Source organism: Streptomyces sp. NPDC088817 (assembly GCF_044750345.1).
In the GTDB taxonomy this organism is placed as follows: Bacteria; Actinomycetota; Actinomycetes; order Streptomycetales; family Streptomycetaceae; genus Streptomyces.
Genome location: NZ_JBIVJN010000016.1, coordinates 156,140 through 213,810, shown reverse-complemented (window position 1 = coordinate 213,810; position 57,671 = coordinate 156,140). Strand labels below are relative to the sequence as shown.

Genomic DNA, 57,671 nt, shown 5'->3' with positions numbered 1-57,671 from the left:
CTGGAACGGTCCCGCGACGGGGACAACGACCCGTCCTGGCTCGGCTTCTACGGCTACGACCGGTTCGCCGCCGACGCCGCCGAGTGCTACCGGGACCTGAAGGCACCCCGCCAGGTCCGCCGCTTCACCGAGCAGGCGCTGTCGAAGCCGACGGAGGAGTTCGTCCGCTCCCACGGCCTCAGACTGGTCGTCTCGGCCGTCGCCGAACTGGAGTCCGGCAACCTGGACGCGGCCTGCGAGCAGGGCGTGCGGGCCGTGGAGGTGGCCGGGCGGATCTCCTCCGCGCGCACCACGGAGTACGTCAAGGACCTCCTGCACCGGTTGGAGCCCTACAGCGACGAGCCCCGCGTGGTCGAGCTGCGCGAACGGGCCCGCCCGCTGCTGATGACCACCGCCTGAGCCCGACCGCTCCCCGCGCGGCCGGACACCCCGGCCGCGCGGTTCCACCGCCTCGAGGGCATTGTCAGTGGCGCAGTGCACTATCGAGGCGGGAGGTGGAGCAGGTGCGGCCGGACATCGCTTACGACTGCGACGTGCTGGTGATCGGAGGTGGCATCGTCGGCCTGTCGACGGCGTACGCGATCACGCGCGCCGCGCCGGGCACCCGCGTGACCGTGCTGGAGAAGGAGCAGGGCCCGGCCCGGCACCAGACGGGACGCAACAGCGGGGTGATCCACAGCGGGATCTACTACCGGCCGGGCTCGCTGAAGGCACGGTACGCGGCGGGGGGCGCCGCCGAGATGGTCAAGTTCTGCGCGGAGTACGGCATCGCGCACGAGGCGACCGGCAAGCTGATCGTGGCGACCGGACGGGACGAGCTGCCGCGGCTGCACGCGCTGGTGCAGCGCGGCCGGGAGAACGGCATTCCGGTGCGCGAGCTGGGCCCGGCGCAGATCGAGGAGTACGAGCCGGAGGTCCGCGGACTGGCCGCGATCCACGTGGGGACGACGGGGATCTGCGACTTCACGGCGGTCGCCCGGCAGCTCGCGCGAGCCTCCGGCGCCCGGATCCGGTACGGGGCCCGGGTGGTGCGGGTGGACCGCCGTCCGGAGCTCGGGGTCGCCGTCCTGACCGGGAGCGGCGAGATCGTCCGCGCGCGCGTGATGGTCAACTGCGCGGGGCTGTACTGCGACGAGGTGGCACGGATGACCGGGGACGACCCGGGGGTGCGGATCGTGCCGTTCCGCGGGGAGTACTACGAGCTGGCGCGGCCGGAGCTGGTGCGGGGGCTGGTGTACCCGGTGCCCGATCCGGCGTTCCCGTTCCTCGGGGTGCATCTCACCCGCGGGGTCGACGGCGGTGTGCACATCGGGCCCAACGCGGTGCCCGCGCTGGCCCGCGAGGGCTACGGCTGGGGGACCGTACGGCCGCGGGAGCTGGCGGGCACGCTGGGCTGGCCCGGATCGTGGCGGATCGCCCGCCGGCACTGGCGGTACGGGGCCGGGGAGCTGCGGCGTTCGGTGTCGAGGGCCGCCTTCACCCGGGCGGTGCGCCGGCTCGTGCCCGCCGTGCGGGAGGACGACCTGGTGCCGGCCCCGGCCGGGGTGCGGGCGCAGGCCGTCCTGCGCGACGGCACGCTGGTGGACGACTTCCTGATCCGGGAGGGCGCCCGGACGGTGCACGTGCTCAACGCGCCCAGTCCCGCGGCGACCGCCTCGCTGCCGATCGGGCGCGAGGTGGCGAGGCGGGCCCTGGCCGTGCTGGCGGCGGCATGAAGGGCACGCCGGGCCCCGTCGGCCTTGACGACCGCTTCGTGCCGGTCCCCCGTAAAATCGTTCCCACTGTGACTGACTCGCTGAACACCCCCCAGGCTCCCGCTCCCGGCGAGCTGCCCCGGCACGAGCCCGGAGTGTCCCTGCGGCACACCCGGGCCAAGGGGGAGCCGCGTTTCCCCGACGGGCCCAGGGCCGATCCGGCCGGCTCGCACTTCGAGCGGCGGATCCGCAGCTTCCAGCCGCGCCGGAGCCGGGTGACCGCGGGCCAGGCGGACGCGTTGCAGCGGCTGTGGTCCACCTGGGGGCTGGACATCGACGGGCAGCGGGTGCTCGACCTCGCCGAGCTGTTCGGGAACACCCGCCCGGTGGTGCTGGAGATCGGCTTCGGCATGGGCGAGGCCACCGCCCGGATGGCGGCCGCCGACCCGGACACCAACATCCTCGCCGTCGACGTGCACACCCCCGGCCAGGGCAATCTGCTGAGCCTCGCCGACGGGCACGGACTCGGCAACGTCCGCGTCGGCAACGGCGACGCGATCATCCTGCTGCGCGAGATGCTCACCCCCGACAGCCTCGACGGGCTGCGCGTCTACTTCCCCGACCCCTGGCCGAAGAAGCGGCACCACAAGCGGCGGCTGATCCAGCCGGAGTTCCTGACGCTGGCCGCCACCCGGCTCAGGCCCGGGGCGCTCGTGCACTGCGCGACGGACTGGGAGCCGTACGCCGAGCAGATGCTCGACGTGCTGACGGCGCACCCGGACTTCGAGAACACCCGGCCCGACGGCGGTTTCGCGCCACGTCCCGGCTTCCGGCCGCTGACCCGTTTCGAGGGCCAGGGACTGGAGAAGGGCCATGTCGTGAACGATCTGCTGTTCCGCCGCGTACCCCGGCCGGAAGACCAGCAGCCTCAGTGACCTCGTGAGGGCCGATGCCGTGGCCACCTGCCCCCCGTACCCGACACCTCCCGGCGCTACCGGCGCTCCCGGCGGCACGTCCCGCCAGCCGCACTGGTGGCAGCGGCGATGGGTCAAGTACGGCGCCCTCGTCACCCTGCTCGCCCTCTCCGGGCTCGTCATCCTCGCCCTGGTGCGCCGGCAGACCGGCACCGAGGGCTTCCTCGTCGGGCTCGGGCTCGCGGTGCTGCCCGTACCGCTGCTGACGGCCGCCTTCCGCTGGCTGGACCGGGTCGAGCCGGGCCCCTGGCGGAACCTGGTGTTCGCGTTCGCCTGGGGCGCCTGCGCGGCGGCCCTGATCGCGATCGTCGCGAACAGTTTCGCCACGCACTGGATCGCCACGGCGACCGCCGACCCCGACGGCGCCGACACCCTGGGCGCGACGGTGATAGCGCCGGTCGTGGAGGAGTCCGCGAAGGCCGCCGCCGTCCTGCTGGTCTTCCTCTTCCGCAGACGTGACTTCACCGGCATCGTCGACGGGGTCGTCATCGCCGGCGTGACCGCGACCGGGTTCGCGTTCACCGAGAACATCCTCTACCTCGGCAACGCCTTCGGCGCCGACCAGCTCACCGGTGACCGTGGCATCGCCTCCGTCACCGCGGCGACCTTCTTCGTCCGCGTCATCATGTCGCCGTTCGCGCACCCGATGTTCACCGTGCTCACCGGCATCGGCTTCGGCATCGCCGCGATGTCCTCGGACCGCCGCCGGCTGCGGCGCCTGCTGCCGCCCCCGGCCGGACTGCTGCTCGCGATGGGCATGCACGCCCTGTGGAACGGCTCGGCGACCTTCGGCGAGTACGGCTTCTTCGCGGTCTACGCCGCCATCATGGTGCCCGCCTTCGGGCTGCTGACCTGGCTGGTCGTGTGGACCCGGCAGCGCGAGCTGAGGACCGTGCGCGAGGAACTGCCCGCGTACACGGCCGCGGGATGGCTCACCCCGGCCGAACCGTTCGCCCTGGCCTCCATGCGGGCGCGCCGACTGGCCCGCGACCACGCCCGGCGCCACCTCGGCAGGCAGGCGGCGCGGACGGTCGCCCGGTACGAGGCGTACGCGACCTCGCTGGCGTTCCTCCGGCACCGCGGGCGCCTTGGGCGGGCCGGTGCCGACTTTGCCGTACGGGAGCGGGAACTGCTGCACGAGCTGTGGCGCAGGCGGGAGGTGGCGCAGCCCGCGCTGGACCACGCGGCCAGGATGACGACGCCCACAGCCGCGCCCCCCTGGCCGGGGTACGCGGTGCACGGGGTCTACGGGATGCACGGGGTGCACGCGCAGTCGCTCGGGTACGGATCGTACGGACCGGCGACGCCGTATCCCTACGGTCCGGCGTACGGCTCGGCGACGCCCCACCCCTATGGCCCGGCGGTGCCGTATCCCTCGTACAACCCTTACCGGACCCCGTCGTAGGTACTCCCGGGGACGGGGGTCACGCCGACGCCCGCGTCAGCTTCCCGAGTTCGTCCGCGGTCTCCAGGTGCTTGGCCGCGCCCTGCGCCCGCGCGCTGTCCACCGTCGTACCGGGCCGGTACTTGCCGGTCAGGAACCCGGAGGCGAGCGCGAAGTAGGGGACGACGGCCAGGCCCGACCGTTCGGCGACGCTCCGCAGACCGTCTTCGTAGGTGTCGCGCGAGACCAGGTTGTAGTGCGGCTGGAGCGCCACGTACCGGGCGAGGCCCTCGCGCTCGGAGAAGTCCAGGGAGGCCCGGAGGCGCTCGGGCGAGATGTTGGAGGCGCCGATGTGCCGCACCTTGCCCGCCCCGACCAGTTCGTCGAGCGCGCCGATGATCTCCTCGACGGGGACTTCCGGCTTGTCGAAGTGCGTGTAGTACAGGTCGATGTGGTCCGTGCCCAGGCGCCTGAGGGAGGCGTCGGCCGCGGCCTTGATGTTGGCGGCGCTCAGCCCCAGGTGGTCGGGGTGCTGGCACGGCCTCGTCGGCGGTGGGACCGGTCCGTGTCCGTCAGGGGGTGAGGCCCCTGTCGCGCAGCCACGCCATCGGGTCGATCCCGGTGGACTGGCCGCCCGGGTGGACCTCCAGGTGGAGGTGGGGCCCGGTGACGTTGCCGGTGGCGCCCACGCGGCCGATCACGTCGCCCGTGCTGACCTGCTGGCCGACGCTGACGCTGATCGACGACTGGTGGCAGTACCAGAGCTCGGTGCCGTCGTCGAGGGTGAGGATCGTGCGGTAGCCGTAGGCGCCGGCCCAGCCGGCCTCGGTGACGGTGCCGGTGTGGATCGCCTTGAGCAGGGTGCCCGTGGGCGCGGCGAAGTCGAGGCCCGTGTGGTAGCCGGAGGACCACATGGAGCCGGCCTGGCCGAAGGTGGAGGTGAGCGTGTACGAGGAGGTCGGCAGCGTGTACTGCTTGGCCAGCTCGGCCAGCCGCGCCTCCTCGGCCTTCTGCGCGGCCTCCTCCTCCGCCTTCTTCTTCTTGGCGGCGGCCTCGGCCTCGGCCGTCTCCCGCGCCTTGGCGGCATCGGCGGCGGCCTTCTTGGCGGCGGCGGCCTGGGCGTCCGCCTGGGCCTTGGCCTCGATCTGCACCTGCTGCTGCTCGGCCTGCGCCATGATCCGGTTGCGCAGCACCTCGCCGGCGTCCGAGGTGCCCTCCTGCTGGGTCTCGGCGGCGGTCACGCCGATACCGCTGAGCGCGGTGGCCGAGCCCTCGGGGGCGGCGTCGGAGTTGTCGTCGAACAGGGAGCCCACGGAGGGCAGGTCGGGCAACGAGATGGACACCGGCGGCTTGGCGCTGTTGGCACTGGCCATGCCGCCCGCGCCGACGGCGGCGATGACGCCGACACCGAGAACGGTGGAGCTGCGGGCGAGCCCGCCGCCGCGCTGCTTGGCGACGCGGTGCCGGCCGCGCACGGGACGGAGGGACTCCGCGCTCGGGTTCCACTCCTCCCAGGGGCCCTCATCGGCGCTTCGGCTGTCGTAGCCGAAGGTCTCGCCGTGCTGGCGGCTCGACGCGAACGGGGCTTCCGGGGCAGGCGGGTTGGACGCCACGAAGGCGCACTCCTTTCCTTCCGTCTCGCCTACCGGGTTAGCTGACGGGTTCGGAGCGGGAAGGTCTCCTACGCGCGTAAACAAGCCGTGCTGACACGGAAGTTACGCTCGATTCACCCCAAAGTAGGTGGTTCCCCGGTTCCCTTGCGGGATTCGGCGTGCGCGCACGGAGCCGCCTCTTGTGACGGCTGGGACGACCGTGCTGCGTTATCGAACGTTAATAGACGCGAGCCCCTGATTCCAAGCCGTTCGGCTTGATCACTCAACCTTCCGGCCCGACCTTACGGTCCATGAGCACCGAAACTCGGGCGAGTCGACCGCACTTTCCGGAGGACTTGAGACGAGCGCCCGTGGATCCGTGAAAACACTCAGGGCCGGAATCCATGAATCGAATTCCGGCCCTGAGTCTTCAGTAGCGGGGACAGGATTTGAACCTGCGACCTCTGGGTTATGAGCCCAGCGAGCTACCGAGCTGCTCCACCCCGCGTCGTTGTGTCACCAGTATATGTCATCCGGAACGCCGCTCGCACCAACCCCTCAGCCGAGCAGATGCCGGTTGGGTTCCGTGGCCCTCTCCTCGAACTCCGGCACCACGACGACGACCGCGCCGCCGGCCGCCAGCACCCCGGTTCCGTCGGCGCCCTCGACGAACGTGTCCGGCTCCCGCCACGCCGTCACCACCCGCCGCACCCCGGCGTCCAGAATCAGCCGGGCGCACGGACGCGGCCGGGAGGCGCGGCGGGCGCACGGCTCCAGGCTGCTGTACACCGTGGCGTCCGGCAGCCGCGGATCCGCCGGGTCGACCTTGGCCAGCGCCGCCTCCTCCGCGTGCACGACCGGGTCGTCCCCCTCCCGCGAGTAACCGCGGGCGAGTTCGGTCCCGTCGGCGGCGACCACCACGGCGCCCACGCTGAACGCGGTCCGGGACGGCGGGCACTGGGCCGCCAGTTCGCAGGCGATCCGGAGCCAGTGCCGGTCCGCGGGAGCGGCGCGGCCGGCGGTGCCGGGGGCGGTGGGCTCGTAGCGCACGAGGACGACGTCCTCGATGGTCCGCGTCTCCACCAGCCGCAGCCGGCCGCCCTGGTAGGTCCCGGGCCCGAACAGCCGGGGCGCGTCGGGGTCCCCCACGAACAGCGGGGCGAGCACGAGCTGCACCTCGTCCGCGAGTTGCTGCCGCAGCAGCTGGGTGTGGACGGTCCCGCCGCCCTCGACCATGAGCCGGCGCACCCCGCGTACGTCGTGCAGGTGCTCGAGCAGTCGGGCCCAGTCGAGTTCGGCGCCCAGCGGCACGACGTCGGCGGCCAGGCCCGTGCGCCGCAGCCGCAGCGCGCCCTCGTCGGTCGTGTAGAGGACCTTCTCGCCGCCGGTGTGCCAGAAGGGCGCCCCGGGGTCCAGCTCGCCGGAGGCGCTGACCGCGACCTTCAGCGGGTACTCCGGCCTTCCGGCGGCGCGGCGGGCGGCCCGCCGCTCGGGCGAGTTGACCAGCAGCCGCGGGTTGTCGGCCCGCAGGGTGCCGGCGCCGATGAGGATCGCGTCGGCCGACGCCCGCACCTCGTCGACGCGGTCGAAGTCGGCGGGGCTGGAGAGCAGCAGGCGTTCGGGGCCGGTGTCGTCCAGGTAGCCGTCGAGCGAGACGGCGGCGGACAGCAGGACGTACGGGTGGGGCATCGACGCCCTCTCTCTCGGCGACGGGCTCGCCTCCAGTGTGACCGACGCCGCCGACCGCGGACGTGGCACCACCGTGCCGGGAGCGTACCCGGGGCGGGCGGGCCGCCCATCGGTCGGTGCGGGTCAGTGATCGAGGCTGATGCGGAACCGCAGCCGGCAGATGACGGCGTCGGTGTGGCGGCGCAGGGCGCGGTCGAGGACCGCGCCGCGCTGGTTCTGCAGCAGCCGCAGCCAGGGCCTGGGCAGATGTGTCTCCGGGATGAGGACGACGATCCGGCACTGCCGCTCCTGGGCGGCCAGCGCGCGCACATGGTCGACGACGGGCCGGGTCAGGGACCGGGTGCGGCTGTGCAGCACGGTGAGGGGGACACCGGGCTGCCAGGCGTTCCAGGCGGCGTGGACCTCGTCGGCGGAGGGGGCGGCGCGGTCCTCGGGATGCACGACGGTGACGGCGCGGACCTCGTCGCTCAGTGACAACGCGGCGCTGATGGCCTCGCTGGTGAGCAGGTTGACGGCGCCGACGGGAACGACGACGACCGAGTGGCGCGGCGCGGGCCGTGCGGGGACCTCGCCGAGGTGCAGGGCCGCGCCGATGCGCTGGTAGGTGCGGTGCACCGACTCGAACGCGGCCACCAGGACGGTGACCGCGGCGAAGACCAGCCAGCCGCCCTCGCCGAACTTCGACACCAGTTCGATGACCAGCGCCGCGAAGGTCAGCAGTGCCCCGAGGCCGTTGACGGTCGCGCGCCACCGCCATCCGGGACCCCGGTCCAGGTGCCAGTGCCGGACCATGCCGGCCTGGGAGAGGGTGAATCCGATGAACACGCCGATGGCGAAGACCGGCACCAGTTTCTGGGTGTCGCCCTCGGACACGACCAGCAGGACCAGGGCGGTCGCGGCGAGCACGACGACGCCGTACCGGTAGACCTGCCGGTCGGCCCGCAGTCCGAAGACGTGCGGCAGATGGTTGTCGCGTGCCAGCAGGGAGGTCAGGACGGGCATGCCGCCGAAGGAGGTGTTGGCCGCCAGCGCGAGCAGCGTCATGGTGGCGAACTGCACCACGTAGAAGCCCGCGTTGTGGCCCAGGGACGCCTCGGTGAGCTGTGCCAGGACGGTCTTGGTGCGGCTCGGTGCGACGTGGAACTTGCCGATGAGCAGCGACAGCCCGATGAGCATGGCGCCGAGCAGCGCCCCGAGCGCGACCTCGGTGCGCTGCGCCCGCCGGGCCCTCGGGGTGCGGAAGGTGGGGACGGCGTTCGCGATGGCCTCCACGCCGGTGAGCGCCGAGCAGCCCGAGGCGAACGCCCGCAACAGCAGCAGGACTCCGACCGCGGAGACGGCCGAGGCCGTCGGATGGACGGGCGGGACCGCCGGTGTCCGCCGCACCAGCCCGGCCACGACGACAGCGGCGATCGCCACGACGAACACCACGGTGGGAGCGATCAGCACCTTGGCGGACTCGGCGACCCCGTAGAGGTTGACCGCCGTGATCAGCCCCAGCACGATCACGCACAGCAGCACCCGGTCGCCGTACAGGACGGGGAAGGCGGAGGTGAGCGCGGCCACGCCGGCGGAGACCGACACGGCGACGTTCAGCACGTAGTCGATGATCAGCGAGGCGGCGGCGACCAGACTGACCCGCCGGCCCAGATGGCGTCCCGCGACCGCGTACGCGCCGCCCCCGTTGGGGAACGCGGCGATCACCTGCCGGTAGGAGAACGTCAGAGCCGCCAGCAGCACCACGATCGCCAGCGTGACCGGCAGCGTGAACCCCAGTCCCCGGCTGCCGGCCGCCGCCAGCACCACCACGATCGCCTCCGGCCCGTAGGCCACCGAGGCGAGCGCGTCCAGGGACAGCGCGGCCAGCCCCTGCGGCACCGTCAGCCGGTCCCGCTCCTGCCGTCTCAGCGCGATCCGCCCGGCAAGGCGGCGCCGCCCCGCGTCCTCGGCACTCGTGCCCACGACTTCACCCGCCCTCACGTCGCCTTCGCCACCCAAGAGGCAGGATCTCCCGCAAAGCGCCCCATACGACGCAAGAGAGGTGTTAAAGGTCGTCCGGAGTCGCGCGTGTCCTGCTACACCGGAAGAGGCAGGCAGGAGGTGCCACGATGTTCGACCACCTCGTCAGAGGGCCCACCGCGATCGTCGTCGCCCTGGTGGCACCGCTCGCGGTCAGCGCGGTGCTGCTGCCCTTCCGCGCCGGCCTGGCCGGCACCGTCGTCGCCCTCGTCCTCGTCGTGGTCGTCGTCGCGACGGCGGCCCTCGGACACCGGGTGGCCGGTGTCGTCGCAGCCGTGTCCGCGGCCGTCTGGTTCGACTTCTTCTTCACCGTCCCCTACCAGCGGCTCACGATCGCGAGCGCCACCGACATCACCACCGCCGTGGTGCTGCTCGCCGTCGCCCTGGCCGTCTCCCAACTGGCGGCCCGCGCCCGGCGCCTGGAGGTCGTCACCATCACCGACTCCGACTATCTGGCCCAGATCCACCACGCGGCCCAGCTGGCCCGGGAGGCGACCTCGCCCGACGCGGTGGTGGAGTGCGTGCGCGCACAACTCGTCGGCCTGCTCCACCTGCGCGGCTGCCGCTTCGAGTACGGCACCCTGCTCGGCCACGCCCCCCGCCTGGAAACCGACGGCTCCCTCACCGTCGGGCGCAGAACATGGGACGTCGACCGACTCGGCATGCCCGCCCAGGACATCGAACTGCGCGTCTTCGCGGGCGGCCACTTCCACGGCCGCTTCCTCCTCCGGCCGGCCCCCGGCCACACCCCGCCCCTGGAGGCCCGCCTGGTCGCCGTCACCCTGGCCGACCAGGTGGGCGCCGCCCTTCAGACCACGTGGCGAATCCCGAGGTCCACGGGCTGACCCACCACCGCGCGGCACGTCTCCGCCTGGCCCGGCCGCCCGTGGCGCCGGGAACGACGGAACCCCCGTCCGACCAGGTCGGCGGGGGTTCCAGTGGCGCGGACGCCGGTAGGCCCTGTGGGACTCGAACCCACAACCAATGGATTAAAAGTCCTGGCCAGGGCATGCCAGGTGGTTCCGGACACTGCTTTGGTGTCCGGAACCACCTGGTCAGAGCATGTGCGCAGTGATGCGCCATTCATCCGGTGACGGGTCGTGCCGCACCGTCCGCTCACGCACCGTTCACGCATGACGAGCCGCTGAGCAGGGCCTTTTCGAGGTCCCAGCCCGCCATGGGTGATGGGGCTTTGGCACGTGAGGCGGCTCTGCGGGTTTTCGGCGGTCAGCCTGCGTTGAGCAGTTGCCCGGGCAGTGTGAAGGCCGTTGCCTTGCCATGGCCGAGATCAACCGTGACGGCGCTGTCGCCAGAGGTGAGGACCCAGTGTTTGCCGGTCTTCCGCATCCCGTCGGTGGCGGCCATCCCATCGAGGCGGGTGCGGTGGCGTTCCTTCCCGGTGCTGCGGTCCACTTCGACCAGTTCGACGTGGCCGGGGAGTGAGACCGCCGCCGTGATGCTCGTGGAGTCCGCTGTCACCCGGTCGATGCGGCCGGCGGACGTGGTCAGGACATCGATCTCGCCCTGCTTGGCCAGGTGCAGTGTTGCGGTGCCTGTGGAGGTGCTGGTCGTGGTGGGGCCGCCCGCGAGCAGTGGACGGCTGGTGGAGCAATCCAGGGCCTGGGCCTCGGTCTTGGGCACCTGGGGCAGTGCCTTGACGGTGCCGTTCTTCGGAGAGACGACGGCCAGCGTAAAACCCTTGTCGCTGTTGTCGCCGACGCAGAGTCCGGGAGTTCCGCCGGCGGCCAGTCCGGGGTTGACCGGCAGGGTGACGTCGCGTTTGACCTGCCAGGTGGCGGGGTCATAGACCAGGGCGGTGGCCTTCCCCGTGCTGGATGTGGCCTTGTCTCCGACGGCGGCGAGGTAGCCCCCGGCAGGGATCAGGACCCGTCCGCCCTCCGTCGTGCCGAGGGCGTCGAGGACCTGGTCCTTGGTGTTCACCTCGTACAGTCGGCTGGGGCGGCCGTTCTTGCGGGGGACCGTCACGATCCAGCGTCCGTTGGTGGTCTTGGTGATCTGGGGGCTGGCCGTATCGTCGTCGTCCGACTGGGTCGGTACCGCGGCCAGCGGTTCGGCGGTGTGGCGGGCCGGGTCGATTCCGGTGATCGTGGTCAAGCCGCTGACTTCGGTGAGGACGAAAACCTTCGACCCCTCCCAGTTGTGGCCGAGTTCCACACCGCCGGGGCCGTCGCATGCCGCGAGCGGCAGCATAAGGGCGCCTGCTGCGAGGGCGGGGAGGACACGTCGCATCATCGGGTCACCATTCCTTGATGGCATCGCTGGGGGACAGCTGAGCGGCGCGGCGGGCGGGAACCCAGGCGCCGATCACGGTCACGGCCAGGGTGAGCAGGAGAATACCGACCAGGACGCCCGGGTCCGGGAGCGGGATTCCGTCGGGAAGGTAGGGCGCGAGTTCGGAACTGCCGCGCAGCCCGGCAGCCGCTGCGGCGGCCCCCGCGAGACCCAGGAGGGCGCCCAGCGCGGCACCCGTGGCTCCGATGATCCCGGTCTCGGCGACGAACATGGTCAGGACGGCCCGGTTGCCGAACCCGAGGGCTTTGAGGATGCCGATCTCCCGGGCCCGCTGCCTGGACAGCGCGCCGGTGACCACCAGAGCACCGACCAGGGCGACCAGGCCGAGGACGACGAGCAGCACCTGGCCGGCAGTGTGGATCAGGGACAGGACGCCTGGCAGTGCGGACATTTCCTGCTGCAGGGAGGTGGCCGCGTACCCGGCGGACTGGATGTCGCTCAGAAGCCCGGGGACATCATGCGCGGTACGGGCCAGCACGGTGATGCGGTCGTATCCGACAGAGGTGGTGAACTCGGACTCGGTGACACCGGCCTTCGCCGCGGCCCATCGGACCACTGTGGCCTCGTCGGCGTACGCCGCGTCAGGACCGTCCATCTGCCAGGCCGGATCGAACAGGCCCACTACCCGGACCGAAGCGGGCACCCCAGTGCCCTGTCCGGCGGAGGTGCTTCGGGTGGTGGTGACGGTGATGCTGCGCCCCAGCAGGGGTGTCAGGTCGCTGCCCTGAGCCCGCTTGGGCAGCACGATCTCACCCGGGTGCAGCGGAAACAACTGCGTGCGGACGGATTTCAGCAGCGGGGGCAGCAGCGAGGGGCGCGGGGTCGTGGCGTAGAGCAGTACGCCGGGCACCTGCTGGTCCTTGTAGCCGAAGGACACCTGGGCGCGTGGCTCGACCGAGGTGACGTTCGGCAGGACGGACAGGGCCCGCACAGTCTCGGTGCTGAGCGGCTTGGAGTCGGTCCGCTCCATGAGTCTGTCGACGGTGACGCTGCGGTTGGCCGTGCCCTCCTGGACGCGGTCGCGGGCGGCGCTGTCGGCCCGGTCGGAGATGCCGAGGGCCGTGACGCAGACCGCGGCTGCCACGGCCAGGAGAACGGTGAGGCCGATGAACCGGCGCCACATGGAACGGACGTTGGCGGCTGCCATGGCAAACGGATTCATCGGGGGGTCTCCTGCGTATCCGCGGCCAGGTCGGTGTCGCGGTCTTCCTCTGTAGTCAGCGCTCCGCGGTCCATCCGCAGCACGCTGTCGGCGTAGGAGGCGACGGTGGCGCTGTGCGTGACCAGCAGCACGGCCCGGCCTTCGTCGGCGACCTGCCGGAAGAGTTGAAGCATGCGCTGCTCGCTGTCGGCGTCCAGATTGCCGGTCGGCTCGTCGGCCAGAACTGTGCCGGGGTTGTTGACCAGGGCCCGGGCCAGGGCGACGCGCTGCTGTTCGCCGGCGGACAGCTCGCTGGGATGGTGCTCGGCCCGATCGGCCAGGCCGACCCGTTCCAGCAGATCCCGGGCTTGTTGCGCTCCGGCCTTGGTGCTGCCGATATACGGCAGGGCCGCATTACGCAGGGCGCTGTGCTGCGGCAGCAGGTTGAACGCCTGGAAGACGAACCCAAGCGAGGACCGTCGCAACCGGGTCCGCTCCCGTTCGGGCAGTGACCAGGCGTCGTGGCCGTCGACCAGCACGGTGCCGCTGTCGGGCGGCAGCAGTAGCCCCATGATCTGGAGCAGCGTGGTCTTGCCTGACCCCGAGCGGCCAACCAGTGCGGTGATACGCCCGGTGGGCAGTTCCAGCGCGGCGTTGTCAAGGACGTCAACCCGCTGCCCGCGCAGCACATACGACTTGCGTACCGACCGCACGGAGAGTGTCACGGGTGGCCTGTCGGTCATGGTTCGGCGGCTCATTTCTTGGAAGGTTCACCTGATGGCGTCGTGCGGGCGCGTAGCTGACCGCCCCTGAGGAGTGTGAGTTTCCAGGCGCTCCAGGTGGCCTTGAGGTCACAGCCGGACTGCGAGGGATCGGCACGATACAGACTGGGCAGCTGCGCGCAGCCGCGCTGCGCCTCCATGCCTCTGTCAATCGCCTCACGGATCTCGCTGTCCATCGATCCGCCAACGATCAGGTAAGCCCTGACCACCGTCGCATAGGCGCTCACCGATGGCAGACGCTCCGGATTGGCGGCCCAGGACCGCAGTTCGGCCGCGGTGACCCACTGCGGAAGCGATCCTGAATGGCCGGTGTCGGAGAGTGTCGTGACCACCGTGGCTGCGGCCGTTACTTTGGCAGGGTCGTCCAGGGACCACGCGGCAGCCTGTGGGCTCGGTGTGCCAACCCCCATGTCCGCGCAGGCCAGAGCCGCCCGCGACCATGCCTCGGCGTTCTCCGGGGAAACAGCGGTGGGAACCGCCTGAGCGGAGTGGCACAACGCACTGTCCGCGACGGTTGGTTCCGCTCCGCTGGCCAGCTTCAGGGCATGAACATCGCCGTGCTGCGCGACCACAGGGCCCGCCAGGACAAGGAGCGCTCGGACTGGGGCGGCGCCTGGCAGAACACGGGCAAGGTCTTCACGAAGGAGGACGGCTCCTGGCTCCACCCCGAGACGGTCTCGGAGACCTTCCGCCGCATCCTCGCCACGACCGACATGCCGCCCATTACCCTGCGGGACCTGCGCCACGTGGCCGCGACGCTCACGCACGGAGGCGGCGGCGACATCCACACGGTGAAGGAGACGCTCCGGCACTCCACCATCACGCTGACGTCGGACACGTACACGAGTCTGCTCCCCGAGCTGGACCGTGAGATCGCCGAGAAGGCAGCGAAGCTGATCCCTCGGTCTCGTCCGGCAGCCGCCGAACCGTCCGCCTCGGCCCCAGCCGATCCGCAGGACACAGGCGCATCCGCTCACGCATCGCTCACGCAAGACCCGGAAAACGAGACAGCGCCCGAGCCGACCGAAGTCGACCCGAGCGCTGCGTAGCAGGTCAGAGAGGGTGGACCCTCCCCTGCCGCTGTAGGCCCTGTGGGACTCGAACCCACAACCAATGGATTAAAAGTCCACTGCTCTGCCAATTGAGCTAAGGGCCCGGGCGATGTTGCCTACCCGAGCATAGCGGGAGGAGGGCCCGGCGCCGATCGGGTATCCGGGGTGCCAGGCCGGAAGTTCGGCGTGATCGGCGGTGACCGGGTGACGGCCGGGGTCGGAAGAACCCCTTTTGGCTTGCCCGAAAAGCCGCAGGGCCCGTACGACAGGAGTCGTACGGGCCCTGCGGGTGGACTCACCCGGGACTCACCCGGCGTCAGCCGTTGCGCTTCCAGCGCGGCTTGTCGTCGCGGCGGCCGAAGGAACCGCCGCCGCCGCGGTGGTCGTCACGGCGGCCGTAGGGGCGCTCGTGGCCGCCGGAGCGGAAGCCGGGGCGGTCGCCGCCCTGGCGGTCGCGGTTGAACGGACGGTCGCTGCCGCGGTGCCCGCCGCGGTCGTCGCGCCGGGCCGGGCGGTCGTCCCGGCGGAAGCCGCCGCGGTCGTCACGACGGTCGTCACGGCGGTCGAACGAGCCACGGTCGTCACGGCGGTCGAAGGAACGCGGCGCGCGGTCCCGGTCACGCTGGAAACCGCCCCGGTCGTCACGGCGCTCGAAGGAACGGCCACCACGGTCGCCCCGGTCACCGCGGTCACCGCGGTCACCGCGGTCGTCACGGCGGAAGCCGCGGTCGTCACGGCGCTCGAAGCCGCGGTCGCGGTCACGGTCGCGGTCGAAGGAACGGCCACCGCGGTCGCCCCGGTCGTCACGGCGGAAGCCGCCCCGGTCGCCGCGGTCACGGTCGCGGTCCCGGTTGAAGCCGCCACGGTCGTCACGGCGGTCGAACGAGCCACGGTCGTCACGGCGGTCGAAGGAACGCGGCGCACGGTCCCGGTCACGCTGGAAACCGCCCCGGTCCTCACGCCGCTCACGCCGGTCGTACGACGACGGGGCCGCCGTACGCTCCTCGCCCTCGACGCCCTCTTCCCGGTCGATGCGCTCGATGTCCCGGGCCGCCGGCTGCTCCGGCACCGACACCTCGGCCACCGCCTGCTCGCCGGCCACCGCGTCCGAGCCCTCGGACGGCACGGACTCGCCGCGCTCCCGGGCGAGGCGGGCGACCAGCCGCTCGGCCTCCTCGCGCAGCTCGGCCGCACGCCGCTGCGCGCGCTCCAGCTGCTTGGCGAGGTGGGTGACCTCACGCTCGGCCAGCTGGGCCGCGGTGCCCGCGGACTCGGCCTGCACCTCGGTCATCGACCGGGCGCCGGTGATCTCGGCGACCTCCGGGTCGAAGGCCGCGCCGCCCTGGATGATGTGGCGCGAGGCGTCCACGCCCGCGTCCTCCATCAGGCGGAAGATCTGACGCCGTTGGTGCGGCAGGGACAGCGAGACCACCGTGCCGGTGCGGCCCGCGCGGGCCGTACGGCCGGCCCGGTGCAGGTAGTCCTTGTGGTCGCCGGCCGGGTCGACGTTCAGCACCAGGTCGATGCCGTCGACGTGGATGCCGCGGGCGGCGACGTCGGTGGCGACCAGGACGTTGACGTACCCGTCCTTGAAGTCCGCCAGGGTCCGGGTGCGGGCGCCCTGCGTCATGCCGCCGTGCAGCGCCTCGGCCTTGGCGCCGGCCTCGCGCAGCTGCTCGGCCACGCGGTCGGCGCCGAGCTGGGTGCGCACGAAGATGATGGTGCGGCCCTTGCGGGAGGCGATGGCCGCGGTGACCGGCGCCTTGTCCTTGGGCTTCACGATCAGGATGTGGTGCGACATGGTCGTCACCGCGCCCTGCGCCGCGTCGACCTCGTGGCTGACCGGGTCGGTCAGGTACCGGTCGACGAGGGTCTTGATCTCGTTCTCCATCGTCGCGGAGAACAGCATCCGCTGGCCGCCCGCCGGAACCTGGTCGAGCAGCTCGGTGACCTCGGGCAGGAAGCCCAGGTCGGACATCTGGTCGGCCTCGTCCAGGACCGTGATGCGCACGTCCTCCAGGGAGCAGGCGCCGCGGTTGATGAGGTCGCGCAGCCGGCCCGGCGTGGCGACCAGGATGTCGACGCCCTTCTCCAGGGCGTAGATCTGGTTGCCCATGGAGGTGCCGCCGCACACGACCTTCATCCGCAGGCCGACGACGTCGCCGTAGGGCTGGAGGGCGTCGGCCACCTGCATGGCCAGCTCGCGGGTCGGGGTGAGGATGACCGCACGCGGCCGCTTCCGCTCGGTGCGGCCGCCGGCCAGCGTGGCCAGGGTCGGCAGACCGAAGGAGAGGGTCTTGCCGGAGCCGGTGCGGCCCCGGCCCAGGATGTCCTTTCCGACCAGGGCGTCCGGGATGGTCGCGGCCTGGATCGGGAAGGGCGTGGTCACGCCGTTCTGCGCGAGCTTGCGGACGACGCCCTCGGGCAGGCCGAGGTCCGCGAAGGTGATCTCCGGGGCCTCGTTGTTCTCGGGAGCGTCGTCGGCGTTCTCGGGCACGACGACGTGATCAGTGGCAATGGACATGCGAATGCGAAACCTTCCGGAGTCTCGTCGGCACGCGCCCGTCAACTCCGTGTTTCGCGCCACGACCGCCTCGATGCGGTCCGCCACGGCAAAGGAGAGTACGCGCCACACGGCGCGCTCTGCATGGGCGCCGGGCAAATGGGATCAAACGATCTACCACCATACGCACCCTGCCCCCCCGAGCGCAAACCGGCGGCGTGGCGAAGCCGAACCGGCGGCGTTGTCGCAGGTCGGCTCAGCCCCTCGTCCGGTGCGGCCGCCAGCCCGGCCGGTACGGACGCTCCCGCTGCTCCAGCTGCGACCCCGTGCCGTCGTGCGCCGAGGGCGAGGGCTCGGACACCGGCGGATCCGACGGGACCGGCGGAGCGGGCGGCGAGGCCGGCGGCGGCTCCGGCGCGGCGGACGTCTGCGGAGGCACCGGCACCGCCTCGGTCGGCGTCGGCTCGCCCGGCTTCGGCGGCACCACGCCGTCGACCGGCGCCGCCGACACGCCCGCCTGGACCGACGGCGAGTCCGACGCGGCCGGCGTCTCGCCCGGCTTCCCCTTGCCCCCGTGGCCGTGCCTGCCCTCCCCGCCGCCACCGGCATGGCCGGCGCCGCCGTCGGACAGCGCGTCCTCACCACCCGGGGCCCGGCCGCCCTTCGTTCCGGCGGAGTGCGACGGCCTGACCGCGCCGCCGGCGTCCGCCCCCACGCTCATGCAGCCCGCGGCGGCGGTGACGGCGGCGACCGCCGCGGCGAGACGGACGGATACGTACAAGGGGCGCACGGGCAGCCACCTCCGGGAGGAAGAAGTCGCCGTGTCCAACTCCCCTCACCCGTGAGAGGACACGCGCCCCGCCCCGCGAGGGTCAGCCGTACCCCAGCGCGTGCAGACGTTCGTCGTCGATCCCGAAGTGGTGGGCGATCTCGTGAACCACCGTCACCTCCGTCTCCTCGACCACGTCCTCCCGTGTCTCGCACATGCGCAGCGTCGGCCCGCGGTAGATCGTGATGCGGTCGGGCAGCACCCCCGCGTACCACTCGCCGCGCTCCGTCAACGGGGTCCCCTCGTACAGCCCCAGCAGCTCGGGGTCGTCGGCGGGCGGCTCGTCCTCGACGAACACCGCGACGTTGTCCATCAGCCGCATCAGCTCCGGCGGAATCCGGTCGAGGGCCTCGGCGACCAGTTCCTCGAACTCCTCGCGCGTCATCTCCAGCACACGGTCATTGTCCGGCACGGCCCGCCCGGCCATGCCGTGCCGGGGCATATCGGGTGCCGGCCGTGGGCATACGCGCCCAATGCCCCGCGTCCCCGTCGCAGACCCGAACCGCCCGCACCCCCTGGGAGGCATACGAAGGGCGGTCCACGCCGCCCTGCTGAAGGCGGCGCACGCCGTCGCCCCCCGCCGCCGATCGCCGCGCCCGCGCCCGCCGCTGTCACTGGCGCACGAGCCGCGCCCCTGGGCGCGCGCCGCCGGGCTGGTGGCCGTCGTCCTGGCCGGCGCCTGGCTGGGGCTGCTCGTCGTCGGCAACGTGCGGGCCCCCGTCGGCCCCATGAACACCACGATGACCCTGCGCCCCTCCCTGAGCGGCGGCACGAAGATCAACGTGTCGCCCCTCGGCTCCCTGGAACTGGACAGCCACATCGCCCCGGTCCGCCTCGACGTGAACGTGGACCAGCTCGACCCGGCCCGCTCCCAGGCCCTGGTCGACCACCCGGAACGCTTCTCCGGCCTCCAGGACGAAGTGGCGCACGACGTCGAGCACGGCACCCTCGACCTGGCCGTACGGTCCTGTGTGGCCGTCGTCGCCGGCGCCACCGCGCTCGGTCTGGCGGTCTACCGCCGCCCGCGCCGCGCCCTGGCGGCCGGCGGCCTCGCCCTGACCCTGCTCGCCGCGTCCGGGGCGACGGCGTACGCCACCTGGAACCCCAAGTCGGTGCTGGAGCCGAAGTTCTCCGGACTGCTGTCCTCGGCGCCCTCCGTGGTCGGCAACGCGCGCAGCATCGTCACCGAGTTCGACGTCTACCAGCAGGAGCTGGCGCGCCTGGTGACGAACGTGACCAAGCTCTACGACGTCACCTCGACTCTCCCCGCCTACCAGCCGGACCCGACGACCATCAGGGTCCTGCACGTCTCCGACATCCACCTCAACCCGGCGAGCTGGAAGATCATCGCCTCGCTGGTGGAGCAGTACAAGGTGGACGTGATCGTCGACTCCGGCGACACGATGGACCACGGCACCGCGGCGGAGAACGGCTTCCTGGACCCGATCAAGGACCTGGGTGTCCCCTATGTCTGGGTGCGCGGCAACCACGACTCGAAGGTCACCCAGCGCTATCTGGAGCGGATGAAGAACGTGCACGTCCTGGACGACGGCCGCGCCGAGACCGTCGCCGGTCTGCGCTTCGCCGGGACCGGCGACCCCCAGTTCACCCCCGACCGCTCCGGCGCGCGGGGCGCCGACGCGTCCGAGGAGCTGGCCGGCGCCCGGCTCGCCTCGGCCCTGCGCGACCAGCGGGCCAAGGGCACCCCGGTCGACATCGCCATCGCCCACGAACCGTCCGCGGCCCGCGAGACGGACGGCACCGTGCCGCTGGTGCTCTGCGGCCACCTCCACCACGAGGGAACCGAGATCCTCAGGTTCGGCACGCGGCTGCGCATGGAGGGGTCCACGGGCGGCAGCGGGCTGCGCGCGGTCGAGGGGACGTACCCGGCCCCGATCGAGGCGTCGATCCTCTACCTCGACCGGGACAGCCGCCGCCTCCAGGCATGGGACGCGATCAAGCTGGGCGGCCTGGGCCGGACGACGGCGGAGGTCAGCCGCCACCTGTCCGAGGAGAACAAGCCGGGCGCCACCCCCACCCCGTCCGATGCCACTCCCTCCACCCCCTCCCCCTCCGGCTCGTAAACGGTTTTGGCGATACCCCCGGCCATCCCCTATGCTTTTCACGTCCCCGACGCGCTGAGAAGCGCCCAGGCGGGCCGATAGCCCTCATCGTCTAGCGGCCTAGGACGCCGCCCTTTCAAGGCGGTAGCACGGGTTCGAATCCCGTTGGGGGCACGCAGTACGGTGTGCGACACTTACGTTCGTTGGTTCGCACACAACCATGGTCCTGTGGAGCAGTTTGGAGTGCTCGCCACCCTGTCAAGGTGGAGGCCGCGGGTTCAAATCCCGTCAGGACCGCTGAGGTTTCATACGAGACCTCAATGGCTGGGTAGCTCAGTTGGTACGAGCGATCGCCTGAAAAGCGATAGGTCGCCGGTTCGACCCCGGCCCCAGCCACCAGAGAAGGATCCCGTCCGATGGGCGGGATCTTTTTTGTTCGCGGGGACGCTGACGCCGGCCGGGTGCGCACGCGCGAAACGGGGGAGCAGACACACGAGCCCGGGTGCCGCCGGCGGCGGCCCGCGGCCCGCGGGGTAAAGCGTTCGCCAGGAAAATCCCGGGGATGAGATCCTGGGTCCCGTATGTCTACGCATCCCGCCCCCGCCCTCGGCGCCCTCGCCTCCCGGCTGAACGAGTTGTCGCTGCGCGACGCGCACCGGCTCGGCCGCAGGCTCGAAGGTGCGCGCAAGATTCGCAAGCCGGAGGCGCGTGCCGCCGTTCTCGCCGAGATCGAGGGCGAAGTCGGGACGGCCGAGGAGCGCATGGCCGCCCGGCGTTCCCGGGTACCGGCGATCAGCTATCCCGAGCAGCTGCCGGTCAGCCAGAAGAAGGACGCGATCGCCGACGCGATCCGTGCTCACCAGGTCGTCATCGTCGCCGGTGAGACGGGGTCCGGGAAGACCACGCAGATCCCGAAGATCTGCATGGAGCTCGGCCGGGGCGTGCGCGGCATGATCGGGCACACCCAGCCCCGCCGGATCGCCGCCCGCACCGTCGCCGAGCGGGTCGCGGAGGAGCTGGACACCCCGCTCGGTGAGGCCGTCGGCTGGAAGGTGCGGTTCACCGACCAGGTGGATCCCGGTGCCACGTTCGTCAAGCTGATGACGGACGGCATCCTGCTCGCGGAGATCCAGACCGACCGCGAGCTGCGGGCCTACGACACGATCATCATCGACGAGGCCCACGAGCGGTCCCTCAACATCGACTTCCTGCTGGGCTATCTCGCGCAGCTGCTGCCGCGGCGGCCGGACCTCAAGGTCGTCATCACCTCGGCCACCATCGATCCCGAGCGCTTCTCCCGGCACTTCGGGGACGCCCCGATCATCGAGGTCAGCGGGCGGACGTATCCGGTGGAGGTGCGCTACCGGCCGCTGCTGGAGGAGGACTCCGACGACGCCGACCGGGATCAGATCACCGCGATCACGGACGCGGTGGAGGAGCTGATGACCGAGGGGCCGGGGGACATCCTCGTCTTCCTCTCGGGGGAGCGGGAGATCCGCGACACGGCCGACGCGCTCAACAAGAAGAACCAGTCCCGCGCCGGAGGCGCCCATCGGCACGGCATCGAGGTGCTGCCGCTGTACGCGCGGCTGTCGCACGCCGAGCAGCACCGGGTCTTCCAGCCGCACTCCGGCCGCAGGATCGTGCTGGCCACCAACGTCGCCGAGACCTCGCTGACCGTCCCCGGCATCAAGTACGTGATCGACCCCGGCTTCGCCCGGATCTCCCGGTACAGCCACCGCACCAAGGTGCAGCGGCTGCCGATCGAGCCGGTCTCGCAGGCCAGCGCCAACCAGCGCAAGGGCCGCTGCGGGCGTACCTCCGACGGCATCTGCATCCGGCTCTACAGCGAGGACGACTTCCTCACCCGCCCGGAGTTCACGGACGCGGAGATCCTGCGGACCAACCTCGCCTCGGTCATCCTCCAGATGACGGCGGCCGGTCTCGGCGACATCGAGAAGTTCCCGTTCATCGACCCGCCGGACCACCGCAACATCCGGGACGGCGTACAGCTGCTCCAGGAGCTGAGCGCGCTGGACCCGGCGCAGAAGGACCCCCGCAAGCGGCTCACGGAGACCGGCCGCAAGCTCGCCCAGCTGCCGGTCGACCCGCGCCTGGCCCGGATGGTGCTGGAGGCGGACCGCAACGGCTGCGTCCGCGAGGTCATGGTGATCGCGGCCGCGCTGTCCATCCAGGACCCGCGTGAGCGTCCCGCCGAGAAGCAGACCCAGGCCGATCAGCAGCACGCCCGCTTCCGGGACGAGACCAGCGACTTCGTCGCCTACCTCAACCTGTGGCGCTACCTCCGCGAGCAGCAGCGGGAGCGGGGCTCCTCGTCGTTCCGGCGCATGTGCAAGCAGGAGTTCCTGAACTTCCTGCGGATCCGCGAATGGCAGGACATCTACAGCCAGTTGCGCACGGTCGCCAAGCAGATGGGGATCGAGCTCAACGACCAGGACGCGCCCGCCGACCGGATCCACGTCTCGCTGCTCGCCGGTCTGCTGTCGCACATCGGCATGAAGGACGTGAAGGAGTCCAAGGACTCCGGGCCGGGCACGCGCAAGGACGGCGGCCGCAACGAGTACCTGGGCGCCCGCAGTGCCAAGTTCGCGATCTTCCCCGGCTCGGCGCTGTTCAAGAAGCCACCGCGCTTCGTGATGTCCGCCGAGCTCGTGGAGACGTCCCGGCTGTGGGCCCGCGTCAACGCGAGGATCGAGCCGGAGTGGGTCGAGCCGCTCGCCGGGCATCTGCTGAAGCGGACGTACAGCGAGCCGCACTGGGAGAAGGACCAGGCGGCGGTGGTGGCGTACGAGAAGGTGACGCTGTACGGCGTTCCGATCGTCGCCCAGCGCAAGGTGAACTACGGGCGGATCGACGCGGAGGTCAGCCGGGAGCTGTTCATCCGCAACGCGCTGGTCGAGGGCGACTGGCGTACCCACCACAAGTTCTTCGCCGACAACCGCAGGCTCCTCAGCGAGGTGGAGGAGCTGGAGCACCGGGCCCGGCGCCGGGACATCGTCGTGGACGACGAGACGCTGTTCGACTTCTACGACCGGCGGGTGCCCGACCACGTGGTGTCCGGGGCGCACTTCGACTCCTGGTGGAAGCACAAGCGGCACGAGCAGCCGGACTTCCTGGACTTCGAGCGGGAGATGCTCGTCCGGGAGTCGGCGGAGGCGGTCACCAAGGCCGACTATCCGGACTCCTGGCGGCAGGGGGACCTCAAGTTCCGGGTGACGTACCAGTTCGAGCCGGGCGCGGACGCGGACGGCGTGACCGTGCACATCCCGTTGCAGGTGCTGAACCAGGTGACGGACGAGGGTTTCGACTGGCAGATCCCGGGGCTGCGCGAGGAGGTCGTCACCGAGCTGATCCGCTCGCTGCCCAAGCCGATCCGCCGCAACTACGTGCCGGCGCCGAACTACGCGAAGGCGTTCCTGGGGTCGGCGGTGCCGTTGCAGGAGCCGCTGACGACCACGATGGCGCGTGAGCTGAAGCGCATGGTCGGTGTGCCCTTCGAGGCCGAGGACTTCGACTGGTCCCGGGTCCCCGAGCATCTGAAGGTCACGTTCCGGATCGTCGACGAGCGGCGCCGCAAGCTGGCCGAGGACAAGGACCTCGAGGCGCTGAAGCTGAGGCTGAAGCCCAGGGCGCGCAAGGCCCTGTCCCAGGCCGCGGCGGCGACCGCGGAGCGGCAGGGCGGGGAGTCCCTGGAGCGCGCGGGCCTGACCGACTGGACCATCGGCACGCTGACCCCGGTCTTCGAGACGCGCCGGGCCGGCCAGCCGGTGAAGGCCTACCCGGCGCTCGTCGACGACGGCGACACCGTGTCCGTGCGGCTCTTCGACACCGAGGCCGAGCAGGCCGAGGCGATGTGGCGGGGCACGCGGCGGCTGATCCTGCGCAACATCCCCGTCAACCCCGCGAAGTTCGCGTCCGAAAAGCTGAGCAACCAGCAGAAGCTCGCTCTCTCGGCGAATCCGCACGGCTCGATCCAGGCGCTGTTCGACGACTGTGCGACGGCGGCGGCGGACCGGCTGATCACGGACTTCGGCGGGCCGGTCTGGGACGAGGAGTCGTATCGGAAGCTGTACGACAAGGTGCGTGCCGAGATCGTGGACACGACCGTGCGGACGGTGGGCCAGGTGCAGCAGGTACTGGCCGCCTGGCAGGCCTGTGAGCGCCGTCTGAAGGCCGTACGGAGCCCCGTGCTGCTGCCGAACCTGGCGGACCTGCGGGCTCAGCTGGACGGCCTGGTGAAGCCCGGTTTCGTGACGGCGTCCGGGGTACGGCGTCTGCCGGACCTGATGCGCTACCTGGTGGCCGCCGACCGCCGCCTCCAGCAGATGCCGACGAACGTCCAGCGGGACACCACGCGCATGGAGAAGGTCCACGAGATGCAGGACGAGTACGCGTGGCTGCTCGAGCAGATGCCGCGGGGCCGGCCGGTGCCGTCCTCGGTCCTGGACATCCGCTGGATGATCGAGGAGCTCCGGGTGAGCTACTTCGCGCACGCGCTGGGCACGGCGTATCCGGTCTCCGACAAGCGGATCGTGAAGGCGATCGACGCGGCTGCACCGTGACGGCCCGTGCACACTAAGTGAGTTCGACCCCGGGCCTCCGCTCCTGTACAGTCTGTTCTCGCAGCGCAACGCACGAATGGCGCCGCGAAACTCCCCCAGCGCCTTAATGGCCTGGGAGGGGCCCCAGGTCCTGTGGAGCAGTTTGGAGTGCTCGCCACCCTGTCAAGGTGGAGGCCGCGGGTTCAAATCCCGTCAGGACCGCTTTGTCAAGAGGGCCCGTACCCCCCGAGGGGTGCGGGCCCTCTTCCCGTGCGCTCACGCGCCCCGTCCGCGCGGCCACTTCCGGAACGTCGCGGAGGCGCCGGGACGCCCTGTGGCCCGCCACTGTGTCTTGACGGCGTCACATTCTCTCGGTACCCAGGGAACAGGCCCCGCTCCCCCGCGGTCCACTGGAGGTGGCGTATGGCGGCATCGGCCAGGCACGAGACGCGGGCGCTGCTCCGCGCACATCTCGCGGCGGCCTCGTCGTACCGCCATCTCACCCGCCGCTGCGCCGTCTGCCACCAACTGCAGCGCCTGGAGATGGCCGGCGCCCCACGGACAGCCTCCGGCGCGCCGGGCGAGGCCGTGGAGGACGACGGCGCCCCGACGGCGTGAGCCGGGCCGGGACGCGCCTCGGATCCCGAACTCCCTTGCAGGCGTGGGGCGATGGAACCGGAGCTTCCACTAGCGCAGAGACCCGGCCGGCAACAAGCGCCTCGACGTGTGACGGGTGTCACCGAATGAGTTTCTGAAAGTGCGGTATTTACTCCCGCCCTACACAGGGTCAATTTAATATGTGCAATTGCACCGCCCTGCACGTTGCTCCACAGATGATCCGCCGAGCCTCCCCAGACTCCGACAAGCCCGCTCACAGAGCCACCCCGTGGCGCCCGGAAGGCACACAAAAAAGATCGCGCTGGACCCGGCGGAGTCCAGCGCGATCGACGACGCACCCTTGTTCACTTGCCTGTGGAGCTCTGATGGCTTGGGCGTGGGGCCTGTTGGGGCAGGACCCGCGTCGCTTGGAGCTGTGGTTCCGGACGCCTCGACCAGTAGGGGGACCAGCCGGTTCGTCCGGTTATTCGGTTGTTCAGGCCTCGCTGCGCTGCTGCGGAATGCCCGCGAGCAGTGCGCGGACCTCGGCCTCGCGGTAGCGGCGGTGCCCGCCGAGCGTGCGGATCGACGTGAGCTTGCCGGCCTTCGCCCAGCGCGTGACCGTCTTAGGGTCGACGCGGAACATGGTGGCGACCTCAGCCGGGGTCAGCAGCGGCTCGGCATCAGGGGTGCGAGCGGTCATGAGCGGCCTCCTCGGGAGAACCGAACCTTCTCGGTTCTTTCCTCTAAATTCTGCACCTTGACCCGCGTTGCCCGAAATGGCGGACGCGAGTCGAGTCGGTTATAGGACGAACGGCTTGTCCTCGGCACTACAACTACACCATCTGTCCAGCCGCGTCGGCCAAACCGATGGAATTGCCCTCCCAGGTGTTCATCAGCGACGGAAGCCGATGGACCATGCCATAGCGGACAGTCACGCCACTGTGACGATCAGTCACAGCGCGATCAGGAGGCACCAGACCCCCCAAAGAGTGCAATGCGGAGATTCCGCCCACAGTGGAGCACAGTTGGACGGATGGAGCCCTCCCCGGACTCCTTGTCCTATTTTGGCACGAGGAGTGGCAAGCGGCGCAAGGGTCGGGTAAGTGCCGTCCGTCACCCTTGACGTAAACGCCCGGATCGAAACCTACGTCCCGTCAGCTCCCGGAAACGTCCTCGACGGTACGCCGTTCACGTCCCCGATCCGCCGTGATCTGCGTCACCCCGCACATCGCTCCTGGCGGGCCGTCAGTTCGCGGACCGCCGGTCGCGCACCGCCCGCCAGCGCTCCACCAGCCGCCCGTAGGCCTCCCCCGCGGCCGCCCCGTCGCCCTGGCGCAGCGCCTCGATCCCCTCGGCCACGTCGGCCGCCGAGTGGTCGCCCTCCAGGTCACCGGCCGGCAGCGCGTGCACCAGGCCGCCGTAGTCGAGCTCCACCAGCGAGCGCGGATGGAACTCCTCCAGCCAGCGTCCGACGTCCACCAGGCCGTCGATCATCGGCCCCTCGTCGACGGCGTCCTTGAGGGCCCGCAGTCCGCGCGCCACCCGCCGCCGCGCCTGCACCATCGGCGTCCGGTAGCGCAGCACCGGCACGTCGTCCCCGAAGCCGGCGGGGCCCCCGGAGTCCCCGGAGCCCTTGACGTACTCCCGCTCCTCGTCGGAGACCAGCACGAACCAGTTCAGCGGCACCTGCCAGGTCGAGGTGCGGATCCAGGGCCGGGCGTCGGGGTTGTCGGCCAGCCAGCGCTCGTAGTCCTGGGTGGCCTGGTGGCGCACCAGCGGCGGCAGCACCGCGTCCAGCACGGCGGCCGGGAACTCCTCGGCGAGGTCGCCCAGGGCCTGCCAGCCGCGCAGCCGGGTGCGCCAGGGGCAGACGCAGACCACCCCGTCGACGTCGAGCACGAACGCGTCCGGGCTCTCGTGCACCGGGACCGGCACCGGCGGGGTGGGCAGCAGGTCGGCCAGCGAGCGGCGCAGCTCGTCCTGGCAGGAGGGGCGGTCCGGGCGCCGGGCATAGCGCGCCCAGTGGCTGCGCTCCGGCTCCGGGAAGGCGGCCAGCGGCTCGTACACGCGCAAGTAGGTCGCGTACGGAACGACCACGGAGGACACCTTGGGCACGCCTGCTCCCTCCCCACCGGACCGGACCCGAAACCCGCCCGGCCCGCACCCGGGTGGACGGAAAACCACTGCAAATCGTCCCACGCCCGGGTGGCGGCGTACTCCGCGGGAGGATGATCCCGACCGCCAGGGTCATGGATGGCGGGGTCAGGGTCTAATCTCCTGCTGAGCGGCCCACCGGCCGCCGCCCACCACCCCTCCCGCCACCCTCGCCACCACAACGTGCGGGGGCCTCGGAGGGTCAGTCCCCGCTCGCCGCTACTTACCCGGGAGTCACCACCGTGACCGACGTGACCAACGGCGTCCTGCACACCCTGTTCCACTCGGAGCAGGGGGGTCATGAGCAAGTCGTGCTCTGTCAGGACCGCGCCAGCGGCCTCAAGGCCGTCATCGCCATCCACTCCACCGCCCTGGGCCCCGCCCTCGGCGGCACGCGCTTCTACCCGTACGCGAACGAGGAGCAGGCCGTCGCCGACGCGCTGAACCTCGCGCGCGGCATGTCGTACAAGAACGCCATGGCCGGCCTCCGCCACGGCGGCGGCAAGGCCGTGATCATCGGTGACCCTGAGCGGATCAAGACCGAGGAACTGCTGCTCGCCTACGGGCGGTTCGTCGCCTCGCTCGGCGGGCGCTACGTCACCGCCTGCGACGTCGGCACCTATGTGGCCGACATGGACGTCGTGGCACGCGAGTGCCGGTGGACCACCGGCCGCTCGCCCGAGAACGGCGGCGCCGGCGACTCCTCGGTGCTGACCTCCTTCGGCGTCTACCAGGGCATGCGCGCCTCCGCCCAGCACCTGTGGGGCGACCCGTCGCTGCGCGACCGCAAGGTCGGGATCGCGGGCGTCGGCAAGGTCGGGCACCACCTCGTCGAGCACCTGCTCAAGGAGGGCGCCCAGGTCGTGATCACGGACGTCCGGCGGGACGCCGTGCAGCGGATCGTCGACAGGCACCCCGCCGTTCAGGTGGCGGCCGACACCGACGCGCTGATCCGCACCGAGGGGCTGGACGTCTACGCCCCCTGCGCTCTCGGCGGCGCCCTGAACGACGACACCGTGCCGGTGCTGACCGCCAAGGTGGTGTGCGGCGCGGCCAACAACCAGCTCGCCCACCCGGGTGTCGAGAAGGACCTGGCCGACCGCGCGATCCTCTACGCGCCGGACTACGTCGTGAACGCCGGCGGTGTGATCCAGGTCGCCGACGAGCTGAACGGCTTCGACTTCGACCGGTGCAAGGCGAAGGCGTCGGAGATCTTCGACACCACGCTCGCCATATTCGCACGTGCGAAGGAGGACGGGATTCCGCCGGCCGCGGCGGCCGACCGGATCGCCGAGCAGCGGATGTCGGAAGCCCGGAACGACCGGAACGACCGGACCGCCGGCTGACGGCACGGCGGACGTCGCACGTCCGTGCGGTACCTGCCGGTGGACGGTTGGAGAGAACTCTCACTTCCACCGGCGGGTCGTCCGCGGATAAGTGGTTAAAATCGCCACTGACCAGCAAGGACAGGCTTCCTCGACGGTCCTGTGCACACGCGCGTCCGGTGGGCGACGTACCGTATGGGCGCGGGCTCAGGTACCGTGGAAGCCCTACGGACCGGTCTCTCCACGGAGAGCCCGTTCCGGATCATGAACGCGTGTCAGACTCTGGGGCCGTTGAGCCCCGTCGTTGAGGGGGTCGAGCCATGGGGCGCGGCCGGGCCAAGGCCAAGCAGACGAAGGTCGCCCGCCAGCTGAAGTACAACAGCGGTGGGACGGATCTCTCACGCCTGGCCGAGGAGCTGGGCGCATCGACGTCGAATCAGTCGCCGAACGGCGACCGTTTCGAGGACGATGAGCAGGACGAAGACCTGTACTCACGGTACGCCGAGTTGTACGAGGGCGACGACGAGGACGAGGACGACAACTCCTCGCGGCAGCACCGCCGCGGCGCATAGCGCCCGCGGCGACTCAGCCGTATCCGGCGTGCCGTAGGCATCGCACCTCACCCGGTCCGGGGCTCACGCACCGGACCGGGTTTCGTGCGCCCGCTCCGGCCGCCGACGCCCATCGGGCATCGGCGGCCGGAGCGTGCCGGTCACGGGTCCTCACGCGTGGTCCCCCACCAGGGCCGCGCCCGTGGTGTGCGCGCCGCGGTCGGTGATCTCGCCGGCCACCCAGGCGTCGAGACCTCGGTCGGCCAGGGTGGTGAGGGCCACGTCGACCGACTCCTCGGGCACGATCGCGATCATGCCCACGCCCATGTTGAGGGTCTTCTCCAGCTCCAGCCGCTCGACGTCGCCGGTCCTGGCGACCAGGTCGAAGACGGGGTCCGGGGTCCAGGTGGCGCGGTCGACCACGGCGTGCAGACCGTCCGGGATCACCCGGGCCAGGTTGGCGGCGAGTCCGCCGCCGGTGACGTGGCTGAAGGCGTGCACCTCGGTGGTGCGGATCAGGGCCAGGCAGTCCAGCGAGTAGATCCTGGTCGGCTCCAGCAGCTCCTCGCCGAGGGTGCGGCCGAGGTCCTCGACGTGCGCCTCCAGCGGCATCCCGGCGCGGTCAAGGAGCACATGCCTGACCAGGGAGTACCCGTTGGAGTGAAGGCCGGAGGACGCCATGGCGATCACCGCGTCACCCGTGCGGATGCGGTCCGGGCCGAGCAGCCGGTCCGCCTCCACGACGCCCGTGCCCGCGCCGGCGACGTCGAAGTCGTCCTCGCCGAGCAGCCCCGGGTGTTCGGCGGTCTCGCCGCCGACCAGCGCGCAGCCGGCCAGGACGCAGCCCTCGGCGATGCCCTTGACGACGGCGGCGACCCGCTCGGGGTGGACCTTGCCGACGCAGATGTAGTCGGTCATGAACAGCGGCTCGGCGCCGCACACCACGATGTCGTCCATGACCATGGCGACCAGGTCGTGGCCGATGGTGTCGTACACGCCGAGCCGGCGGGCGATGTCGACCTTGGTGCCGACGCCGTCCGTGGCGGAGGCGAGCAGGGGGCGCTCGTAGTGCTTGAGGGCGGAGGCGTCGAAGAGGCCGGCGAAGCCGCCGAGGCCACCGAGCACCTCGGGGCGGCGGGTCTTCTTCACCCACTCCTTCATGAGCTCTACGGCGCGGTCGCCCGCCTCGATGTCGACGCCGGCGCTCGCGTAGCTGGCGCCAGTGGTCTCGGAAGACATGACCTTGGGAACCTTCGTGTCGTCTTACGTGCTTACGGGCGGCGGATCGCGTCGGCCGCGGCCGTGGCGGCCGGGCCTGCGGCCAGCTCGGACTCCAGCAGCTGCTTGCCGAGCAGCTCGGGGTCGGGCAGTTCCATCGGGTACTCGCCGTCGAAGCAGGCGCGGCAGAGGTTCGGCTTGGCGATGGTGGTCGCCTCGATCATGCCGTCGATGGAGATGTACGCCAGTGAGTCGGCGCCCAGGGAGGTGCCGATCTCGTCGATGCTCATGCCGTTGGCGATCAGCTCGGCCCGGGTGGCGAAGTCGATGCCGAAGAAGCAGGGCCACTTCACCGGCGGCGAGGAGATCCGGATGTGGACCTCGGCGGCGCCGGCCTCGCGGAGCATCCGCACCAGGGCCCGCTGGGTGTTGCCGCGCACGATCGAGTCGTCGACGACGACCAGGCGCTTGCCCTTGATGACTTCCTTCAGCGGGTTCAGCTTCAGGCGGATGCCGAGCTGGCGGATGGTCTGCGAGGGCTGGATGAAGGTCCGGCCGACGTAGGCGTTCTTCACCAGGCCGGTGCCGAAGGGGATGCCGGAGGCCTCCGCGTAGCCGACGGCGGCGGGGGTGCCGGACTCCGGGGTCGCTATGACGAGGTCGGCCTCGACAGGGGCCTCCTTCGCCAGGCGGCGGCCCATCTCGACCCGGGAGAGGTAGACGTTCCGGCCGGCGATGTCGGTGTCCGGGCGGGCCAGGTACACGTACTCGAAGACGCAGCCCTTGGGCTTCGCATCCGCGAATCGGGAGGAACGCAGACCGTTCTCGTCGATGGCGACGAACTCGCCGGGCTCGATCTCGCGGACGAAGCTGGCGCCGGTGATGTCCAGCGCGGCGGTCTCCGAGGCGACGACCCAGCCGCGCTCCAGGCGACCGAGGACCAGCGGGCGGATGCCCTGCGGGTCACGGGCGGCGTAGAGGGTGTGCTCGTCCATGAAGACGAGGCTGAAGGCGCCCCTGACCTGCGGGAGAACGGCGTGGGCCGCCTCCTCGATGGTCAGCGGCTTGCCGTCGGCGTCGACCTGGGCGGCCAGCAGGGCCGTGAGCAGGTCGGTGTCGTTGGTGGCCGCGACGCGGGTGGATCGCCCGTTGTTGTCCTTCGGCAGGTCGGCGACCAGCTCGGCGAGCCGGGCGGTGTTGACCAGGTTGCCGTTGTGTCCGAGGGCGATCGATCCGTGCGCCGTGGCGCGGAACGTCGGCTGGGCGTTCTCCCACACGGAGGCGCCGGTGGTCGAGTAGCGGGCGTGTCCGACCGCGATGTGACCCTGGAGGGAACCGAGCGAGGTCTCGTCGAAGACCTGGGAGACCAGTCCCATGTCCTTGAAGACGAGGATCTGGGAGCCGTTGCTGACCGCGATACCCGCGGATTCCTGGCCCCGATGCTGGAGGGCGTACAGCCCGAAGTACGTGAGTTTCGCGACCTCTTCACCCGGGGCCCAGACTCCGAAGACGCCGCACGCGTCCTGGGGGCCTTTCTCGCCGGGGAGCAGGTCGTGGTTGAGTCGTCCGTCACCACGTGGCACGGAATCGAGTGTAGGCGAGGTCGACCACTGGTCCGAATTGGGGGATGCGCGCAGGTCGGGGACCACTTTCCCGCCGTCTCTCGGACGCGGTCGGCGTTTCAGCAGGTCAGGGCGCTGCATCGATGATCCGTCCGTCGGCGGGGGTACCGCCGGGAAGGCGTCGCGGACTTTTCCTGACGGCCATGAGTGAGGTGTCGCACATCATTCGGGCCGTGGATGCCGCGGGGAGCGGGTTCAGGACAGGAGCGGCAGCAGCCCGCCGAGATCGGCCCGCTCCCCGCTCGCGCTGACCTGGGCGGATTCCACGGCGTCCCGCCAGGCCAGCCGGCCGGTGGCCAGCCGGACCCAGGTCAGGGGGTCGGTCTCGACGACGTTGGGCGGGGTGCCGCGGGTGTGCCGGGGGCCTTCCACGCACTGCACGACGGCGTAGGGCGGAATGCGCACCTCGGTCGAGCCGCCGGGCGCCTTGGCGGCGAGCGCGTCGGCCAGCAGCCGCGTGGCGGCGGCCAGCGCCTGGCGGTCGTGAGGGATGTCCAGGCCGGGCACGGCGGCGTTCAGGTCGTCGGTGTGGACGACGAGTTCGACGGTGCGGGTGACGACGTAGTCGGCCAGCGGCAGGGCGCCCGCGCTGGTGCCGAGCAGCCGGGTGCCGGGGTGCGCGGCGAGGGCGGCCGTGAAGTCCCGCTCGGCGGCGTCGAGGTACGCGCCGAGGTCCGGGTTCCGCTCGGCGAGTTCGCGGGCGTGGGCGGCGATGGCGGGGGCGTCGGCGCCGATGGCCGACGGCCAGTCGAGCAGGGAGCCGTCCTGCCGGGCCGGCTCGGGTTCGCCGAGCAGCCGGCCGACGGCCGACAGTGCCATGCCGACGTGGGCGACCAGATCCCGCACGGTCCAGTCCCCGAGCCGCGTGGGCAGCGCGAGCTGCTCGGCGGTCAGGGCGCGCACGGCATCCCGCACATGTCCGAACTGCGCCAGTACGGCGCCGCGGGTCCTGTCGGGGTCGTAGGTCCTGGACCGGGCGCGCTTCTTGACCGGGCTCATGCCGGCGAGCCTATGCCTTCACGGCGGCGCGGCCGTCCCGGCCGTGACCGTGGGGGAACGCGCGGGCAGGCCCCGCCCTGGACCGGGCGGGGCCTGCTCGCGTACGTCGACGACGGGGCTTACGCCAGCAGCGCCGGGATCGTGCCCTCGTGGGACTCGCGCAGGGTGGCGAGGGGGAGTTCGAACTCGCCCTGGACCTCGACCGTGTCACCGTCCACGACACCGATGCGGGTGACCGGCAGGCCACGCGCGCCGCACATGTCGTTGAAGCGGACCTCCTCGGAGCGCGGCACGGCGACGATCGCGCGGCCGGCCGACTCCGAGAGGAGGAAGGTGAACGCGTCCAGGCCGTCGGGTACGACCAGACGCGCGCCCTTGCCGCCCAGCAGGGCGGACTCCACGACCGCCTGGATCAGGCCGCCGTCGGACAGGTCGTGCGCGGAGTCGATCATGCCGTCGCGGGAGGCGGAGATCAGGATCTCGGCCAGCAGGCGCTCACGCTCCAGGTCGACCTTCGGGGGCAGACCGCCGAGGTGGTCGTGGACCACCTGCGACCAGGCCGAGCCGCCGAACTCCTCGCGGGTGTCGCCGAGGAGGTAGAGGAGCTGGCCCTCCTCCTGGAAGGCGACCGGGGTGCGGCGGGCGACGTCGTCGATCACGCCGAGGACGGCGACCACCGGGGTCGGGTGGATGGCCACCTCGCCCGTCTGGTTGTAGAGCGAGACGTTGCCGCCGGTCACCGGGGTGCCCAGCTGCTTGCAGCCGTCCGCCAGACCGCGCACGGCCTCCGCGAACTGCCACATGACCGCCGGGTCCTCGGGCGAGCCGAAGTTCAGGCAGTCGGAGACCGCCAGCGGCTTCGCGCCCGTGGTGGCGACGTTGCGGTACGCCTCGGCCAGCGCGAGCTGCGCGCCCGTGTACGGGTCGAGCTTGGCGTAGCGGCCGTTGCCGTCGGTGGCGAGGGCGACACCGAGGCCGGTCTCCTCGTCGATCCGGATCATGCCGGAGTCCTCGGGCATGGCCAGCACGGTGTTGCCCTGCACGAAGTGGTCGTACTGCTGGGTGATCCACTTCTTGGACGCCTGGTTCGGGGACGCCACGAGCTTCAGGACCTGCGCCTTCAGCTCCTCGGCGGTCTGCGGGCGCGGCAGCTTGTTCGCGTCGTCGGCCTGGAGGGCGTCCTGCCACTCCGGGCGCGCGTACGGGCGCTCGTAGACCGGGCCCTCGTGGGCGACCGTGCGCGGGTCGACGTCGACGATCTTGCCGCCGTGCCAGTAGATCTCCAGCCGGTCGCCGTCGGTCACCTCACCGATGACGGTGGCGATGACGTCCCACTTCTCGCAGATCTCCAGGAAGCGGGCGACCTTCTCCGGTTCGACGACCGCGCACATGCGCTCCTGCGACTCGCTCATGAGGATCTCCTCGGGCGAGAGCGTGGAGTCGCGCAGCGGGACGTCATCGAGGATGACGCGCATGCCGCCGGAGCCGTTGGAGGCCAGCTCGCTCGTCGCGCAGGACAGGCCCGCCGCGCCGAGGTCCTGGATGCCGACGACCAGCTTCTCGGCGAAGGCCTCCAGGGTGCACTCGATGAGCAGCTTCTCCTGGAAGGGGTCGCCGACCTGGACCGCCGGGCGCTTGGAGGGCTTCGCGTCGTCGAAGGTCTCCGAGGCGAGGATCGAGGCGCCGCCGATGCCGTCGCCGCCGGTGCGGGCCCCGTACAGGATGACCTTGTTGCCCGTGCCCGAGGCCTTGGCCAGGTGGATGTCCTCGTGCCGCATCACGCCGACGCAGCCCGCGTTGACCAGCGGGTTGCCCTGGTAGCAGGCGTCGAAGACGACCTCGCCGCCGATGTTGGGCAGGCCGAGGCAGTTGCCGTAGCCGCCGATCCCCGCCACCACGCCCGGGAGCACCCGCTTGGTGTCGGGGTGGTCGGCGGCGCCGAAGCGCAGCGGGTCGACGACGGCGACCGGGCGCGCGCCCATCGCGATGATGTCGCGCACGATGCCGCCGACGCCCGTGGCCGCGCCCTGGTAGGGCTCGACGTAGGAGGGGTGGTTGTGCGACTCGACCTTGAAGGTGACCGCGTAGCCGTGGCCGACGTCCACCACACCGGCGTTCTCGCCGATGCCGACGAGCAGGGCGTCGCTCTCGGGGGCCTTCTCGCCGAACTGGCGCAGGTGCACCTTGGAGGACTTGTACGAGCAGTGCTCGGACCACATCACGGAGTACATGGCGAGCTCGGCGCCGGTCGGGCGGCGGCCCAGGATCTCCACGACCCGCTCGTACTCGTCCTTCTTCAGGCCGAGTTCGGCCCAGGGCAGCTCGACGTCGGGGGTCGCGGCCGCGTGCTCGACCGTGTCCAGTCGAGAAGGGGCGGCCCGAAGGGCCTCGTTCGAGGGTGGCGGCGGGAGACGGGAGGGAGTCCTGCTCATGCGGTGACCAGCTTCTTGAGGATCGAGGTGAAGAACGGGAGGCCGTCGGTGCGGCCGGTGCCGATCAGCGGCTCGGTGGCGTGCTCGGGGTGCGGCATGAGGCCCACGACGTTGCCGGCCTCGTTGGTGATGCCGGCGATGTCCCGCAGGGAGCCGTTCGGGTTGACGTCGAGGTAGCGGAAGGCGACGCGGCCCTCGGCCTCCAGCTCGTCCAGCGTGTACGTGTCGGCGACGTACCGGCCGTCCATGTTCTTCAGCGGGATGTGGATCTCCTGGCCCGCGCTGTAGTCGCCGGTCCAGGCCGTCGACGCGTTCTCCACCCGCAGCTTCTGGTCGCGGCAGACGAAGTGCAGGTGGTCGTTGCCGAGCATCGCGCCCGGGAGGAGGTGGGCCTCGGTGAGCACCTGGAAGCCGTTGCAGATGCCGAGCACCGGCAGTCCGGCCCTCGCCTGCTCGATGACGGTCTCCATCACCGGCGAGAAACGGGAGATGGCGCCGGCCCGCAGGTAGTCGCCGTAGGAGAAACCGCCGGGCAGGACGACCGCGTCGACCTGCTTGAGGTCCTTGTCCTTGTGCCAGAGGGCGACCGGTTCGGCGCCGGCGAGGCGGATCGCCCGCTGGGTGTCACGGTCGTCCAGGCTGCCCGGGAAAGTGACGACGCCAATACGAGCGGTCACTTCGCGGCCCCCGCGACTACGTCATCGGACTCGACCTTGACGGTGAAGTCCTCGATCACGGTGTTGGCGAGGAAGGATTCGGCAAGATCGTGAATGCGGGCGAGCGCGGCCTCGTCGACGGGCCCGTCCACTTCCAGTTCGAATCGCTTTCCCTGACGGACGTCGGAGATGCCTTCGAAACCCAGCCGCGGCAGTGCGCGCTGCACCGCCTGGCCCTGGGGGTCGAGGATCTCCGGCTTGAGCATGACGTCGACTACGACGCGTGCCACTGGCACTCCCGGTGTGTGGTGCTGAGCAGGTTCCTTCAGACTACCCGCACAAAATTTCTACGCGAGTAGACTCGTAGGAATCTACGTGACGCCCGTCACGGTCCCGCGCCGGTGACCGGTCTTCGTGAAAAGTTCTGGGAAAGTTCGGGTTCGGCCCCCGATCCTGTATTGCTCCGGGACACGCGGGCAGATTTAGTCGGGCTTCCCATTGCAATGCCCGGCACTGTACAAATGAATTGGCAACAGCCGATACTTTTCCCGATAACAGGCGGACAGTCGGCATCTCCGAACATCTCCGCACGTCATGCACGGCATGACGGAGCAGATGGGCCGCAGAGGTGTCGCACGAAGGGACCGATATTCGTGGCGCAGCGTGTCGTGGTCACTCTCTTTGACGACATCGACGGCTCGGAAGCGGCGGAGACGATCGCCTTCGGACTGGACGGCAAGTTCTACGAGATCGACCTGAACCAAGCCAATGCCAAGAAACTGCGTAAGGCGCTCGCGCCGTACGTGGAAGCCGGCCGCAAGCGGTCGAAGTCGGGCAAGACGTACCGGCAGACGGAGGTCGCTCCCGATCCCGCCGCCGTCCGCGCCTGGGCGCAGGCCCACAAAATGGACGTGCCGGCGCGTGGCCGCATCCCCAAGAAGGTCTACGAGGCGTTCAGCGCGGCCCAGTGACGGCTCCCGCTCCCGGACCGCCCGCCCGTGACCCAGGGCCCGTCAGCGGGCCCTGGGGGCAACCGACTTGCGCGACCCCCCTGTTGATCAGCTAATGTCTGGAGCACGCCGAGGGGCGAGGCCGGAAGGCCGAGACCCACGGAGTACATGCGGGTGTAGTTCAGTAGTAGAACATCCCCCTTCCAGGGGGAAGGCGCAGTGTGCGATTCCTGTCACCCGCTCTGCACCGCCGGTCCGGACCACTCAGGTGGATCAGGTAGGCTGGTGCTCGCGCCGATCGGTGGGAGCCGGTCGGAGGCAATGCGGACGTAGCTCAGTTGGTAGAGCGCAACCTTGCCAAGGTTGAGGTCGCGAGTTCGAGCCTCGTCGTCCGCTCGGGAAAAAGGCCCCGGTCCATCGGACCGGGGCCTTTTCGTTGTTCCCTCTTCTCGGTCCGCTCTGACATTTGTCATGCGGGGTGATGACACCGCGCACTGCTGCGGCGCCCCGGCCGCCGGGACGCTGGATCCATGGACACGGACGAGCACGTGATTGAGGTGACCGGCCTCCACCGGGTGTACGAGGGCGGATTCGAGGCGGTGCGCGGTATCTCCTTCCACGTCGACCGGGCGGAGATCTTCGCGCTCCTCGGCACCAACGGGGCCGGAAAGACCTCGACGGTCGAACTCCTGGAGGGCCTCGCGTCACCCACCTCGGGGCACGTGCGGGTGCTCGGGCACGACCCGTACGCGGACCGGGCGCTGGTACGGCCCCGCACCGGTGTGATGCTCCAGGAGGGCGGCTTCCCCTCCGAGCTGACCGTCGCCGAGACCGCGCGGATGTGGGCGGGCTGTGTCAGCGGGGCCCGCCCGCCCCACGAGGCGCTCGAACAGGTCGGTCTCGGGCGGCGCGCGGACGTACGGGTCAAGCAGCTCTCCGGCGGTGAACGGCGCCGCCTGGACCTGGCGCTCGCGCTGCTCGGCGAGCCCGAGGTGCTGTTCCTGGACGAGCCGACGACCGGGCTGGACGCCGAAGGCCGCCGGGACACCTGGGAGTTGGTGCGGGCACTGCGCGACCGCGGCACGACCGTGCTGCTCACCACGCACTACCTGGAGGAGGCCGAAGGACTCGCCGACCGGATCGCGATCCTGCACGAGGGACGCGTCGCGGCCACCGGGACCCCGGCCGAGGTGACCGCCGCGCAGCCGTCCCGGATCACCTTCGACCTGCCCATGGGCTACTTCCTGGGCGACCTGCCCCCGCTCGCCGGACTCGGCGTGTGCGACCACGAGGTGGACGGCCGCGCCGTACGGCTGCGCACCCGCGAACTCCAGCGAACCGCCACGGAACTGCTGCTGTGGGCCCGGCGGGCCGGAGTCGAACTGGCCGGGCTGGATGTCCGGTCGGCCTCACTGGAGGAGGCGTTCCTCGGCATCGCGCGGGACGCCACCGCGCCGCGCACGAAGGAGTACGCCGCATGAGCGCCGCCGTCACCACCCCCGCCGGCCGGATGGCCGCGCTCGCACGCGCCGAACTGGTCCTGCTGGCCCGCAACCGCAGTGCTCTGGTCGCGGGCGTGCTCCTGCCGCTGGTGCTGCCCTTCAGTGTGCGGTCGGCGGCCGCGCGGATGAACCTGGAGGACGCCGGTCTGACCGTCGGGCTGCTCATCCTGCCCGCCGCGATCGGCTTCTCCCTGCTGTTCGCCGTGTACTCCACCCTGGTCGGCGTGTTCGTCGCCCGGCGTGAGCAACTGGTCCTCAAGCGGCTGCGCACGGGCGAGCTGCGGGACACCGAGATCCTCGCCGGGTCCGCGCTGCCGGCCGTCGCCACCGGCCTCGTCCAGTGCCTGGTGCTGACCGGCGCCTGCACCGCGCTGCTCGACCTCCCCGCCCCGCGCGCGCCCCATCTCGCCGTCGCCGGGCTGCTGTTGGGCCTGCTGCTCGGCGTGCTCCTGGCGGCCGTCACCGCGGGCTTCACCCGGACCACCGACGGCTCCCAGGTCACCTCGCTCCCGCTGCTGCTGGTCTCGATGGTGGGCTCCGGGCTGACCGTGCCGCTGGAGCTGCTCCCCGAGCGGCTCGCCCGGTGCTGCGAACTGCTGCCGCTGACCCCGGTGATCACGCTGGTCCGCGGCGGGTGGACCGGAGACCTGAGCGGCTACGACGCCCTGCGGGCCGTGAGTATCGCGCTGGTCTGGATCGCGCTCGCGGTGTTTGCTGTACGGCGCCGGTTCCGCTGGGAGCCGAGGCGCTGAGAGACGGTGCGGAGAGGACGCGAAGAGGTGGGGGGAGAGACCATGCGCGGGCCCGTCGGCTGGTGGCGCGGCAAGACCACGACGGCCAAGGTCGAGACGTACACACGGTGGTCGTTCCACATCTTCACGCTGATCGAGGCGGTCATGGGCGGGCTGGTGGTCCTGGCCCAGGTGGGCCCCCACCCGGCGGCCTGGCTGGCGGCGGGGGTCACCGGGCACGCCGCGCTCTGCGCGGTGACCGCGTCCCGTGCGCTCGACTGGACCCGCGGCCGGCGTGAGCAGCCCCTGCGGCTGCTGTGGACGCTCGGCACGGTCACCGCGGCGCTGGCGGTCGTCGCGCTCGGCGTGAACGCGCACGGCACGGGCGAGAACGTGGACACCGCGGCGGGCATGGCGTTCGCGTGCGTGCTGGTCTTCGGTGCCGGCACCATCGCCCTCGGGGTGCGCACCCGGCGCCGGGTCGCCGCGGTGGTGACGGGCTTCGCGGCCGGTTCAGGGATCATCGCCTTCCCCCTGGGCATGTCGGGCCCGGCCGCTCTGGCCAACGTGGTCATGGTGCTGGTCGGGGGCGCGTCCCTGGCCTTCACCTCCGTCTTCTCCGTCTGGCTGCTGAACGCCGTCTACGCGCTCGACGAGGCGCGGGAGACCCGGGCCCGGCTCGCCGTCGCCGAGGAGCGCCTGCGGTTCGGGCGGGATCTGCACGACGTGCTGGGGCGCAACCTCGCGGTGATCGCGCTGAAGGCGGAGCTGGCCGTGCAACTGGGCCGGCGCGGCCGGCCCGAGGCGGTGGAGCAGATGATCGAGGTGCAGCGGCTGGCCCAGGAGTCGCAGCGCGAGGTCCGTGCCGTGGTCCGCGGCTACCGGGAGGCCGACCTCGCCGCGGAACTCGCGGGCGCCCAGGGCGTCCTGGCGGCGGCCGGCATCGACTGCGCCGTCACCGGCTCACCGGCCGGTCTGCCCACGCCGGTGCAGTCCGCGCTCGGATGGGTCGTCCGGGAGGCCGCCACGAACGTGCTCCGGCACGGGGACGCCCGGCGGTGCACGGTGTCCCTGCGCGTGGCCGACGGCCGGGCCGAGCTGACCGTCGAGAACGACGGGGTGCCCGAGTCCCCCGCCGGTGACCGGCCGGGCTCCGGGCTCGCCGGTCTGCGTGAACGGCTGTCGGAGCTCGACGGCACCCTGCGGGCGGGACCCGCGGGACGCGGCCGGTTCCGGCTGACCGCCGAGGTGCCGCTGCCGCCGCCCGCCGACCCCGAGACCGCCCGTCCGCTGAGCGAGGCCACCCGATGACGACGTCCCCCGAGCCCGTCCGGCTGCTGCTGGCCGACGACGAGCACCTGATCCGCGGCGCGCTCGCCGCCCTGCTCTCCCTTGAGGACGACCTGCTGGTGGTCGCGGAGGCGGCGAGCGGACCGGAGGCGCTGGCCATGGCCCGGGCGCACGCGCCGGACGTGGCCGTCCTTGATCTGCAGATGCCGGGCGCGGACGGTGTGAAGGTCGCCACATCCCTGCGGGCCGAAATGCCGGGCTGCCTGGTGCTGATCGTGACCAGTCACGGGCGGCCCGGACATCTGAAGCGGGCGCTCGCCGCCGGTGTGCGCGGGTTCGTCCCGAAGACCGTCAGCGCCCAGCGGCTCGCCGAGATCATCCGCACCGTGCACGCCGGAAACCGCTACGTCGACCCGGAGTTGGCCGCCGACGCGATCTCCGCCGGGGACTCCCCGCTGACCGCGCGGGAGGCCGAGGTCCTGGAGTTCGCCGCCGACGGGGCACCGGTCGCGGAGATCGCCGAGCGGGCCGCGCTGTCCCCGGGGACCGTACGGAACTACCTGTCGTCGGCCGTGACCAAACTCGGCGCGGAGAACCGACATGCGGCGGTACGGCTCGCACGGGAGCGAGGTTGGGTATAGTTGGCCTCGCGCCACGGCGCATGCGGACGTAGCTCAGTTGGTAGAGCGCAACCTTGCCAAGGTTGAGGTCGCGAGTTCGAGCCTCGTCGTCCGCTCGGGAAAAAGGCCCCGGTCCGTCGGACCGGGGCCTTTTCGTGCGCTACGACCAGCTCGTCCCCGTCAGCCGCTCGTACGCCTCCACGTACTTCGCCCGCGTCGCCTCCACGACCGGCTGCGGCAGCGCCGGCGGGGGCTGCTCGCTCCTGCGGTCCCAGCCGGACTCGGCGGACGTCAGCCAGTCGCGGACGTACTGCTTGTCGTACGACGGCTGCGCGCGGCCCGGCTGCCACTGGTCGGCCGGCCAGAAGCGGGAGGAGTCCGGAGTGAGCACCTCGTCGGCGAGGACGAGCGTCTCCCCGTCGAAGCCGAACTCGAACTTGGTGTCGGCGAGGATGATCCCGCGGTCGCGGGCGATGTCCCGGGCCCGGCCGTACACGGCGAGCGTCGCCTGGCGCAGCTGGGCGGCCGTCTCCGCGCCGACCTGGCGGGCCACCTCCTCGTAGGAGACGTTCTCGTCGTGCTCGCCGACCTCGGCCTTGGTGGCCGGGGTGAAGATCGGGGCGGGCAGCTCGGAGCCGTCGGTCAGCCCCTCGGGCAGGGCGAGGCCGCAGACCGTGCGGCTCTGCTCGTACTCGGCCAGGCCCGAACCGGTGAGGTAGCCGCGGGCCACGCACTCCACGGGGACCATCCGCAGGGACCTGCAGATCAGGGTGCGGCCCGCCCAGTCGGCGGGAGCGCCCTCGGGCAGCTCGGTGGACAGGACGTGGTTCGGGACCAGGTCGGCGAGCCGGTCGAACCACCACAGGGACAGCCGCGTGAGGACGCGGCCCTTGTCGGGGATCTCGGTCGGCAGCACCCAGTCGTAGGCGGACATGCGGTCGCTGGCGACCATGACGAGGTCGCCCGCCTCGTTCTGGTACAGGTCGCGCACCTTGCCGGTGTGCAGATGCACCAGGCCCGGAACCTGGATCGGCTCGGGCTTTTCGACGAATCCGGACACGGTTCCTCCCCGTGGTTCTGTCCAATGGCCCGATTCTCCCGTATCGGACACCGGCACGGAGCGGCGGGTCAGTCGCGCTTGCAGATGCGGTCCAGGAGGTTGGCGGTGGCGCGCTGGATCCGGGCGTCGACGTGGCCGGGACGGTCCAGGGCCGGGGACCAGGCGAAGGTCCCCGCGGCGAAGACCAGGGCGCCGGAGGGCGCCCGGTACAGGGACGTCTCCTGGTGGCGCGTCACGCCCTCGCCGTCCGTGTACGGGGAGTGGGCGAGCAGGATGCGGTCCTGGTACTCGGGCAGCGGGGTGCGCGGGAAGTAGCGGTCGGCCTCGCCCGCGACCAGGCCCGCGATCTCCTCGCCCTCCCCGGCCCCGGTCGCCTCCCACAGCCAGTGGTCGGCGTTGCGGACGATCAGCGGGTGCGGCTCGGGGACGCGGCCGGCGTACTGGATGCCGACCAGTTGCTGCTCGGGCCGGTCGATCTCCCGCCACAGCACCGACCGGCCGGGGCCCTTGCGCTTGCGGCAGGTCAGCAGGCGGTCGGGGACACCGGACGGGGAGGGGCCCAGTTCGACCTGCCAGTACATGGTGTTGGCCGAGAGGAAGACCAGCGACGTGCCGTGCTCACGGGCGAGTTCGACGGTGCGGCGCATGCTCACCGACCAGTACTCGTCGTGGCCGGGGAAGACCAGGCCGCGGTAGCGGGTGGGGTCGACACGGCCGGCGTGCAGGTCGCGGGCGTCGGCGTAGGCGAGGTCGTAGCCGTAGCGCTCGGCCCAGCGGATGACGTCGTAGGCGTGGCCCACGTGCAGGGGCAGGCCCGCGCCCGCGTAGGGGCGGTCGAAGGAGACCGTGGTCGCGGCGTCGGCCTCGCCGAGCAGCCGGCCGTGCTCGTCCCAGGCGTGGTAGAGGCTGGCGCCCGTGTGGCCGTCCTCCGGGTAGAGGTTGTAGGCCTGCCAGGTGATGTCGGGCAGGAGCAGCAGCAGGTCCGCGGGCCGGTTGTCGCGGACGGTGAACGGGATGTGGGAGCGGTAGCCGTCGTCGGTGGTGAGCACGGCCACGTACGCGCCGACGCTCCAGTGGGACGGCACCTGCAACCGCCAGGACAGCCACCAGTGGTGGCAGGAGACGGTGCGGTCGGCGGCCAGCGGCTTGGGCTGGACGATCCCGGACAGGCGCGGGCTGGTGGTGATCTTCGCGGCGCCGTCGCCGCCGTAGTGCCCGATGCGGTAGATGTCCACGCCGAACTGCTGGGGCGGGTCGACGGTGATGTGGAAGTCGATGGCCTCGCCGGGAGTGACGGCACCGGTGGAGACGAAGCCCTTGATCTGCCGGTGGACGTCGTCGGCCGAACGGGGACCGCCGCCGGAGGCGCGGGGTGCGGGGACGCGGGGGCTTCCGGACCCGGTCCGCGGGGGCGTCTGCGGGAGCGGGTCCACGTACCAGGGGACGACGTGCCCGGTGTCGTCGAAGTACGTCTCGCTGCCGCGCAGCCACGGGACGGGGCCCAGTCCGAAGGGGTCCGTCACGGCGTGCGCGAGAGCACCCGACTCCCAGCGGCGAATCTGCTCCGATCCCATGCCCGATCCCCTCCCTCGTGCCCCCGTGGTCCGTCCTGCGGCGGTGCGGATCTGCCGGTCCGGTTCCGGCTGCGGCTGTCGTATGTCGCACGGACTTGCCACGTGCGTTATCGGTCCCAGCACATCACATAACGCGCGCACGCTGTCACTATTCGTTGTGAATTGGCCGGAAGTGGAAGCGGGGGATCCGGGTAGCGCGGCCGCCGGGCCGACGTCGGCCCAGGTCAGACCAGCCGTACGGGCTTTTCCGGACGTATGCCCGAGTCGACCAGCCAGGTCCGCAACGGGACCGGGTCACCGTCCTCGACCAGGGCCAGGACCTTGGGACTGAGATCGGCGGCCCTCTCGCCGTTGATCAGGAGGGCGGGGCCGTCGAGCCAGTCGAGGCCCGGGGAGGCGTCGGCGGTGTCCATCGCGGCGCAGCACACCATCGCGGTGACGTGGTCGGCGAGGAGTTCGCGGCCGGTGCGGGGCGGTTCGAGCGGGAAGAGGGGCAGCGAGTCCTCGTTCCGCGGCGGCGTTCCGGCGGCCGGCTCGGCGCCCGTCGGCGCCGTACCCACGGGGGGCGCCGACGCCTCCTCGCGGGCCAGCTCGGCACTGATACCGGCCGCGAGCGCGGCACCCCGCTCGCTGCCGAGGCCGGGGTCCTCGTCCGGGGTGAGGGGGTCTTCGGGGGCGGGGGGCTGGGCGGGGTCGGCGTGTCCGCCGAGGTGTTTCCCGTCTTCCGCGTGTTCCGCGCGTTCTGGGCGTCGGCGTTCTTGATGCTCGTCGTGCTCTGCGGGCTCTTGGTGCTCGGGAAGCTCGTTGTGTCCGTCGTGCTTGTGGTGTCCGGCGTGCTCGTCGGATGCGTCGGGTTCGTCGGACGGGTGGTGCGCGATATGTGTCTCGTCGTCGTGGGCCGGTCGGGTGTCGTCGGCCGGGTCGTCGGCGGGGAGGACCGTCCGCTCGCAGAGCTTGCCGAAGGCGGCGTGGGTGGCGGACGGGGACGGAGCGGACAGGTGTTCAAGGACCCGGGCCAGGGTCGGTCCGTGCGGATCGGCGGCGGAGCCGGGGGACCGGCGGACGCCCAGGCGGTCCAGGACACGGTGGAGGCGGGCGGCGTCGGTACGCCATTTGCGGTCGACGACCTCGTCCGGGTACTCCTGCCAGTCCACCGGGCACCAGTCCCTGCCGCGCTCGGCCGGGCCGCCGTGGAAGAGGCGCGCGGCCAGCAGTGAGGCGGCCTCGTCGACGGCGCCGGGCTCCTCCAGCAGGTCGCAGGCCGGGCGCTCACCGAGCCGGGAGGCGAAACCCTCGGCCAGGCGGTCGCGGCGGGACAGTTCGGTGAGGGCCGCGACGACACCGGCGTCGAGGCGGGAGGGCCAGCGGCCCATGCGCCAGGCGGGGAGCGCGACCCTGGTCAGCAGCCGGTCCCAGCCCGCGTACGCCAGGCCCACCTGTTCCTGGGCGGCGATCCTCAGCCCGTAGTCCACAGCCTGTGCGCGTTCCGCCGCCGCGGCCGCCACACCGCGCTCCATCAGGGCCGCGTGCTCCCGGCAGCCGCGCAGGAGCAGCCGGGCCACCCAGCCGAGTCCGGCGTACACCGAACGGACCAGAGGAGGGCGGCCAGGTGCCGAGGCGACGGCCACCGCCGCGTCCAGACCGCGGACGAAACGCCGGGCCGCGGCTATGTCCGGGTGCGCCGAGGGTCCCGTACCGGCGACGACCGGGGCGAGCACGGCGCGCAGCTCGCCGACGCGCATCCACCACAGGAACGGGGAGCCGATGACGAGGACGGGCGCCTCCGCCGTACGGCCCGGGCGGGCCGGGGGCAGGCCACGCGGCGCTTCCGGCTCGCGGTGCGGGTGATCCCGCCCCGCGGGTGGGCCGTGGGCCGGGTGCGTACGGTCCTCCAGCCAGCTGTCGCAGTCCGGGGTGAGCTCTATGGCCGACGGGGCCGGCACGCCGAGACGGTCGGCCAGATCGCGCACCAGGCGGTACAGGTCCGGGGCGGACTTCTCGGCTATCGGGACGGTCGGGGTCATCGCGGGGCGGGCCCGGGCCACGACCAGGCCGATGCCCGCGCCCAGGAGCAGGACGACGACCGCGACGACGCCGACCACCCAGCGGGCGAGGTCCCAGCCCCGGCCCACGAGGTGCCCGGCCGAACCGCCGGCCAGCAGGATCACGGCGAGGGCGGCGGGCAGCAGGGCGACGGCGAGCGCCCGGCTGCGCACGCGCAGCACGGCCAGGGCCCGGGAGCGCGCGGCCCGCACACCGACCTCCACACCCATACCGGTCACGACCGCCCGTCACCCCCTCCCGACTGTCCTGGCGTTGCTCATTCCCCCACTGTGGCACCCATGACCGACATCGCAATGCCGGTGGGCCAAGTGCCGGAATGCCTGCGCGCACACTAGTTGGGCCCCCGGCCCGCGTCAGCCGGATGGAGTATTGGTCACTCGATGGAATGGCTTTGGTCAGAGCCGGACGACAGAGCGCAATGATCAGGCCCCGACTCGGGGAGCCGGGGCCTGCTGTCCGGGAGACGTGCCGTTCAGGACCTGTTGTTCGGGCTGTTCGGGAACAGGACCGGTGCGGGGGAAGGGGCGGGTGCCGCGTCAGGCGTCCGCCGCAGCCCTCGCCGCGATGTCCGAGCGGTGCTGGGAGCCGTCGAGGCGGACCCGGGCGACGGCGGTGTACGCGCGGTCGCGGGCCTCGGTCAGGTCCTTGCCGGTCGCCGTGACGGACAGCACGCGGCCACCCGCGCTCAGCACGGTGCCGTCCCCGCGCCGGGTGCCGGCGTGCAGCACGTACGCGTGCGGGGCGTCCTGCGCGGCCACCTCGTCGAGGCCGGTGATCGGGTCACCGGTGCGCGGGGTGCCGGGGTAGTTGTGGGAGGCGACGACCACCGTGACGGCCGCGTCGTCGCTCCAGCGCAGGGGCTCCAGGTGGGCGAGGCCACCGGTGGCGGCGGCCATGAGGACTCCCGCGAGCGGGGTCTGGAGGCGGGCGAGGACCACCTGGGTCTCGGGGTCGCCGAAACGGGCGTTGAACTCGATCACGCGGACGCCGCGGCCGGTGATGGCGAGCCCCGCGTAGAGCAGACCGGAGAACGGCGTGCCGCGGCGGCGCATCTCGTCGACGGTGGGCTGGAGCACGGTGTGCAGGACGTCGTCCACGAGCTTGGGGTCGGCCCACGGCAGCGGCGAGTACGCGCCCATGCCACCGGTGTTGGGGCCCTTGTCGTCGTCGAGCGCCCGCTTGAAGTCCTGGGCGGGCTGCAGCGGCACGACCGTCTCGCCGTCGGTGACGGCGAAGAGGGAGACCTCGGGTCCGTCGAGGTACTCCTCGATCACCACGCGGTCGCAGGCCGCCGAGTGCGCCCTGGCCCCCTCGATGTCGTCGGTGACGACGACGCCCTTGCCTGCGGCGAGCCCGTCGTCCTTGACGACATAGGGGGCACCGAAGGCGTTGAGAGCCGCGTCGACCTCCTCGGCCGTCGTGCAGACGTATGAACGGGCCGTGGGCACGCCCGCCGCGGCCATCACGTCCTTGGCGAAGGCCTTGGAGCCCTCCAGCCGCGCGGCCTCCTTGGAGGGGCCGAACACCGGGACGCCCGCCTCGCGCAGGGCGTCGGCGACCCCGGCGACCAGCGGGGCCTCGGGGCCGACGACGACGAGGTCGGCCTCCAGCTCGGCGGCCAGCGCGGACACCGCCGCGCCGTCGAGGACGTCGACCTGGTGCGGCTCGGCGACCTCGGCGATGCCGGCGTTGCCGGGCGCGCAGTGCAACGCGGTGACGGCGGGGTCGAGGGACAGGGAACGGCACAGGGCGTGCTCACGGGCGCCGCTGCCGATGACGAGGACCTTCACGAGGTCAGCCTAACGGCAGCGGCCCTGGGCCCTTTGTGCGGGCCACCGAAGGGAGGACGGGAGGGCGTTCGTAGGTTCCTCCGAGCAGGGAGGGCGAGAGCGGGCCGAGCCGGACCGCTCAGACCGGCAGACCGGGCGGGCAGGACCGCTCGCGTCGGCGGGCCGCTCAGGCCGACAGGCCGAGCCCGACCGCTCAGCCGGGCAGGCCGGGCAGGCCGAACCGGACCGCTCGCTTCGGCGGGCCGCTCAGGCCCGGCCGGGCAGGCCGGGAAGGGCCTGCTCCCTTACTCCGTCGAGTACTCCTCGACCACCGTGGCGCCCAGCTCCCGCATGATCAGTTCGTGGCCGGACAGGGCCGACTCGTCGAGATCCGGGTCGTCGTCCTCGGGAATGTCGTCCTCGGGCGCGACGGGGGGCGGCTCGGGGGCGGAGGGCCGCTGTGCCGGGGAAGGGGCGGGCGTGGGTGCCGCGGCGGACGGCGGCCGGTCGGGGGCCGCGGCGGGGGCGGACCCCGCCGGAGCCGTGGGCTGGGGAGCAGCCGTACGCTGCGCCGCCGCGCCGCCCCCACCGCCGTAGCCGCCACCGGAACCCGGTCCGTAGCCGCCGCCCGGGGGCTGAGGACCGGAGCCGCCGCCTCCCGTCGGGTCGACGACCGCCTCGATCTTCCACTGGACGTTGAACTGCTCGGCCAGCGCCTGGCGCAGCACGTCCTCGCTGCCGCTGCTCGCGAAGTTGTCGCGGGCGCCGACGTTGACGAAGCCGATCTGGAGGGTGGTGCCGTCGAAGCCGGAGACGTGAGCGTTCTGGCTGAGCAGGATCCAGGTGAAGCGACGGCGGTTCTTCACCGCTTCGAGGACGTTCGGCCAGAGGACGCGGGGGTCGAGCCCACCACCCGCCGGGGCCGGTGGGGCGGAGGGCACCGGGGCAGCGACGGCAGGCCTCGCCGCAGGCGCCTGCTGCGTGGGCCCCGGGGCGCTGGACGCACTCGGCGCACTCGGCGCGCCCGGCGCCTGCCCGCCGCCCGGCGCCGCCGCGGTGGGCCAGCCGCCCGGCCGCCGGCCGCCGCCTGCGGCCGCCGCGGTGGGCCAGGCCCCGGGCGCGGCGGGTGCGGCGGCGGGCGGTGTGGAGGCGGGTGCGGCGGGCGGAGCCGTCTCCTGGGGACGGTCACTCGCGGCCGGCGCAGGGGGTGCGGGGGGTGCGGGGGGCGCAGGGGTCGCGGCCGGCACAGGAGGCGTCGAGGGCACGGATGCGTCAGGGACGCCCGAGCCCCGCACGGCCGCCCGAGCCGCGGCGGCCCCTCCGCCCGGCGGAACAGGAGGTACGGCAGGCGCCGCACCCGCAGGGCCGCCCGCAGCGATCGGCGCTCCCCCGTGCGCCTCGGGTCCGGGCACGTACCCCATCGCGGGCGCACCCGCGCCGGTGGAGAAGCTGACGCCCCGCTCGATGCGGTCGAGGCGGGCCATCACGGACCGCTCGTCGCCGTAGGCGGCGGGGAGCAGGACGCGGGCGCAGATCAGTTCGAGCTGGAGGCGGGGCGAGGTGGCGCCGCGCATCTCGGTCAGGCCCTCGTTGACGAGGTCGGCGGCGCGGCTCAGCTCGGCGGCGCCGAAGGACCGGGCCTGGGCCTGCATCCGCTCGACGACATCGGCGGGGGCGTCGATGAGGCCCTTCTCGGCGGCGTCCGGAACGGCGGCGAGGATCACCAGGTCCCGCAGCCGCTCCAGCAGGTCGGCCACGAACCGCCGGGGGTCGTTGCCGCCCTCGATCACATGGTCGACGACCTCGAAGGCGCCGGAGCCGTCCCCGGAGGCGAAGGCCTCGACGACGGAGTCGAGCAGGGAGCCGTCGGTGTAGCCGAGGAGCGAGGTGGCCATGGCATACGTCACACCTTCCTCCCTCGCACCGGCGAGCAGCTGGTCCATGACGGACATGGAGTCACGCACGGATCCGGCGCCGGCCCGCACGACGAGGGGCAGCACCCCATCCTCGACGGGGATGTCCTCCTGCTGGCAGACCTCGCCGAGGTAGTCCCGCAGAGTGCCCGGCGGCACAAGGCGGAAGGGGTAGTGGTGGGTGCGCGACCGGATGGTCCCGATGACCTTCTCGGGCTCGGTCGTGGCGAAGATGAACTTCAGGTGCTCCGGCGGCTCCTCGACCACCTTGAGCAGCGCGTTGAAACCGGCCGACGTGACCATGTGGGCCTCGTCGATGATGTAGATCTTGTACCGGCTGCGGGCGGGCCCGAAGAATGCCTTCTCGCGCAGGTCACGGGCGTCGTCCACACCACCGTGCGAAGCGGCGTCGATCTCGATGACGTCGATCGACCCCGGGCCGTTCCTGGCCAGGTCACGGCAGGAATCGCACTCCCCGCAGGGTGTGGGCGTCGGCCCCTTCTCGCAGTTCAGGCACCGGGCGAGGATGCGCGCGCTGGTCGTCTTGCCGCACCCGCGCGGACCGCTGAACAGGTACGCGTGATTGACCCGGTTGTTCCGCAGCGCCTGCTGCAACGGGTCGGTGACATGCTCCTGCCCGATGACCTCGGCGAACGACTCCGGGCGATAGCGGCGGTACAGCGCGAGAGACGACACGCATACGAGGTTATAGGCGCCCACCGACAACGTGTCCGGCCCGCGGACGCAAGCGCCCCCCACGCACCCGCCAGAGCCGACCTACCCTTGCTGCCTTCCGGCCCTGGGGGAGTTCAGTCAGATAGCGCCGCGTGAGGGGCTCCGCAAAGAGTACCCGATCCCGGGCACCGGCAACGAGTTCGCGAGCACTCCTCCGAGTCATGTAATGTTTCCGGCGGAGGATTCGCCTAGAGGCCTAGGGCGCACGCTTGGAAAGCGTGTTGGGGGCAACCCCTCACGAGTTCGAATCTCGTATCCTCCGCAGCCGCCTGAACAGGCGAACCGAAGAGCCGAGCCACAGTCGTGGCTCGGCTCTTCGGTGTGGACCGGTTGCATTTTTGGCTGCACTTGCAGCCGACATTCAGGACATCTCGGCGAACAGTCAGGTGCACGCTCCCGCATCCCACGGCGGGTGGTCGGCACCGGCTCCGTGGCGGAGCCCTACGGAACCGGAACCTGGCGGCGGTCCGCGACCCCTTCCCTGGCAGAGAGAAGGGTCCGGATGCGCCGGGAGTCCGGGCGCGGTAGGCACTCGGACCTCCCGCCCCGCAACTGAGGCGGGGCCACAAGCCGCCCACGCTCGCTGGGGGGGAACCTGCCCTCAAGCCGCACCCGCTGATCAGGGGAATACGCCATTCTTGAACCCGGCGCCGAGACTCCGGCCCCCCTGCGACTCCCCGGTCTGACGAGGCGCATTGCGCGTGAAGTACGGTGGTCGCCGAAGCCCCTGCGGCGGCCCGCAAACTGCTCGAACGCCGAGCGCACGGACACGGAGGAGACCGTCGCAGAGTGGGCGAAGCGCCTGCCCTACAGTGACGTCCGCCGGCTCGCCCATGCCATCGACACCGGTGAACCCGTCACCGTCGAGTACGTCGCCGCCTCGGGCAACCGGACCGTGCGCACCCTCAGCCGCCTCCTGCTCGACCCGCCCTACCTCGAAGCCTGGTGCCATCTGCGAGACGACGAGCGTGTTTTCACACTCTCCCGCATCCACAGCGTCATGTGCCTCACGCCCGAATGGCAGGCAGGACAGGGAGGCATCAATCACGAACCCGGGACGAACACCAAGGGGCCGGCCCACAGTCCGTGGGCATCTCGTGGATGACGGGGCAGAGACTGCGCTGCAGCCCTCAACCCCGCCAGATGACGAGCTGGTCCGGTAGCCAACGTGCCCGCGGCGCGTGCGGAGTACCGTGGACAGCACCGAGGGTATTTCGCACACCGGTCACCACGCCGGGTCGTCCTCGGCGAAGGATGAAACCCGGGTCGCCGCAAAGGCCAGCCGGAGACGGGTCCGCATCATGTCGGCGACCTTCCAACCATTCCCGCGACACCACGAGGAGCCCGTCGCAGCCCCGGCCGTACGTGTCGCGCTGAAGACCGACGGCATCTCTCGTGGCCTTCTGGACGGTGCCTGGTGGCCCCGCTCCCGGGATCTGATGACCGAGCTGCCCGCGCTGACCGATGTGCTGGACTCCTTGTGGGGCCGCATCACCCACGTCGCCGTCAACCCGCGGTACTGGCCGGTCATCCCGCACGAGGTTCCCGTGCGTGGTCACATCGTCAAGGTCGGCTGGTTCACCCCCGAAATCGACCCGCACAAGCTGCTGCTGCTCTCCTACGGCACCGGGCGCTGGGACCTGCTGGTCGTCCCACCCGAGACCGGGGCGGCGTCGGCGGCCCGCCTGATGGCGCTCGCATCGGACCAGGACAGCCCGCCATTGACCGCGAGCGCGCTCATCGCCGCGGACAAGGCCCGGCACGCCCGCTCCGCGACCGACCGGCCGCTTGATCCCGACGAGGCGTGGGAGTACGAGGGCGGCGCCTCCTCGACCGCTGCGGCCCTACCGGCGCAGGCCGGACGCGCCAGCCGCCTGATCGTCGGCATGTGAGACGGCCGCCATCACGGGTGACAAGGCGACGTCCCCAGCCCGCACACCACCCGTCGGCGCACCCGCCGACCGGTACCGGTCCTGTCTCTCGAACCGAAGCGGCCACAGGCAGGAATCCCGACGGGGCCCCGCATCACGGGTCCTCGCACCACGGTCGCCGTTCCGAGGAGCATCACATGCAAGTGCTGATCGTTCTCGTCGTCGTGATCGGCCTTCTGGCCGTCCTGGCCCTCGCCCTTTCCGTGAAGGTCGTCAAGCAGTACGAGAAGGGAGTGCTGTTCCGCTTCGGCCGACTCGCCGGAACACGCTCCCCGGGGCTGCGGTTCATCATCCCGTTCGTCGACACCCTGCACCGGGTGTCGCTGCGGGTCGTCACCATGCCGATCCAGTCCCAGGGCATCATCACCCGCGACAACGTGAGCGTCGACGTCTCCGCGGTCGCCTACTTCCGCGTCGTCGACGCCGTGAAGTCGGTCATCGCCGTCGAGAACGTCCAGGCGGCCATCAACCAGATCGCGCAGACCACCCTGCGGAAAGTCGTCGGCCAGCACACGCTCGACGAGACCCTGTCGGAGACGGACCGCATCAACCTGGACATCCGCAAGATCCTCGACGTCACCACCGCCGAATGGGGCGTGCAGGTCACGCTGGTCGAACTCAAGGACATCCAGTTGCCCGACACCATGAAGCGCGCCATGGCCCGCCAGGCCGAGGCCGAACGGGAGAAGCGAGCGAAGATCATCAACGCGCAGGGCGAATCGCTCGCGGCAGCGGCGCTCGGCGATGCCTCGGACACCATGATGGCCCACCCCCTGGCCCTCCAACTGCGCAACCTCCAGAGCCTGGTGGAGATCGGCGTCGACAAGAACACCACCGTCGTCTTCCCCGCCCCCCTCATGAGCACCATCGGCGAACTCGGCTCCTTCCTCACCCGGGAAGCCGCGGCGGCCGCAACCTCCGCGGCGCCGCCACCGGCCGGTACAGGCCGCACCGACAAGCCCCTCAGGCCGGCCGGCGCCGCGCCCGGTACCGCCGCGTGACCCGACTGCCGGGTGGTGGCACCCACCTCCTACCGCGGTCGGTGGTGTGGGCAGGCGATCCGCGCCGCGCAGGGCGCGTGACCAGTGCCGCGGCAGACAACGTCCGCCAGTGAGGAGCGGCGTCCGGTGCGTGCTCCGGGGCCCCGGTTTGACCCGGAACAGCACCGCGGCCGCACCTGCGAGGTTGTTGCCGTGCGCGTCGCGCGGCGCGGTCCTCGCAAGTGCGGCCGCCGCGATCTGGCACCCAGTCCGGCCAGGCGGTCAGTCGCTCACTGACCGCCTACGACCACTAGAAGTGTTCGAATGACTTGTCTGAGCTAGCTCTTGTGGCTGCGGCCCCAGTTGGCCTTGCTCTTGTGGCCGTGGCTCTTGCCGCCCTTGTGCTTGCCGTGGCTCTTGCCGCCCTTGTGCTTGTGGCCGTGCCCCTTGTGGCAGTGGCAGGACGTCCCAGGAGGCCCGGGAGGCCCGGGAGGCCCGGACGGCCCGGCAGGCCCCGTCGGTCCAGCAGGCCCGGACGGCCCGGCAGGCCCCGTCGGTCCGGCAGGCCCCGTCGGTCCGGGAGGCCCCGTCGGTCCGGCAGGCCCCGTCGGTCCGGGAGGCCCCGTCGGTCCGGGAGGCCCGGGCGGCCCTGTCATGCAGACCGCCCTCGTGATCACGTTACTGTCCAACGTGACCGCGCCATTGCGCGCCAGCACCCGGCCCTCGACCGCGGCGTTGGTGTTCACCGTGATGGATGTCAGGGCCAGCACGTTGCCCTTGAAGAAGGAATTGGTGTCGAGGGTGGCGGAACTCCCCACCTGCCAGAACACGTTGCAGGCCTGTGCTCCGTTGACGAGCAGGACGTTGCTCCCCGGAGCCGTGATCAGAGTGGAGCCGATCTGGAAGATGAAGACGGCGTTGGGGTCACCCTGGGCGTCAAGGGTGACCGTCCCGGTGAGATTCAGCGACGACGAGGCTTTGTAGACGCCCGGGGTCAGCGTGAGTCCGCCGATGTCGCCCGGGGAGGTCAGGGTGGTGGTCGGGGCTCTGCCGGCCGCGTCGTTGTAGGCAGTGGTCAGGTCGGACTGGGCCTGGGCGGCGGCAGCATCGGCGACGTGCTGCACTCCGTTCACGATTCCGGGCGGGAAGCCCGTCACCGAGGACCCGGGACTGACTCCCAGGTCGCCGTTGACGACCGTGGGACCCGTATTCGTGACCGTTGAACCGGCCAGGACCGCGTAACTCGTGGCGGTTCCCAATCCCACCGGGGCCTCGGCTGCGCTCGCGAGGTTCGAGATCAAAGTGATCGACATCAGCAACGCGACCGCGGGCAGCATGACGACAGTCGCTCTGAATCTCAGTTTTCGTCGTTTCCCTGGAGGAACGGACGGGAGGGTATCCATTGCCATGGACGAGTCCTTTCTCGTCACCATTGACACAGTCGCCGGACAGCCGAGCGTCCAAGGCAGTTCGTCAGGTGACAGGCCGCTGAGCTCGTGACGACAGCTCACGCATTCGTGATGTACCGTCACTCGCCGACATAAGTTACTCGTATCCGCACACAAAGGTGCGTATAGGCGCCGAAGAAATGCGATGGCGTGGCGTCGCCCTATCGGGAGGACCAACGGCTCACCCGGTCATCGAGTTGGTGAGCCGGCCGGTCGGTGTGACGGAATTGGTAACAGCCGGCACCTTTGACGGGGTGCTGAGACACGTATGGGATTTCGGGTCCGGGCAGGAGCGCTATACGTGGAAGGGCACGGTGGTGATGACGATTTTGGGGAGGGATCGCAGGGCGCGGCGCAGGCGTGGGGCGGTGCGGCTGTGGAGGAGTTGGTGGCGCCGGTGCCGGGTGATGATCTCGGGGAGGATCACTGTGAGGGTGAGGTCGGGGTGCTGCCGGTGCAGGGCCTCGATGTAGCGGACGAGCGGTGCCACGGTGGCCCGGTAGGGGGAGACCACGATCTCCAGTGGGAGGTGGTCTCCCCACAGCGTCCAGTAGGCGCGGACCCGTTCGGCTTCCTGGGGGGTGAGGCTGATGTGGAGGGCGAGCACGGGCTGGCGGAGGGAGGCCGCGTAGGCGAGGGCCCGGATGCCGGCGAGGTCGAGCGTCGCGATGGCGACGATGGTGAGGTGGCGGATCTCCCCGGGCAGTTCCTCGTTCTCCCCGTTCGTCCCCGGCCGCGCCGCGTGCCGTCGTTGGGCGGGGGCCTCGTGCGGCGCGACGGGGCCCGTGTCCGGTCCCACGGCGGTGCGCGCGGGTAGTTCGACGGTGTGCGGGCGCAGGCGCAGGCGTGCGCGGACGGTGGCGTAGTGGTGGTGGATCCGCAGGGTGAGCAGGAGGAAAAGTCCGACGGCGATGATGGCGACCCAGGCGCCCGAGGTGAACTTGCTGATGCCCGCGGTGATGAAGACGACGGCTGACAGGAGACCGCCCAGGGCGTTGAAGAGCAGGCTTTTGCGCCAGTGCCGGTCGCGCAGTCGCCACCAGTGAACGACCATCCCTGCCTGGGAAAGCGTGAAGGCGAGGAAGACACCGACCGCGTACAACGGGATGAGGGCCGCCGTCTGTCCGTTGAACGCCACGTAGACCAGGGTGGCGGCCACCGAGAGCAGGATGATCCCGTTGCTGTAGGCCAGCCGGTCGCCCAGGCGCATGAAGACCCGGGGCGCGTAGTCGTCGCGCGCCAGGAGGGACAGGACGCGGGGGAAGTCGTTGTACGCCGTGTTCGCGGCGAGGAGGAGGACGGCAGCGGTGGCGGCCTGGACGAAGACGTACATCGATCCGGAGCCGAAGCCGAGGTGGGCCAGTTGGGAGAGCACGGTCTCGCGGGTGCTGGGCACCACGCCGGCGAGGTGGATCAGGACGACGATCCCGGTGAACATGGCGATGAGCAGGCCCACCATCCAGGTGAGCGTCGTCCGGGCCTGGCGCCACTCGACGGACTTGAACGCCGGTACCGCGTTGGAGATGGCCTCGATACCGGTCATCGCCGTGGCGCCGGACGAGAACGCCCGCATGATCAGGAAGAGTCCCGCGCTCTCGGTGACCGTGACCGCCGGGGCGGGATGCGGCCGGAAGTCCTGACCTGCCGCGTGGACGAGCCCCGAGACGATGAGGGCGAACATAGCGATGATGAAGGCGTAGGTGGGGGCGGCGAACAGCGCGCCCGCCTGCCGCACGCCGCGCAGGTTTCCGGCGAGGAGAACCACGATCACCCCGACGCCGATGGGCACGGTGTCGGGGGTCAGCGCCGGGATCGCCGAGGTGATGGCCGCCACACCCGAGGCGACCGACACCGCGACGGTGAGGACGTAGTCGGTCATCAGTCCCGCCGCGGCCACCAGACCGGCCACTGGCCCCAGGTTGGCGCCGGCCACGATGTACGAGCCGCCGCCGTGCGGATAGGCGCGGATGGTCTGACGGTACGACAGCCCGACCGCCAGCATGAGGAACACGATCGCGCCGGAGACCGGGAACGAGTACGCCAGCCCGGCCGTCCCCGCGAGCACGAGGACCGCGAGCATGGCCTCGGGACCGTAGGCGACCGAGGACAGCGCGTCGGCCGACAGCACGGGCAGGGCCACGAGCTTGCGCATCCGCTCGGACACCAGGGCGGAACTCCTCAGCGGCACCCCCAGCAGGAGCCGCCGCGCCCACGTCGCACCACGCCTCAGCCGCCCAGGAGGCTGTTCCTCCGTGTCGACCTGCTCGCCCGGCGAAGACGCCCCCAGGGGCGAGAGGGGGACCAGGCGCCCGAACCGGGCCGGCCGGAGCTGTGCCGCAGGGGGGAACGCGCCCAGGTCGGGGTCGACGGGCAGGGCGCGACGCCAAGTCTCGGGAGACGCCGACACACGGCCCCAGGCACGGCCCACCCGGCGCAGGACGCGCAACTGTTCCTCGTCCAGTTCCGCCAGTTGCGCGGCAGGTCCGGGCGGCCCCGCCGACTCCCCGCCTCGACCACCGCGTGCATCCGTCACGCCGCGCAGTGTGGTCGATCAGCGCTCCCCGAGCGGCGATGACATGCCGGTCCGATGTGCCCGCCCCTCTTCCGCCGATGCCGCGACCGGAAAGGTTCAACGGCTCGCGGCGTCCGGCACGGCTCCCCAAGCTCTTCGAGCAGGGTGGACCCCAGCCGCGTTGTCGCATCACCCGAGTACATCCAGTACACGGGCGAGAGACGCGAATCGGGGCGGCCCCGACATCGTGCTTCGGCCAGGTCAGGTTCGCTGCGCGAGGCGCCGCGAAGACCTGGAAACGGCATCGTCCCCCTGCGGCGCGTGTCCGCACGCGCACGCGGGCCGTTCTCCCGGGCTCCCATCCCTTGATCGCATCGCCCACGACGTCCGGGACGTCGAGGATGAGGAGCACGGTCGCGGAGGCATGACGAGTGTCAC

The 57,671-nt window shown here is 71.5% G+C and carries 43 protein-coding genes, 10 tRNA genes, 1 other RNA gene, 2 pseudogenes and 1 riboswitch (1 of these 57 cut by a window edge); of the genes and pseudogenes, 27 read left to right on the top strand and 29 right to left on the bottom strand.

The window, feature by feature from the left end:
- The 4 genes from ACIP4X_RS27410 to ACIP4X_RS27395 form a co-directional block, all read left to right on the top strand.
- On the top strand, positions 1-399 hold the 3' portion of the coding sequence (locus ACIP4X_RS27410; RefSeq protein WP_358731903.1) for an MFS transporter. 1,026 nt of this gene lie to the left of the window's left edge; 399 of the gene's 1,425 nt are visible here — the last part of the coding sequence; its start codon lies beyond the left edge, outside the window; its stop codon occupies positions 397-399.
- A 95-nt stretch (positions 400-494) separates the two neighbouring features.
- Positions 495-1,715 carry an L-2-hydroxyglutarate oxidase gene (gene lhgO, locus ACIP4X_RS27405; RefSeq protein ID WP_391458876.1) on the top strand — a complete coding sequence of 407 codons (1,221 nt, stop codon included), beginning with the start codon at positions 495-497 and terminating at the stop codon, positions 1,713-1,715.
- 68 nt (positions 1,716-1,783) lie between these two features.
- Complete coding sequence (trmB, locus tag ACIP4X_RS27400; RefSeq protein ID WP_358731907.1) at positions 1,784-2,629, top strand: tRNA (guanosine(46)-N7)-methyltransferase TrmB; 846 nt, start codon at positions 1,784-1,786, stop codon at positions 2,627-2,629.
- Positions 2,630-2,648: 19 nt separating this feature from the next.
- Complete coding sequence (locus ACIP4X_RS27395; protein ID WP_391458878.1) at positions 2,649-4,073, top strand: PrsW family glutamic-type intramembrane protease; 1,425 nt, start codon at positions 2,649-2,651, stop codon at positions 4,071-4,073.
- Between the two features lie 58 nt (positions 4,074-4,131).
- On the opposite strand, the pseudogene ACIP4X_RS27390 reads toward ACIP4X_RS27395, so the two are convergent.
- The 5 genes and pseudogenes from ACIP4X_RS27390 to ACIP4X_RS27370 all read right to left on the bottom strand — a co-directional run.
- Positions 4,132-4,599: pseudogene (locus ACIP4X_RS27390) on the bottom strand (aldo/keto reductase); the annotation flags it as partial.
- Positions 4,600-4,624: 25 nt separating this feature from the next.
- The gene (locus ACIP4X_RS27385) at positions 4,625-5,665 is read right to left on the bottom strand and encodes a M23 family metallopeptidase (RefSeq protein ID WP_358731911.1); all 1,041 of its coding nucleotides are present in this window, start codon (positions 5,663-5,665) and stop codon (positions 4,625-4,627) included.
- A gap of 11 nt (positions 5,666-5,676) precedes the next feature.
- Positions 5,677-5,834: riboswitch (cyclic di-AMP (ydaO/yuaA leader) on the bottom strand.
- A 244-nt stretch (positions 5,835-6,078) separates the two neighbouring features.
- Positions 6,079-6,152, bottom strand: a tRNA-Met gene (locus ACIP4X_RS27380).
- A 50-nt stretch (positions 6,153-6,202) separates the two neighbouring features.
- A complete protein-coding gene (locus ACIP4X_RS27375) occupies positions 6,203-7,333 on the bottom strand; it encodes a dihydrofolate reductase family protein (protein ID WP_358731913.1) in 1,131 nt (376 codons plus the stop codon).
- A 123-nt stretch (positions 7,334-7,456) separates the two neighbouring features.
- Positions 7,457-9,247 (bottom strand): amino acid permease, encoded by a 1,791-nt coding sequence (locus ACIP4X_RS27370; RefSeq protein ID WP_358732133.1) that lies wholly within the window; start codon positions 9,245-9,247, stop codon positions 7,457-7,459.
- A 194-nt stretch (positions 9,248-9,441) separates the two neighbouring features.
- Here ACIP4X_RS27370 and ACIP4X_RS27365 point away from each other — a divergent pair, with 194 nt between their 5' ends.
- Entirely contained in the window at positions 9,442-10,197 is a 756-nt protein-coding gene (locus ACIP4X_RS27365; protein WP_358731915.1) for a DUF4118 domain-containing protein, read from the top strand.
- A gap of 382 nt (positions 10,198-10,579) precedes the next feature.
- Here the strand turns inward: ACIP4X_RS27365 and ACIP4X_RS27360 are convergent, their stop codons facing one another.
- Genes ACIP4X_RS27360 through ACIP4X_RS27345 form a run of 4 tightly spaced genes read right to left on the bottom strand, consistent with a single transcriptional unit; the run spans position 10,580 to position 14,160 of the window.
- Positions 10,580-11,605 carry a hypothetical protein gene (locus ACIP4X_RS27360; protein WP_358731917.1) on the bottom strand — a complete coding sequence of 342 codons (1,026 nt, stop codon included), beginning with the start codon at positions 11,603-11,605 and terminating at the stop codon, positions 10,580-10,582.
- A 4-nt stretch (positions 11,606-11,609) separates the two neighbouring features.
- Positions 11,610-12,827, bottom strand: a complete 1,218-nt coding sequence (locus ACIP4X_RS27355; protein WP_358731919.1) for an ABC transporter permease — start codon at positions 12,825-12,827, stop codon at positions 11,610-11,612.
- Positions 12,824-13,549: an ABC transporter ATP-binding protein gene (locus ACIP4X_RS27350; RefSeq protein ID WP_358731921.1), complete on the bottom strand. Its 726-nt coding sequence runs from the start codon at positions 13,547-13,549 to the stop codon at positions 12,824-12,826. The genes ACIP4X_RS27355 and ACIP4X_RS27350 overlap by 4 nt, the downstream gene beginning before the upstream one ends.
- 11 nt (positions 13,550-13,560) lie before the next feature.
- Positions 13,561-14,160 carry a hypothetical protein gene (locus tag ACIP4X_RS27345; RefSeq protein ID WP_391459046.1) on the bottom strand — a complete coding sequence of 200 codons (600 nt, stop codon included), beginning with the start codon at positions 14,158-14,160 and terminating at the stop codon, positions 13,561-13,563.
- Between ACIP4X_RS27345 and ACIP4X_RS27340 the strand changes: the two are divergent.
- Positions 14,080-14,637 (top strand): annotated as a pseudogene (locus tag ACIP4X_RS27340) (site-specific integrase); the annotation flags it as partial. The gene ACIP4X_RS27345 and the pseudogene ACIP4X_RS27340 overlap by 81 nt on opposite strands.
- Before the next feature lie 34 nt (positions 14,638-14,671).
- Here the strand turns inward: ACIP4X_RS27340 and ACIP4X_RS27335 are convergent.
- The 4 genes from ACIP4X_RS27335 to ACIP4X_RS27320 all read right to left on the bottom strand — a co-directional run bounded on the left by ACIP4X_RS27335 (position 14,672) and on the right by ACIP4X_RS27320 (position 18,366).
- A tRNA-Lys gene (locus tag ACIP4X_RS27335) sits at positions 14,672-14,744 on the bottom strand.
- A 212-nt stretch (positions 14,745-14,956) separates the two neighbouring features.
- Positions 14,957-17,164 carry a DEAD/DEAH box helicase gene (locus ACIP4X_RS27330; protein WP_391458882.1) on the bottom strand — a complete coding sequence of 736 codons (2,208 nt, stop codon included), beginning with the start codon at positions 17,162-17,164 and terminating at the stop codon, positions 14,957-14,959.
- Positions 17,165-17,399: 235 nt separating this feature from the next.
- Entirely contained in the window at positions 17,400-17,933 is a 534-nt protein-coding gene (locus tag ACIP4X_RS27325) for a hypothetical protein (RefSeq protein WP_391458884.1), read from the bottom strand.
- 82 nt (positions 17,934-18,015) lie between these two features.
- Positions 18,016-18,366 carry a metallopeptidase family protein gene (locus ACIP4X_RS27320; RefSeq protein WP_358731929.1) on the bottom strand — a complete coding sequence of 117 codons (351 nt, stop codon included), beginning with the start codon at positions 18,364-18,366 and terminating at the stop codon, positions 18,016-18,018.
- 79 nt (positions 18,367-18,445) lie between these two features.
- On the opposite strand from ACIP4X_RS27320, the gene ACIP4X_RS27315 reads away from it, so the two are divergent.
- The 7 genes from ACIP4X_RS27315 to ACIP4X_RS27285 all read left to right on the top strand — a co-directional run bounded on the left by ACIP4X_RS27315 (position 18,446) and on the right by ACIP4X_RS27285 (position 25,215).
- The gene (locus tag ACIP4X_RS27315) at positions 18,446-20,056 is read left to right on the top strand and encodes a metallophosphoesterase (RefSeq protein WP_391458886.1); all 1,611 of its coding nucleotides are present in this window, start codon (positions 18,446-18,448) and stop codon (positions 20,054-20,056) included.
- Positions 20,057-20,136: 80 nt separating this feature from the next.
- A tRNA-Glu gene (locus tag ACIP4X_RS27310) sits at positions 20,137-20,209 on the top strand.
- A gap of 48 nt (positions 20,210-20,257) precedes the next feature.
- Positions 20,258-20,332, top strand: a tRNA-Asp gene (locus ACIP4X_RS27305).
- Positions 20,333-20,357: 25 nt separating this feature from the next.
- Positions 20,358-20,434: transfer RNA gene (locus tag ACIP4X_RS27300), tRNA-Phe, on the top strand.
- A 182-nt stretch (positions 20,435-20,616) separates the two neighbouring features.
- The gene (hrpA, locus tag ACIP4X_RS27295) at positions 20,617-24,618 is read left to right on the top strand and encodes an ATP-dependent RNA helicase HrpA (protein WP_358731933.1); all 4,002 of its coding nucleotides are present in this window, start codon (positions 20,617-20,619) and stop codon (positions 24,616-24,618) included.
- Positions 24,619-24,744: 126 nt separating this feature from the next.
- A tRNA-Asp gene (locus tag ACIP4X_RS27290) sits at positions 24,745-24,819 on the top strand.
- Between the two features lie 201 nt (positions 24,820-25,020).
- A complete protein-coding gene (locus ACIP4X_RS27285; RefSeq protein ID WP_358731935.1) occupies positions 25,021-25,215 on the top strand; it encodes a DUF6274 family protein in 195 nt (64 codons plus the stop codon).
- A 475-nt stretch (positions 25,216-25,690) separates the two neighbouring features.
- Here the strand turns inward: ACIP4X_RS27285 and bldC are convergent, their stop codons facing one another.
- Positions 25,691-25,897 carry a developmental transcriptional regulator BldC gene (gene bldC, locus ACIP4X_RS27280; RefSeq protein ID WP_003949541.1) on the bottom strand — a complete coding sequence of 69 codons (207 nt, stop codon included), beginning with the start codon at positions 25,895-25,897 and terminating at the stop codon, positions 25,691-25,693.
- Positions 25,898-26,442: 545 nt separating this feature from the next.
- Positions 26,443-27,312: a hypothetical protein gene (locus ACIP4X_RS27275; RefSeq protein ID WP_358731937.1), complete on the bottom strand. Its 870-nt coding sequence runs from the start codon at positions 27,310-27,312 to the stop codon at positions 26,443-26,445.
- Positions 27,313-27,593: 281 nt separating this feature from the next.
- Here ACIP4X_RS27275 and ACIP4X_RS27270 point away from each other — a divergent pair, with 281 nt between their 5' ends.
- Both ACIP4X_RS27270 and ACIP4X_RS27265 read left to right on the top strand, forming a co-directional pair.
- On the top strand, positions 27,594-28,697 hold the full coding sequence (locus tag ACIP4X_RS27270; RefSeq protein WP_391458889.1) for a Glu/Leu/Phe/Val dehydrogenase dimerization domain-containing protein: 1,104 nt from the start codon (positions 27,594-27,596) through the stop codon (positions 28,695-28,697).
- Positions 28,698-28,996: 299 nt separating this feature from the next.
- Positions 28,997-29,248, top strand: coding sequence for a DUF3073 domain-containing protein (locus ACIP4X_RS27265; protein ID WP_358731941.1), 252 nt, complete (start codon positions 28,997-28,999; stop codon positions 29,246-29,248).
- Between the two features lie 150 nt (positions 29,249-29,398).
- On the opposite strand, the gene purM is transcribed toward ACIP4X_RS27265, so the two are convergent.
- From purM to purS, 6 genes are all read right to left on the bottom strand, one after another.
- A complete protein-coding gene (purM, locus tag ACIP4X_RS27260; RefSeq protein WP_391458891.1) occupies positions 29,399-30,466 on the bottom strand; it encodes a phosphoribosylformylglycinamidine cyclo-ligase in 1,068 nt (355 codons plus the stop codon).
- Positions 30,467-30,498: 32 nt separating this feature from the next.
- Positions 30,499-32,028, bottom strand: coding sequence for an amidophosphoribosyltransferase (purF, locus tag ACIP4X_RS27255; RefSeq protein ID WP_358731944.1), 1,530 nt, complete (start codon positions 32,026-32,028; stop codon positions 30,499-30,501).
- A gap of 234 nt (positions 32,029-32,262) precedes the next feature.
- Positions 32,263-33,066 (bottom strand): sterol carrier family protein, encoded by an 804-nt coding sequence (locus ACIP4X_RS27250; RefSeq protein WP_358731946.1) that lies wholly within the window; start codon positions 33,064-33,066, stop codon positions 32,263-32,265.
- A 119-nt stretch (positions 33,067-33,185) separates the two neighbouring features.
- Positions 33,186-35,498: a phosphoribosylformylglycinamidine synthase subunit PurL gene (gene purL / locus ACIP4X_RS27245; RefSeq protein ID WP_358731948.1), complete on the bottom strand. Its 2,313-nt coding sequence runs from the start codon at positions 35,496-35,498 to the stop codon at positions 33,186-33,188.
- On the bottom strand, positions 35,495-36,175 hold the full coding sequence (gene purQ / locus ACIP4X_RS27240) for a phosphoribosylformylglycinamidine synthase subunit PurQ (protein ID WP_358731949.1): 681 nt from the start codon (positions 36,173-36,175) through the stop codon (positions 35,495-35,497). Before purQ ends, purL begins: the two co-directional genes overlap by 4 nt.
- Positions 36,172-36,444, bottom strand: coding sequence for a phosphoribosylformylglycinamidine synthase subunit PurS (gene purS, locus ACIP4X_RS27235; protein WP_190176121.1), 273 nt, complete (start codon positions 36,442-36,444; stop codon positions 36,172-36,174). The genes purQ and purS overlap by 4 nt, the downstream gene beginning before the upstream one ends.
- Positions 36,445-36,807: 363 nt before the next feature.
- On the opposite strand from purS, the gene ACIP4X_RS27230 reads away from it, so the two are divergent.
- The 8 genes from ACIP4X_RS27230 to ACIP4X_RS27195 all read left to right on the top strand — a co-directional run bounded on the left by ACIP4X_RS27230 (position 36,808) and on the right by ACIP4X_RS27195 (position 41,363).
- Positions 36,808-37,125 (top strand): Lsr2 family protein, encoded by a 318-nt coding sequence (locus tag ACIP4X_RS27230; protein ID WP_141359994.1) that lies wholly within the window; start codon positions 36,808-36,810, stop codon positions 37,123-37,125.
- A gap of 149 nt (positions 37,126-37,274) precedes the next feature.
- Positions 37,275-37,346 (top strand) — tRNA-Gly (locus ACIP4X_RS27225).
- Between the two features lie 81 nt (positions 37,347-37,427).
- Positions 37,428-37,500: transfer RNA gene (locus ACIP4X_RS27220), tRNA-Gly, on the top strand.
- Positions 37,501-37,634: 134 nt separating this feature from the next.
- Positions 37,635-38,585, top strand: coding sequence for an ABC transporter ATP-binding protein (locus ACIP4X_RS27215; protein WP_358731951.1), 951 nt, complete (start codon positions 37,635-37,637; stop codon positions 38,583-38,585).
- Positions 38,582-39,358 (top strand): ABC transporter permease, encoded by a 777-nt coding sequence (locus tag ACIP4X_RS27210; RefSeq protein ID WP_358731953.1) that lies wholly within the window; start codon positions 38,582-38,584, stop codon positions 39,356-39,358. Before ACIP4X_RS27215 ends, ACIP4X_RS27210 begins: the two co-directional genes overlap by 4 nt.
- 42 nt (positions 39,359-39,400) lie before the next feature.
- A complete protein-coding gene (locus ACIP4X_RS27205; protein ID WP_391458897.1) occupies positions 39,401-40,648 on the top strand; it encodes a histidine kinase in 1,248 nt (415 codons plus the stop codon).
- Complete coding sequence (locus ACIP4X_RS27200; RefSeq protein WP_391458899.1) at positions 40,645-41,268, top strand: response regulator; 624 nt, start codon at positions 40,645-40,647, stop codon at positions 41,266-41,268. Before ACIP4X_RS27205 ends, ACIP4X_RS27200 begins: the two co-directional genes overlap by 4 nt.
- Positions 41,269-41,290: 22 nt before the next feature.
- Positions 41,291-41,363 (top strand) — tRNA-Gly (locus tag ACIP4X_RS27195).
- A 44-nt stretch (positions 41,364-41,407) separates the two neighbouring features.
- Here the strand turns inward: ACIP4X_RS27195 and ACIP4X_RS27190 are convergent.
- The 6 genes from ACIP4X_RS27190 to ffs all read right to left on the bottom strand — a co-directional run bounded on the left by ACIP4X_RS27190 (position 41,408) and on the right by ffs (position 50,466).
- Positions 41,408-42,307 (bottom strand): phosphoribosylaminoimidazolesuccinocarboxamide synthase, encoded by a 900-nt coding sequence (locus tag ACIP4X_RS27190; protein ID WP_358731958.1) that lies wholly within the window; start codon positions 42,305-42,307, stop codon positions 41,408-41,410.
- 68 nt (positions 42,308-42,375) lie between these two features.
- On the bottom strand, positions 42,376-43,881 hold the full coding sequence (locus ACIP4X_RS27185) for a N,N-dimethylformamidase beta subunit family domain-containing protein (RefSeq protein WP_358731960.1): 1,506 nt from the start codon (positions 43,879-43,881) through the stop codon (positions 42,376-42,378).
- 224 nt (positions 43,882-44,105) lie between these two features.
- The gene (locus tag ACIP4X_RS27180) at positions 44,106-46,163 is read right to left on the bottom strand and encodes a hypothetical protein (RefSeq protein WP_358731961.1); all 2,058 of its coding nucleotides are present in this window, start codon (positions 46,161-46,163) and stop codon (positions 44,106-44,108) included.
- Between the two features lie 318 nt (positions 46,164-46,481).
- Positions 46,482-47,735 (bottom strand): phosphoribosylamine--glycine ligase, encoded by a 1,254-nt coding sequence (gene purD / locus ACIP4X_RS27175; RefSeq protein ID WP_358731963.1) that lies wholly within the window; start codon positions 47,733-47,735, stop codon positions 46,482-46,484.
- Positions 47,736-48,019: 284 nt separating this feature from the next.
- The gene (locus ACIP4X_RS27170; protein ID WP_358731965.1) at positions 48,020-50,323 is read right to left on the bottom strand and encodes a DNA polymerase III subunit gamma and tau; all 2,304 of its coding nucleotides are present in this window, start codon (positions 50,321-50,323) and stop codon (positions 48,020-48,022) included.
- A gap of 48 nt (positions 50,324-50,371) precedes the next feature.
- Positions 50,372-50,466, bottom strand: an RNA gene (ffs, locus tag ACIP4X_RS27165) — signal recognition particle sRNA small type.
- A gap of 73 nt (positions 50,467-50,539) precedes the next feature.
- On the opposite strand from ffs, the gene ACIP4X_RS27160 reads away from it, so the two are divergent.
- The 4 genes from ACIP4X_RS27160 (at position 50,540) to ACIP4X_RS27145 (ending at position 53,294) form a co-directional block, all read left to right on the top strand.
- Positions 50,540-50,624, top strand: a tRNA-Ser gene (locus ACIP4X_RS27160).
- 372 nt (positions 50,625-50,996) lie between these two features.
- Entirely contained in the window at positions 50,997-51,467 is a 471-nt protein-coding gene (locus ACIP4X_RS27155) for a WYL domain-containing protein (RefSeq protein WP_401351075.1), read from the top strand.
- 88 nt (positions 51,468-51,555) lie between these two features.
- Complete coding sequence (locus tag ACIP4X_RS27150; protein ID WP_358731967.1) at positions 51,556-52,254, top strand: DUF5994 family protein; 699 nt, start codon at positions 51,556-51,558, stop codon at positions 52,252-52,254.
- A 176-nt stretch (positions 52,255-52,430) separates the two neighbouring features.
- Entirely contained in the window at positions 52,431-53,294 is an 864-nt protein-coding gene (locus ACIP4X_RS27145; RefSeq protein ID WP_358731968.1) for a slipin family protein, read from the top strand.
- A 317-nt stretch (positions 53,295-53,611) separates the two neighbouring features.
- On the opposite strand, the gene ACIP4X_RS27140 is transcribed toward ACIP4X_RS27145, so the two are convergent.
- On the bottom strand, positions 53,612-54,610 hold the full coding sequence (locus ACIP4X_RS27140) for an ice-binding family protein (protein WP_401351051.1): 999 nt from the start codon (positions 54,608-54,610) through the stop codon (positions 53,612-53,614).
- A 406-nt stretch (positions 54,611-55,016) separates the two neighbouring features.
- Entirely contained in the window at positions 55,017-57,254 is a 2,238-nt protein-coding gene (locus ACIP4X_RS27135) for an amino acid permease (RefSeq protein WP_391458905.1), read from the bottom strand.
- Between the last annotated feature and the right edge of the window lie 417 nt (positions 57,255-57,671).

Bases quoted from the DNA above. Each gene is read 5' to 3' on its own strand.
- bldC (WP_003949541.1), bottom strand. From the start codon at position 25,897: ATGACCGCTCGCACCCCTGATGCCGAGCCGCTGCTGACCCCGGCTGAG.
- purM (WP_391458891.1), bottom strand. From the start codon at position 30,466: ATGTCTTCCGAGACCACTGGCGCCAGCTACGCGAGCGCCGGCGTCGAC.
- ACIP4X_RS27330 (WP_391458882.1), bottom strand. From the start codon at position 17,164: ATGTCCATTGCCACTGATCACGTCGTCGTGCCCGAGAACGCCGACGAC.
- hrpA (WP_358731933.1), top strand. From the start codon at position 20,617: ATGTCTACGCATCCCGCCCCCGCCCTCGGCGCCCTCGCCTCCCGGCTG.
- ACIP4X_RS27375 (WP_358731913.1), bottom strand. From the start codon at position 7,333: ATGCCCCACCCGTACGTCCTGCTGTCCGCCGCCGTCTCGCTCGACGGC.
- ACIP4X_RS27185 (WP_358731960.1), bottom strand. From the start codon at position 43,881: ATGGGATCGGAGCAGATTCGCCGCTGGGAGTCGGGTGCTCTCGCGCAC.
- ACIP4X_RS27200 (WP_391458899.1), top strand. From the start codon at position 40,645: ATGACGACGTCCCCCGAGCCCGTCCGGCTGCTGCTGGCCGACGACGAG.
- ACIP4X_RS27265 (WP_358731941.1), top strand. From the start codon at position 28,997: ATGGGGCGCGGCCGGGCCAAGGCCAAGCAGACGAAGGTCGCCCGCCAG.
- ACIP4X_RS27215 (WP_358731951.1), top strand. From the start codon at position 37,635: ATGGACACGGACGAGCACGTGATTGAGGTGACCGGCCTCCACCGGGTG.
- purL (WP_358731948.1), bottom strand. From the start codon at position 35,498: ATGAGCAGGACTCCCTCCCGTCTCCCGCCGCCACCCTCGAACGAGGCC.
- ACIP4X_RS27250 (WP_358731946.1), bottom strand. From the start codon at position 33,066: ATGAGCCCGGTCAAGAAGCGCGCCCGGTCCAGGACCTACGACCCCGAC.
- ACIP4X_RS27365 (WP_358731915.1), top strand. From the start codon at position 9,442: ATGTTCGACCACCTCGTCAGAGGGCCCACCGCGATCGTCGTCGCCCTG.
- ACIP4X_RS27360 (WP_358731917.1), bottom strand. From the start codon at position 11,605: ATGATGCGACGTGTCCTCCCCGCCCTCGCAGCAGGCGCCCTTATGCTG.
- ACIP4X_RS27355 (WP_358731919.1), bottom strand. From the start codon at position 12,827: ATGAATCCGTTTGCCATGGCAGCCGCCAACGTCCGTTCCATGTGGCGC.
- ACIP4X_RS27205 (WP_391458897.1), top strand. From the start codon at position 39,401: ATGCGCGGGCCCGTCGGCTGGTGGCGCGGCAAGACCACGACGGCCAAG.
- ACIP4X_RS27145 (WP_358731968.1), top strand. From the start codon at position 52,431: ATGCAAGTGCTGATCGTTCTCGTCGTCGTGATCGGCCTTCTGGCCGTC.
- ACIP4X_RS27285 (WP_358731935.1), top strand. From the start codon at position 25,021: ATGGCGGCATCGGCCAGGCACGAGACGCGGGCGCTGCTCCGCGCACAT.
- ACIP4X_RS27350 (WP_358731921.1), bottom strand. From the start codon at position 13,549: ATGACCGACAGGCCACCCGTGACACTCTCCGTGCGGTCGGTACGCAAG.
- ACIP4X_RS27315 (WP_391458886.1), top strand. From the start codon at position 18,446: ATGCCCCGCGTCCCCGTCGCAGACCCGAACCGCCCGCACCCCCTGGGA.
- ACIP4X_RS27210 (WP_358731953.1), top strand. From the start codon at position 38,582: ATGAGCGCCGCCGTCACCACCCCCGCCGGCCGGATGGCCGCGCTCGCA.
- ACIP4X_RS27140 (WP_401351051.1), bottom strand. From the start codon at position 54,610: ATGCTGCCCGCGGTCGCGTTGCTGATGTCGATCACTTTGATCTCGAAC.